Source organism: Photobacterium galatheae, assembly GCF_000695255.1.
In the GTDB taxonomy this organism is placed as follows: domain Bacteria; phylum Pseudomonadota; class Gammaproteobacteria; order Enterobacterales; family Vibrionaceae; genus Photobacterium; species Photobacterium galatheae.
Genome location: NZ_JMIB01000024.1, coordinates 1 through 47,681, shown reverse-complemented (window position 1 = coordinate 47,681; position 47,681 = coordinate 1). Strand labels below are relative to the sequence as shown.

Sequence of the window (47,681 nt, the reverse complement as noted above, 5' to 3'; positions counted from 1 at the left end):
ACTTTATGGGGTCACTTCAACTGCTGAGGCTTTTTTGTATTTGCTGTTTGGCTAGGCTGAGTGGCAACACGCCACATATCCTTTCTTCGTTGATTGTCCAGCAAGTGACTGGGCTCGAAAATGAAGGGGTCTATCGTAAATTCAAGTTTCCTGCCTCCTTTGCCTGATGATCTTCGGTGAAACAGAGCCATAAACTGTGAATGTGTACATCTGCTGATGATAAAATTCAAAAATGATCAGGGAAATTCATCGCTGTTCTTATCTATTTCGTGTGAGTAAACCACAAGGCTGTAAGATGAAACAAAGGCTGAACAGGGAGCCTGAAAAGCGGGATATCGTCATTTAGAAGGAATAAGGAATGCTCAGACGCTTAATATGGTTGATGGGAATTGCAGTTATTTTGTCCGGAGGCGGAGCATATTTTTCATTCGATGTGCCACAGCAGCCCGAGTTAACGGTTGGCTCAGATAACACTCATGCGAACGTTCGCTGTTATGAGGCAGATTCAGATGCTGTCATCGATCGACAGGGCCAGTTGCAAGTGACTGTCTGGAATATTTACAAAGAGCAGCGGGAGAACTGGCGTACGGCATTAGATGCTTTTAGTCAGGGAAGCGATATTGTGTTGTTACAGGAGTCGAGTCTGACAGCTGAATTTCAGCAATACCTGAGAGAAAGTCAGTGGCAGGTGGTCATGGCCAATGCTTTCTCATTTCTGGACACACAAGCTGGTGTGATGAATTTGTCTCGCCATCAGGCAAAGACGACTTGTGCTTATTTAGCCATGGAGCCCTGGTTGCGTTTACCGAAGTCTGCCTTGTTGGCGATCTTTCCTCTTTCTGACGGGACGACATTGACTGTCGTGAATCTGCATGGAATTAATTTTGCTTGGGGGATGGATGAGTATGAGGGGCAATTTAAAGCCTTAACGGCCCAACTGGAGAAAACGAAAGAGCCGGTTCTATTGGCCGGAGATTTTAATACCTGGCGGCAAGAAAGAATGGATGTACTCACTCGATTTATTGAGCAATTGGGGCTTCGTGAGGCCACATTAGAACAAGACCTGCGGGTCAGAGTTTTAGGATGGCCTTTGGATCACCTATTTTACCGCGGCATGCATCTGGAAAGTGCCAAGGCGCCTGCGACAGACGCCTCGGATCATCATCCAATCATTGCACGTTTCAGGTTGTCAGAATAAGCAGTGGCCAGACAACCAGCACTAAAAGCCAGGGTAAGGCAGCGATGACAATAGCTTTAGCGCGATCAATCCCACACCACAGACTGACGGCAATATAGGTCAAGGCTATATACCAAGGTGTCAGCAATGGGATACTGGATGCGAATGCCGCCCAAGGATTGTCCATAGGGAGCTTCAGAAATGCATTCAGACTGTTCAGGTCTGCAGTATTCGGTAAAGCCTGGGTCGGATTGAACAGAATATTCAGATAGCTCGCGAGATCGCCAATCAGTCCGGGAAGCATGATAAAACAGCTCGCTGCCAGCCATTTACCGAAGGTCTGAGGGGCGCTGCTATTTTTGGTCGCGAGATTCAGCCAGAGCGCCAGAAGGAGCAGGTTGGCCGTACGGCCGAAAATATCGCTGAATACCTCACCCGCCAGTAGTACTTCTTTGGTGAGCCATTGCAGCTGACTTTCGTCAGCCAGAATGGAAAGTTGGCTGCGGAGTGTTTCTTGCAGCCACGCCAGATCAACCTGATTAAAATAACTGCCCCAGAGGCCGAATGGTGCCAGTATGAGCAGTAGATAAGGCAGCAGCGCCCATTTGGGACGCTGATGCACTGCGGTGAAACAGTCGACCGGTGAACGGAAGACATCCAGTATGGCTATGAATGGGTTTGCTGAGGGAGTCATACACTTACCTTGGTCACGTCAACAAACAGCTTGAGTTTCTGACCGGGTTGCAGATACTTTTTGTCACCGAGCTGGTTCCATTTGATCACATCAGCCAGTTTCACTTTAAACTTATCTGCAATGACGCTGAGGTTATCGCCTGAACGAACTTCGTAATACACCGTCCGGATCACCCCCCCATTCTTACTGGTTTTCCAGATATTCAGTTTCTGGCCAATTTGTAGCGTAGACTTTTTGCTCAGGCCATTCCACTTCATGATCTCTTTAATGCTGACTTTTTGTTTTTTCGCGATGGTCCACAGGTTATCGCCGGATTCGACTTTGTAAATTGTGCGATAACCGCCCCCATGACTAACCTGAGAGCGCACTTGATTGGTCAGGCTCGGAAATGCATTTTCGCCGTTCATCGCCACTGGGATCAGGATATATTTTCCAGCACGAATGCCCGAGCCATCGATTTTGTTCGCCCGTTGAATCAAGTCAACCGAAGTACGGTGTGTTTTTGCCAGAACACTTAGGCTATCACCTGACTTGATCTGATAGCGGATGACTTTCATGCCCTGACGACCACTTTTTTCGAAAGCTTGGTTGAATGTGTCGACTTTATCTGAGGGAAGTAGCAAGTGAGTTTGGCCATCAGGCGCGGTTGCCCATTGGTTATAGGCCGGGTTCAGTGCTTTCAGTTCAGATAGGGAAAGTCCAGCGTATTTCGCTGCCATTGCCAGATCCATTTGGGTCTTAGGATCGACAGTTTCGACAGCCGTTTCATTGGCGATGAAAGGGACATCGACACCATATTTGTCTTGATTCTTAATGATGTCAGCGACTGCCAGTAATTTCGGTACATAGCCGCTGGTTTCCCGAGGTAGATCCAGCGCCCAGAAGTCAGTCGATTTTCCTGCTTTTTTATTTTCTCGAATCGCCCGGAACACACGTCCTTCCCCCGAGTTATAGGCGGCGAGTGCATGAAGCCAGTTCCCGTCGAAACGGCGATTGAGATATGCCAGCAAATCTAAAGCAGCTTCAGTAGATTGCACGACATCACGACGACCGTCATACCACCAGTTTTGCTTCAGGCCAAACTGTCGGCCCGTACCAGGGATAATTTGCCACAACCCGGCCGCTCGGCCATGGGAATAGGCGAACTGGTCGAAAGAGCTTTCTACGATTGGAAGCAGAGCCAGCTCAAGAGGCATCCCTCGTTTTTCGACAGCTTCAGTGATGTAGTAGAGGAAAGGCTCGGCACGGGAAGAAACAATGGAGAAATGGCCGGGATGTTTCAGATACCAGTTTCGATAATAATTCACGCTTTTATTATCTGGTACATCAAGACGCAATTGCATCGCAATTCGTTGCCAGACATCATCCTGTTCCTGGGGCGTAATGACCGGTGCGGGCACTGGTTCCGCCACCTGGGGCTGCACTGCAGTTGCAAGTGGAGAGGGGCTGACGACGTCGTTTTGTATGGAAGTCGGATGACTGTTATCTTGCGCAGTGGCTGCACTTTCTTGATTGGTTGCCACAGATTCTTGTTGTGAATTTTCTGTGATCTGACAACCCGCCAACAGCAGCGCACTTGCTAAAAAAAATCGGGATTTCATGTAACCTGCCTTTAACCAAAATCGCAGGTGATAATACTTGGCGGAAGGTACAGGTTACAAGTGACAGCCCTTCAAAAAATGTCCTTCCATCGGCGCAGGGCAGCGAAGGTTTCAAGGTCACTGTCATTAAATGCTTTATCGGCCACCGCTTTTTTGATGCTTGGCTGATCACAGCGCAGGAAAGGATTGATTCGTTTTTCCTGCCCCATATTGGAAGGAATGGTACTGATTCCACGTGCACGGCGCTGGCTGACCTCTTCACGATAGCGCTGCAGATGTGGATTATCCTGTTCAGCCACTAAAGCAAAAGCTAAATTGCTGCTGGTATATTCGTGTGCACAAAAAACTTCAGTCTCATCGGGCAGGGCTGCCAATTTTTGTAACGAATTGTACATTTGAGCGGGTGTCCCCTCGAAAAGGCGACCACACCCTGCGGAAAATAAAGTATCGCCGCAGAAAAGTTTGCCATCGCCCACATACGCAATATGGCCGGCCGTATGACCCGGTACACTTAACACCATGAAGCGCTCGCCAAAAATATCAATTTGGTCGCCATCTTCAACAGATTGAGTTAAACCGGGGATAGCTTCGCTTCCCGGGCCTACAATATTGCAAGATGGGAAAGCGCGCTTGAGTTCGCTGATGCCACCGACATGATCATGATGGTGGTGAGTAATTAGAATGGCTTCCAGTGTCAGAGCATCTTCGCGCAGTCGGGTCAGAACCGGCGTGGCATCCCCAGGATCAACGACAACACAACGGTTATCTGGTCCCTGTATGAGCCAGATGTAATTGTCGTGAAATGCAGGTATGCTCTTCATCGTTAACATAAAATTGTCTCCAGTCCTTGATGTGGTGAATCATCATTTATGAAGCCAGCCCGCACGATAAAATCCATCGACACACCCTATTCCTGGTCTCAATTGGTACAGGGAGAATGGGCGGCGCAACTGCTGCAGGCCCAGCTGGACGAGTGGTGGCCGAGACTGTTTGGCTACCATTTACTGAAACTGGGAGGCCTGAGCTGCGAACTCGTCAGTGGCCATTGTAACATCAGGCATCAGGTTTGTATTGATCGCGATAATTCGCTTCGTAACCTGGAAGCCGATCCGATGGCACTACCGTTTCTGGAAAAGTCTTTTGATGCCTGTGTCTTAGCGCATCAACTTGATTTTTGCCGGGATCCTCATAACTTGCTTCGGGAAGTCGACCGGGTTCTTGTTGATGACGGTTACCTGCTGATCAGCGGTTACAACCCGCTCAGCCTGCATGGTTTGCGTGGTTTGCTGCCCTGGAACCGGAAGCGTGCGCCTTGGTCTGGCCGGATGTTCATGCCGATGCGGGTGAAAGACTGGCTGGGCGTGCTGAACTATGAAGTGGTCTTTCATGAAAATCTGGCAATCTTGCCACCCACCCGATATCCGGCATTTTCTGCCTGGGCGGAAAGCATGCTCTCTGGCTCTTTATCCGGTATTGGCGGGATGTACCTGATTGTGGCCAGAAAACGTACTTTTCCACTCAAACCCATTAAACCGAGCTGGAAGCTCAGACGACAGCTGACACCGATTGGTGTGAACTGCCGTACGCAGGTCAGCGAAAAGCAATCGGGATAATCTGACTCGCTTTAACTGGCTTCCTGATAACCATGGTCATCTTTGACCGGGGATTCTGCCGCCTGACGGGCAAGCTCGTCACAGCGCTCATTTTCGGGGTGTCCTGCATGCCCTTTCACCCAGTGCCAGCGGACCTGATGGCGTTGTGTTTCTTGATCCAGCTGCTGCCAGAGATCCGCGTTTTTGACCGGCTTTTTATCGGCGGTTTTCCAGCCGCGTTTTTTCCAGTTGTGAATCCACTGAGTGATGCCCTGACGGACGTACTGGCTGTCTGTGGTCAAATCAACGCTGCATGACTCTTTCAGACTCGCCAGCCCGACAATGGCCGCCAGCAGTTCCATCCGGTTGTTGGTTGTCATGAAAAAGCCGTCGCTCAGCTCTTTGACATGGCCTTTATAGCGTAAAATTGTGCCGTAACCCCCCGGGCCCGGATTACCGAGGCAAGAACCATCGGTGAAAATCTCTACCTGCTTGGTCATCTTTGGTAGTATTCGTCTTAAGATAAAAAACCAAGTCTGACATAACCAATACTATGAATGCCACCAATGAACGCATAATTGTATTCGATACCGAAACAACCGGTATGAATATGACCGGCCCTCACTACGAAGGGCATCGCATTGTGGAAATCGGTGCGGTGGAAATTATCAACCGTAAATTTACCGGCCGGACCTTCCACGTCTATATCAAACCTGATCGACCGATTGATGCTGAAGCGGTCGCGGTTCACGGGATCACCGATGAATTCCTGCGTGATAAACCCACTTACGCAGAGATTCATCAAGAGTTCATGGACTTTATTCGCGGTGCTGAGCTGGTTGCCCATAACGCGCCGTTCGATATCGGGTTTATGGACTATGAGTTCCGCAAGCTTGACCCGTCGATAGGGAAGACCACGGACTACTGTTCCGTGACCGATACCCTGGAGATGGCAAAGAAGATCTTCCCGGGGAAACGGAACAATCTGGACGTGCTCTGTTCGCGTTATGGGATTGATAACTCGCACCGGACGTTGCACGGCGCCTTGCTCGATGCCGAAATTCTGGCCGATGTTTATCTGATGATGACCGGTGGCCAGACGTCACTGGCCCTGCATGCAGCCGGAGAAGAAAGTGACAGTGGTGCAGAAAGTGGCATACGACGTCTGACCAGCGGACGGAAAACATTAAAGGTTATCCGGGCTTCTGCCGATGAACTAGAAGCGCACGAAGCGCGTTTAGATATCATTGAGAAAAAAGGTGACGTCACACTCTGGCGTCAATAGGAGAACTATGCGAAGGCTAGCGTTACTGTCTACATTGATTCCGGCGCTGCTTGGCACACAAAGTGTTCAGGCGGCGTCTTGGCTGGATAACCGTTTCAGGGTTGATCCAACCGTCAAACAGGTGGCCTTCGTGGTGGAAAGAGAAACCAAGAATCAGAATGTGGTTCTGGTGAGGCCTGATGGGGTGAAGTATTACCCGTGGCGGCATCCTGACAATGTGGCCTGGCACGAAGAGTCAGGCATGGACATCATTACCATTGAAAATCCCATGCCTGGCCCCTGGCAGGCTGTGGGTCGGGTCAGTCAGAAGAATCAGGTGAAGGTTCTTTCAAATCTGAAATTGAATGTAACCGCTCTGCCTGAACGGCTTTACCAGAGCGAAAGCTATAAGTTTACCGCGCGTTTGACGCAGGATGGTCAGTTGCTGACCGATCGTGATTTTCTCGATCGGGTGAAAATGTCCGTGAATTTCTACGAATATGTGGATCAGCCGGAAACGCTGGCAGAGGATTCCCTGCCAACGCCTCTGTCGCTGGGAGAGTTTGCGGATGACGGACTGGGGCTGGATGAAGCACCGGGTGATGGCGTCTTTACCGTTGCGCTCCCGGTGGATATTCAGCCCGGCCGTTACCGGGTGAAAATCACGTCCGGAAATGGGATATTCCTGCGGACTTATGAGCAGGAGGTCTTGGTTTATCCGCCGCCGTTGTTACCGACCTTTATTCAGGCCCGAACGACAGAAGAGCCTCATCAATTGGTGGTGACTTCAGATGAAGGCATGATTGGGCCGGGTTCACTCTCGGCTCATATTGAGCTGGAAGCTCCGGATGGCAATGTGATGGTCAGTCAGGAGCAGGCTGAACCGGAAATGACGAGCCTGGAAATGGTGGTGCCAAACCGCCAACAGCCCGGGAGTTATGCCTGGTCTGGCTGGCTTTATGCCACAGACACATTCCAGCAACGCCCGTTGGTTTTCCCATTGCCGAAAAGTCATTTTGCGATCACTGCTGTTCTGCAACTGGATAAAAATCTTGAAGAGTACCGGGCTCGTCAGGAAGAAAAAGCACGGCTAGAGGAAGAAAAGCGCCGGCTGGAAGAGCAGATGGCTGCCCGAAGTCAGGCGTGGAAGCTGATTCTGGGTGGAAATGGTGTCATTGTTCTGATTGCGGCGGTTTGGGTCTTGCTCAGAAGACGCCGAAACAAGCCGGTAGCACTTGAATCTGACGCAACAAAGCTGGAAATTCCGCCGGATATGAAAGTGTAGTCCTGGGATTCAAGGTATTTCAGACAGATTCAGCACGGGACAGTTAAAGGTAAAGAAAAGGGAAGCATTGCGCTTCCCTTTTTGATGATTTTTTCAATGCCATCCTTGCGGATTACGCGGCGTCCTCAATGCCTTTTGGCATGTCTGAAACGCCGGCGATTAAACGCTGGGGGTCGAAGTCATCGACGTTGATGGTACGCAGGCGTCCTGCTTCGGCACGGCGCAGCAGTGCGGCTTCATCTTCGTTAATCGCTTTCAGTTCAAGACCGGTTTCAGCAACTAAATCCAGCTGCATGAATGGCAGTTTCTTGCCAGCAGCCTGACAGACGCGGTCATACAGTGGCTCTGCCGCCAGAATATCTTTCAGTGCCGCTTCCATCATACCCACCGGGTTGCTCTCAATCGCTTCCAGGAATTGGCCACGACCCAGACGGTCACGGGTTTCACTTGGCGTTTGCAGCATCACGGCCAGTTTGTGATCCAGTTTGTCGCTTGGCTGAACGCGAGATAGGCCAAGTGGCAGGATCATGACGCGTAGCAGACCTGCAACGATACGGCTCGGGAAGTTACGCAGGAACTGGTCGATTGCCTGTTCAGACTGATACAGCGCATCCTGCAAACCCCAGTGAACCAGAGGCAGATCTTCTTGCTTGCAGCCATCATCGGCATAGCGTTTCAGCGTCGCAGACGCCAGGTACAGTTGGCTCAGGATGTCACCCAAACGGGCAGACAAACGTTCTTTGCGTTTCAGTGAGCCGCCCAGCACAGCCATCGACATGTCAGACAGCAGAGCCATGTTGGCACTGTAGCGGTTCAGTTGCTGGTAGTAGCGTTTGGTTGCATCTTTACGCGGTGCAGATGAACCGCGACCGTCTGTCAGACCCAGCCAGAAAGAACGAACCAGATTGCTGATGACAAAGCCCACGTGGCCAAACAGGGCACCGTCAAAGTCAGTCAGCGCCTGACGCTGATCTTCGTTGTATGCGGCGTTCATTTCAGCCAGAACGTACGGATGACAGCGGATCGCCCCCTGACCATAGATGATCATTGAGCGGGTCAGGATGTTGGCCCCTTCAACTGTGATGGCAATCGGCGCGCCCTGATAACCACGAGCCAGGAAGTTGTTCGGACCCAGACAGATCCCTTTCCCGCCGATAATATCCATGGCATCGATGATGCCGCGCTGGCTACGGTGAGTACAGTGGTACTTCACGATCGCAGAGATCACAGAGGGCTTCTCACCCAGATCAATTCCGGAGACGGTCAGTGCACTGGCTGCATCCAGCACATAGGCGTTACCCGCGATACGAGCCAGTGGCTCTTCAATCCCTTCCATCTTGCCGATTGGCAGTTTGAACTGACGACGGATTCGTGCATAAGCACCGGTTGCCAGTGCCGTGGTTTTCAGACCGCCTGTCGTGTTCGACGGCAGGGTAATTCCGCGTCCAACCGACAGACATTCAACCAGCATACGCCAGCCCTGACCGGCCATATCCTGACCACCAATGATGAAGCTCAGTGGTACGAAAATCTTGTCGCCTTGTGTCGGTCCGTTTTGGAACGGGACGTTCAACGGGAAATGGCGGCGGCCGATTTTGACGCCTTCCAGATCGGTTGGGATCAGCGCACAGGTAATACCCAGCTCTTCTTCGTCACCCAGCAAATGCTCAGGATCGTACAGTTTAAAAGCCAGACCCAGCACTGTGGCAACCGGGGCAAGCGTGATGTAACGTTTATTCCAGGTCAGCTCCATCCCCAGAACTTCTTCACCCTGCCATTGGCCTTTTTTCACAATTCCGAAGTCAGGAATGGCACCTGCGTCAGAACCAGCTTCCGGGCTGGTCAGCGCAAAACAAGGAATTTCCTTACCGGCTGCCAGGCGTGGCAGGTAATGGTCTTTCTGATCTTCAGTACCATAGTGTTGCAGCAGCTCACCCGGACCTAAAGAGTTCGGTACACCGACGGTAGAAGACAGCACCATAGAGACACTGGACAGCTTTTGCAGCACCAGCGATTGGGCATAGGCAGAGAATTCCAGACCACCATATTCTTTCTTGATGATCATGGCGAAGAATTTGTTGTCTTTCAGGTATTGCCAGATCTCTGGTGGCAGATCAGCCAGGTCATGGGTGATTTCGAAATCGTCGACCATACGGCAGACTTCGTTAACCGGACCGTCCAGGAACGCTTTTTCTTCAGCGCTCAGGCGAGGAGCCGGAATATCATGCAGTTTGTTCCAGTCTGGCGCACCCCGGAACAGATCGGCTTCCCACCAGACTGTACCAGCATCAATCGCTTCTTTTTCAGTGCGTGACATTTCAGGCATCACACCTTTGAAGGCTTTTAGCGCTGGTTTACTCAGCAGTTTTTGACGCAGCGCCTGCAGGTTGAGTGGCAAAGCGATGATCAGGAATGCCAGCCAGCTTAATTCGCCTGTGATATCCAGCAGTGTGCCGACAGCCAGTGCTGCCGCAAAAACCAGGGTAAAGGTTCGCAGACTGGCCCTGTGATAGGCGAGCAGACCGGTTATCCCTAATAACCCCAGCAAGTACACGAGTGTAGCCATTCTATCTTCTCCTTAATCAGGAATATTCTCTTCGGGTATTATGTGTTTTATTTAGCGATAGGTAAGAGGTCATACCACTTGGTTTAAGTGTAAGATGAAGTTTGCCGAAATGTAAAAACTTTTTTTGTGATTTGATGAGTAAGTTCGCATTGTGGTTTGATGAATAAGGCGACGAAAGGGGCGAAAAAAAAGCGGGGAAACGGTTTCCTTACTGGTTTAGCCACTGATATTGGGCGTAAATCACTGGTTTTGCCGTTCAGCGAGTCGACACTTCCTAGGGTTTGTAGGTAAACTGCCAGCCAGGGCATATCCTTGCATCATCAATCATTCACAGAGAAAAGCCTATGTACCAAGATCTCATTCGTTCCGAGCTGACTGAAGCGGCTGATGTACTGAATCGATTTATCAGTGATGAAAAGAATCTGGCAGATATTGAAGCGGCAGCCAAGCTGTTGGCTGAATCATTCAAGCAGGGAGGGAAAGTACTGTCCTGCGGAAATGGTGGTTCACACTGTGATGCCATGCATTTTGCCGAAGAGCTGACCGGCCGTTATCGTGATAACCGTCCGGGCTACCCTGGGATTGCGATTTCTGATCCAAGCCATCTGTCTTGTGTCAGTAATGATTTTGGCTACGAATATGTTTTTTCACGTTACCTGGAAGCGGTCGGCGCAAAAGGGGATGTGCTGTTCGGTCTGTCGACTTCAGGCAATTCTGGCAATATTCTCAAAGCCATTGAAGCCGCAAAGGCGAAAGACATGAAAGTGATTGCACTGACGGGGAAAGACGGTGGCAAAATGGCTGGACTGGCCGATGTGGAAATCCGAGTGCCACATTTCGGCTATGCTGATCGTATTCAGGAAGTACACATTAAGATTATTCACATTCTGATTATGCTGGTGGAAAAGGAAATGGCAGGTGCTGAGTAATTCAGCGTTGTACTGAGGAAGAAGGAAATATGTGTGAGTTGCTTGGCATGAGTGCCAATGTGCCAACGGATATTTGTTTTAGTTTTACTGGCTTGATGCAACGGGGCGGCAGAACCGGTCCTCATGCGGATGGCTGGGGGATCACTTTCTATGAAGGGAAGGGATTTCGTACTTTTAAAGATCCGAAGCCCAGCTGTCATTCGAAAATTGCCGAGTTAGTTCAGCAGTATCCGATTAAAAGCTGCGCGGTGATCAGCCATATTCGCCAAGCCAATCGGGGCGGGGTATGTCTGGAAAATACCCATCCGTTTACCCGTGAATTGTGGGGACGTTACTGGACCTTTGCCCATAATGGCCAGTTGTCTGGTTATGATTCACTGGAAACCGGCCGTTATCAGCCGGTGGGAGATACCGACAGTGAAATTGCTTTCTGTTGGTTGCTGAACCAGATTGATTCACACTTTCCTCAGCCACCGGAAGACTGGAGCCAGATCTTTCGGTTGATCGCCGAGCGTTGTGATGACCTGCGAAAGCTTGGTGTGTATAACATGTTGCTCAGTGATGGCGAATTTGTCCTGACTTATTGTTCCAACAATCTGCACTGGATCACCCGAAGGGCACCTTTCGGGAAAGCATCCTTGATTGATGAAGACGTCACGATCGATTTTCAGCAGGAAACCACGCCTAATGATGTGGTGACTGTGATTGCCACCCAACCGCTGACCAATGATGAGCGTTGGCACAACATGGAAACCGGTGAATTTGCTGTTTTCCATTATGGGGAGCTGATCCACTGTCGGAAACTTGAGGTTCCGGAAGCACCGCCGCCATCACCCGGTCAGAACGAATCTGTTTAAAACACCATCAAAAATGCGGCTGTGAAAGCCGCATTTTTATATTCAGAGGTATCTCAGGTGAGATTATTCGTCCGCAGCGTAACCATGTTGTGGCAGTCGCACACCATCCAGATAAGCGGCATCATCTTGCATGACGACCCGACCTTCCAGGAACCACTGACAGACCAGCGGATAAATCCGGTGCTCCTGTTGCTGCACCCGCGCCATCACCTCTTCGGCGGTATCGCCTGCGAAGATTGGCACTTTGGCCTGCAAAATGACGGGGCCGCCATCCAGCTCTTCTGTGACGAAATGAACACTGGTACCGTGTTCTGTATCACCGGCATCCAGCGCCCGTTGGTGGGTGTGCAGGCCGGTGTATTTGGGCAGCAGTGACGGGTGGATGTTGAGCATCCGTCCTTCATAGTGGCGAACGAATTCGCCACTCAGGATCCGCATGTAGCCGGCTAAGACGACCAAATCTGGCTGATAACCATCCATGATTTCAGTCAGAGCCCGATCGAAGGTGTCACGATCGGCATAATCTTTAGCAGCCAGATGAGCTGTTGCAATGCCAGCATTGCGTGCCCGCTCCAGACCATAAGCATCGGCTTTATTTGAAATCACTGCGGCAATGCGGCCGTGTGTGATCACATCACTTTCACAGGCATCAATGATCGCTTGTAAGTTCGAGCCGCTGCCGGAAATCAGGACAACAATGTTTTTCATTGCTTAGTTGATCTCCACCTGGGCTTCTCCCTCAGCAGCCTGTGCAATGGTGCCCAGCAGCCAGGCATTTTCCCCTTCAGCATTGAGCAGCTCGACTGCTTGTGCAGCCTGAGCCTGTGGCAGAGCGATGACCAGGCCAACGCCGCAGTTGAATGTGCGGTACATTTCGTGGGTTTCGACGTTACCGGCTTGTTGCAGCCAGTTGAAGACTGCTGGCCATTCCCAGCTGTTACCGTCGATCACAGCTTTGGTGTTTTCTGGCAGGACGCGAGGAATGTTTTCCCAGAAACCGCCGCCTGTGATGTGCGAAATCGCGTGCAGTTCGCAGCTTTCCATCAGCTTCAGAACAGATTTGACATAAATACGGGTGGGTTCCAGCAGGTGTTCCGACAGGGCTTTACCTTCAAGGTCTTTGCTCAAATCGGCCTGAGAGACTTCGATGATTTTACGGATCAGAGAATAACCGTTGGAATGAGGGCCGCTGGAGGCGACTGCAATCAGGGCATCGCCTGCCTGGACTTTGGTGCCGTCAATCACTTCAGCCTTTTCAACCACACCGACACAGAAACCCGCAACATCGTAATCTTCGCCATGGTACATACCCGGCATTTCAGCAGTCTCACCACCAATCAGGGCACAGCCGGCTTGCACGCAGCCTTCACCGATGCCACTGACGACACTGGCCGCGGTCTCTACATCCAGTTTTCCGGTTGCATAGTAGTCGAGGAAAAACAGCGGTTCAGCACCTTGTACAATCAGGTCATTGACGCACATGGCCACCAGATCAATTCCAATGGTGTCATGTTTTTTCAGATCCATCGCCAGACGCAGTTTCGTACCGACACCGTCTGTTCCGGAGACCAGAACAGGCTCTTTGTATTTCGTCGGCAGTGAACACAGGGCACCAAAACCACCCAAACCGCCCATGACTTCAGGACGCGTCGTGCGTTTGACCACCCCTTTGATTCGATCAACCAGGGCATTCCCTGCATCAATATCGACACCTGCATCTTTGTAACTTAGAGAAGAATGATTACCGCTCACAACAGATCCTCACCGGTTAAATCGTAAAATCCGCAGTATGATAACAGTAGTCAGGGCGGAAAGGAAAACGTTTGCGTCAAATATTCCCGGTGACGGAAACCTGACCAGAGAAGTCGCTATTTCCTACCTGTCAGAGGATGGTCTAGTGTATAATGGATCGATTTTTTTGAAACTTTGTTGTGTAGGAGTCCAAGATGAAAGTCGTTGAGGTAAAACACCCGCTGGTGAAACATAAAATTGGTCTGATGCGTGAAGGTGACATCAGCACCAAGCGTTTCCGTGAGTTGGCGACGGAAGTGGGTAGCCTGCTGACTTATGAAGCGACGTCTGACTTCGAAACAGAAACCATTACCATTGAAGGTTGGAACGGCCCGGTTCAGGTCGAGCAAATCAAGGGTAAAAAAGTGACCGTTGTGCCGATTTTGCGTGCGGGTCTGGGTATGATGGATGGTGTGCTGGAGCACATGCCAAGTGCTCGTATCAGTACAGTCGGTATCTATCGCGATGAAGAAACACTGGAGCCTGTGCCGTATTTCCATAAGTTGGCTTCTAATATTGATGAGCGTATGGCGCTGGTGGTTGATCCGATGCTGGCAACCGGTGGTTCGATGATTGCGACGATCGACCTGCTGAAAGAGCACGGTTGTAGCTCTATCAAGGTGCTGGTTCTGGTTGCTGCTCCTGAAGGGATCGCCGCACTGGAGAAAGCGCATCCGGATGTTGAGCTGTACACTGCAGCGATTGACGAGAAGCTGAATGATAAAGGCTATATCGTCCCGGGTCTGGGTGATGCGGGTGACAAGATCTTCGGCACCAAATAATTGGCCGAAATGTAAAAAAAACCGGCATTACGCCGGTTTTTTGTTTCAGAATCATTCAGGTATTTTATGTGTCTGATGATTCCATCTGTGCATTGTCGACGACGTGGTTTTCGCCTAAATCTTTTGGCAGGACCAGATTCAGAATAATCGCAACGATACCGCACAGGCTGACCCCTTGCAGGCTGAACTCTCCAATTCCGAAGGCCATGCCGCCGATTCCGAATACCAGTGTGACCGCAACAATCACCAGATTGCGTGACTTGTGTAAATCGACCTGATTTTTGATCAGTGTATTGAGGCCGACAGTCGCAATCGAACCAAACAGCAGGATCATAATCCCACCCATCACCGGCACAGGAATGGTTTGCAGGATGGCGCCCAGTTTACCGACAAAAGCCAGAACAATTGCAGTGATCGCACTCCAGGTCATGATGGCCGGATTGAAAGCTTTGGTCAGCATGACTGCACCCGTAACTTCAGAATAAGTGGTGTTTGGCGGCGCACCGACCAAAGAGGCTGCAATGGTTGCGACACCGTCGCCGGCCATGGTGCGATGCAGACCCGGCTTCTTCAGGTAGTCTTTCCCAGTAACATTGGAAATCGCCAGCATATCGCCGACATGTTCAACGGCCGGGGCAATTGCAACCGGGATCATGAACAATACGGCATTGATGTTGAATTCAGGCATGGTGAAATTTGGCATAGCGAGCCAGCTGGCCTCCTGCACCGGCGTGAAATCTACCACACCGAAAAACAGGCTGGTGCCGTAACCGGCCAGAATGCCCGCCATGATAGGAACCAGTCTGAACATCCCTTTTGCGAACACGCTGACCAGAATGGTAACCAGCAGAGAAATACAGGCAATCCACAGCGCAGCATCCCCGTTGACAATCTGGATAGAACCGTCACCACTTTTTCCCAGCGCCATATTCACTGCTGCCGGCGCCAGTCCAAGTCCAATCACCATAATGACCGGGCCAACGACAACAGGTGGCAGTAATTTATGGATGATACCGACACCGCGAACTTTGATGATTGTGGCCATCAGCAGGTAAACCACACCGGCCATCATCAGACCCCCAAGTGTTGCGGGGATACCCCAGGCTTGCACACCGTAAAGAATGGGAGCGATAAAAGCGAAAGAGGAGGCAAGGAAGATAGGGACACTGCGTTTCGTGATGACTTGAAAAAGAAGCGTACCGATACCGGCACCAAAGAGGGCAACATTGGGATCCAGTCCGGTTAACAGCGGAACAAGAACCAGTGCGCCAAAGGCTACAAATAGCATTTGTACCCCTTGCAATATCTGCATCATTGTCACAATTCTCCCTTGGTATAAAAAAAATCGCGCAATGCTAGCACAAGAGCAAACGTTTCCCCAGAGATCTGGCACATTAATTTATGAACTTCTCACTGAGGGGGCGTATGAAAGCGATCAGTCGACGACGATGTTCTGTCGTCTTTGCTGCAACGGAAATGCGTGTTGTTCTGAAGAGTCAACACGCATTCATCCTGTTTTTCGCCCAGAACTTTAACGTCTGCCCGTTTTTGGTATTTTTTTATGGCAATTAACGTTATTTGGCTGAGCCTGAGGTATAGTTAGGCCTGTCAGCGAGTCTGGTCAGGAAATGGCAGACAGCGATGGATAAAAACGAATTATGGGATGTCTGACATCCTTGACTAACACTGAAATTCTACGAGTGACTTATGTGGCGTTTTGCTTTTTTTCTTGGAGCGCTAATCGCGTTACCGCTACAGGCCGCAACGGTTGAGACCTTATATCAGGCGCAGGTTTCCCTGCCGGATACAGACAGTCAAACGACGAGGGCTGCACGGGCAACGGCCTTACAGCAGGTGCTGGTGAAGGTTTCTGGCCAAAGCAATATTTCTGACAACGAAGTGATCCAGAAAGCGCTGGAAAATAACAGCACTTATGTCAGTCAGTTGGGTCATAGCAGCGTGAATGGTCAGCCGACGTTGGATGTCAGCTTTGATCGTGAGAAAATTCGTACCCTGCTGACTCAGGCGAATGCAACGTTTTGGTCAGAGCAGCGTCCGACGATTTTGGTCTGGCTGATTGAAGATAAGCATCGTGATCGTGCGATTGTTTTCGATCAGTCTGATAATGCACTGCAACGTCCGTTGAATCAGGCTGCTGCACTGCGGGGTGTACCGTTGTTGCTGCCAATTGGTGACTTTGAAGATGTGACGGCGATTAGTGTACCGGATCTCTGGGGCGGATTTGTGCAGCCCATTGCGAAGGCGAGTACTCGTTACCAGCCTGATGCTGTGATGGTTGTTCGCGTGAAGGGGAGTGATGCGAAGACTCAGCTCACCTGGCAGCTGTTCCCGGGTTCTCCGTCAGCCATGCTGGACGGTCAAGCAGAACCGGTTGAGGGGCGCACCAACGGCTCGGTGGCGATTCAGGAGATGATGAATACGGTTGCCGATCATCTGGCTGCGCGTTATGCCATTCAGTTGGGGGGGGCGACAGAGGGCGGATTTGCGATTGAAGTAGCGAATATTCGGCATGTTGAAGATTTTTTTCAGCTGGAATCGTTGCTGAAGGCGATGAGCTCTGTGGCTGAAGTGAATGCAACTCACCTGCAAGGGGATCGCGTTCGTTTTTCCATTCAGTTGTTGGGTAACGAACAGGCTTTTGCCCGTGAACTGAGTATGGAACCTCGCCTGCAGTCGCAACCGGTGACTTCTCTGGTTCGTGAAATGGCTGTGGAAGGCGCAACCGGTGTTGCACCGGAAGGTGTGATTGTGCCGACCTCCCGTGAAGGTTCTGCCTCTGAACCACTACCTCAGCTTGATGTGTCTGCAACTCGCAGTGCGACTGCATCTGGAATCAGCCAGTATTACTGGAATCCGAATGCCTAATGGCTGCGGATAGCGGATTCAAAATTGCAGATTGAAAAAAGAACCCCGGCCAACTGCCGGGGTTCTTTTTTACATTGTTCCTGTGAAACCAGCCGATGGTCGTGATGGTTTGAAGGACAATTATTGATCGCCGTGTGCTTCGCGCTCTTCACGTTCGACCTGAGACAGCTTCTTCAGTTTATTCCCAAGTTCCCGTCCGCGTGCTCGGGCAAACAAAATGTTGCCGAAGAAAGCGGCCGTGGTCAGCCCCAGTTCGACCAGTGCCAACCAGCGTTCACCGCCGTCCACCCAGAGCAGCGTCAAGGCATGGAGGAAGTAAAACATCAGGATGAAGTTGGCCCAGGCGTGGGTGTAAGGCTTACCTTCCAGAATGCCTTTCATCGGCAGCAGCAAGGGCAGGATCCACATACCGGCAACAATATAGTTATTCAGGTGCGGGTGTGGCGAGATGACACTTTGCCAAAGCGCAACCCATAGCAGCAGTGACAGGTTCGCGGTCAGCGCAAAATAGCGCAGATTCTGGGTAGATGGGCTCATAGGTTCCATGATCAAATCCTTTCGCTGCGGTTTCACGCAGGCGACACTGATTGCAACTTGAGGGCTGTCTGTGCCAGCCTTTTGCCTAATGCCTGTGCCAGCGCAGCTTCTTCTTCTGTCAGTCCGCCTTGCTGATTCAGGTGAGATGCCCCATAAGGGGTGCCACCGGATTGGGTGGTATGCAGATGTGGCTCAGAGTAGGGCAGACCCAGAACCAGCATGCCATGGTGCAGCAGTGGCAGCAGCATGGACTGCAATGTTGTTTCCTGCCCGCCGTGCATGGAAGATGAGGCGGTAAATACACAGGCCGGTTTACCAATCAGGCTGCCAGACAGCCATTGTGCACTGGTGCTGTCGATAAAGTGTTTCAGCGGCGCTGCCATGTTACCAAAGCGTACCGGACTGCCCAGTGCCAGCCCCTGACAGGTTTCCAGATCGGTCTGAGTGACAAACGGGTCGCCGTCAGAGATAGCTTCCTGTTCACCATTGGCACGGATATCTGGCACAGTGCGCAGGATGGCTTCACAGCCTTCGATTTGTCCGATCCCTCGTGCGATCTGACGCGCCAGTTGCCGGGTGCTGCCGTGCCGGCTGTAGTAAAGCACCAGAATCGGCAACATTACAGAATATCCAGTACTTGTTCCGGCGGGCGACCCAGCGCGGCTTTGTCGCCATTGACCACAATTGGGCGCTCAATCAGCTTTGGGTTGGCTGCCATGGCTTCCAGCAGCGCCTGCTCAGAAACAGAAGCATCGCCAAGGTTCAGGGTTTGATAAACATCTTCCTTGGTGCGCATCATCTGGCGGGCAGAGTCGAAACCAAGTTTACGCTGAAGCTCAGCCAGCTGAGCCGCAGATGGCGTTTCTTCCAGATATTTGATGATATCCGGCTGAATTCCTTTGCTTTCGAGCAGGTTCAGCGTTTCACGGCTCTTGGAGCAGCGCGGGTTGTGATAAATCGTGATAGACATAGTTTCTCCTGAGAGCATCAAAATGGATATGCCCGTCGGATAAGACGGGCTAAATGACTGATATTGTAGTGGACTGTCCGGCAACAGGAAAAGGAAATGCCGTGAGACTGTTAGCCGGATCGGTTTTGTGGCGTTCAGGTGCGGTTACAAATCAGCAAAACGGGCCCGTGCCAGACGTAACTGGTCAATCCGGGCATCGTAACGGGCTTGATCCAGTGAGCCGACTTCCACAATCTGACTGGCCTGAATATAGTTTTGGATTGCTTTTTCCCAGTCGCCGCGGAGTGCCATCATTTCGGCCCTTGCGGCAAGTTCACCATCACGGCGTCCTGTCCCGGCATAAGCTTCAGCCAGCATGCTCCAGCCGTTGATATCCTCAGGATTATCATAGGTAAAACGGCTCAGTAGCGTCAGGCTTTCTTTTGCCCGCCCGGCTTTTAAATACGCGTGTGCCAGATTCAGCCTTAGCACCGCATTGGCGGGATTGGATTTCAGCGCCTGTTGAAGACGGTTGATGGCATGGTCATATCGCTGCTGGAACAGATCCAGATCGGTTGCGGAATCAAGAAAGAAACGATTCCCGGGTTCGGCTTTGAGCAAAGGCATCAGGAATGCTTCTGCTTCTTTGTATTTGCCGCTGTCCATCAGCACCAGTGCTTTTCCGTAGTTGACGGCCATTTTTTCGGCACCACGGGCTTTTTTGCCTTTTCGTTCAAACCAGTCCAGCGCATTTTGGCTGTCGAGGTTGGCATAACGGGCAATCACTCTGGCCTGCGCCAGCAGGTAGCTTTCGGATATCTGAACCCGCTGCAGAGGATACTGTGCAGCGCGGTTGCGGGTATCGGCGATACGCGATTCCGGCAAGGGGTGAGTCAGCAGCATGGCCGGTGGGGTGCTGGCGTAGCGGTATTGATCGGCCAGGCGGCCAAAAAAGGTTGGCATGGCCTGAACGTCAAATCCGGATTTTGCCAAAGTTGCGATACCAATCCGGTCGGCTTCCATTTCATTACTGCGGGTGTAGTTGATCTGCCCCTGAACTGAGGCAGCTGTGGTGGCTTGAATTGCCGCAATACCGGCTTCAGGAGAGGCGATGGCTAACATCAGTGAGCCAATCAGTGCTGCCATGGTGGCCGGTGATTTTTTGGCCTGATCTTCCATGCTGCGTGCCAGATGGCGCTGGGTGATATGGGCAATTTCGTGTGCCATGACCGAAGCCAGTTCACTTTCACTCTGGGCATGAAGAAAAAGACCAGAGTGCAGGGCCACGTGGCCACCAAAGAAAGCGAAGGCGTTCACTTCGCGGTTCTGGATCAGGAAAAATTCAAATGGCGTGCGGACATCCTGCGCATTGGCAACCAGTTTATGTCCCAGATCCTGTACATATTCTGTGAGCAGCGGGTCATTGATGATCGGTTTGCTGGCTCGTAGCATGCGCATATAGGCATCGCCGTATTCCAGCTCTTTTTCTATGGTCAGTGTTGAAGCCGCAGTGGTTCCGATCTCTGGAAGCTTTTCCAGAGGAGCTTCCGCCTGAATGACAGACGGGGCCGAACTCAGCAGTGCGCAGAGCAATAGGCAAACTGGCTTTTTAGTCAATCGAAGCATAGAAATGGTGGTCGCCTTCCATTCGGGTTGTTGTTATGTCGATTACGGAGCTGATAACAGTTAAATAATCGATGAATCAACTGATATGACAACAAAAGATCCAGTCTGTTTCTTTCTTGTCGTCATCATGTTATTTACAATAACCTGTTGGATAATAACCGCCCGTGCATAAGAATGGAAATACCCAAACTGGATTTAACCGATGCCCGCTGTCCGCTGGCGTTATTAATTGCGAAACGGGCCTGTCATGGTCTGGGTGTCGGGCACACCCTGGATATCCATGTTTGTGACACAGGGGCCCGACAGGATATACCACGCTATCTGTTGCAACAGGGCTTTGACGTCCGGGTGCAGTCAGATGAACCACAGTTACTTGTGATTACCGTTACGAAAAGGTTGTGACGCTTCTATGCTGGAAATGATTAGTCGCTGGTATCAGCGCAGGTTTTCTGACCCTCATGCGGTCAGTCTGGTGGCGATTCTTGTGATGGGTTTCATCACCATTTATTTTTTCGGCAACCTGATTGCGCCTTTTCTGGTCGCGATTGTACTGGCTTATTTACTTGAGTGGCCTGTGATGTTCCTGACCCGGTTCAGGCTTCCCCGCACTCTGGCAGTGACGCTCGTGTTATTGCTGTTTTCCAGCCTGATGATCATGGCGGTGTTCGGCCTGATCCCGATGATCTGGCATCAGGTCAGTAATCTGCTATCTGATGTGCCCAGTATGTTTAATGATCTGCAGCGCTATGTTTCCAGCCTGCCAGAGCGATATCCGGAACTGGTGCAGCCTGAGCAGATCACGACTGTGATGAACAGTTTGCGAACTAAAGTGCTGGGGATGGGAGAAACCGCTCTGAAAGGTTCGGTGGCCTCTCTGCTGAGTCTGGCGACACTGGCAGTCTATTTGATTCTGGTACCGCTACTGGTCTTTTTCTTGTTGAAAGACAAGGACGAAATGCTGAATACCCTGAGCCGTCTGTTACCGAGAAATCGTCGTCTGGCGAGTAAGGTCGGTGCAGAGATGAACGAGCAAATCTCGAACTATATTCGTGGCAAAGTGACGGAAATTATTATTGTCGGCGTGGCCAGCTATATTACGTTTGCGCTGCTTGATCTGCGTTATTCTTTGTTGCTGGCGGTGCTGGTCGGGCTTTCTGTACTGATCCCTTACATCGGTGCTGCGGCTGTGACAGTACCGGTTGCGATGGTGGGCCTGTTCCAATGGGGGCTGACCCCGGATTTCTGGTGGTTGCTGGTGGCTTACGGCATCATTCAGGCACTGGATGGGAATGTGCTGGTTCCGGTCTTGTTTTCTGAAGCGGTGAACCTTCACCCGGTTGCGATTATTGTATCAGTTTTAGTTTTTGGCGGATTATGGGGCTTCTGGGGGGTCTTTTTCGCGATCCCATTGGCTACACTGGTGAAAGCGGTCTGGCATGCGCTGCCAGCCACCGATCATGCTGAAGATATGCCATAACAGATGAAGAAAACCGGGAGGGAGCATGCCGATACCTTTCAGAGTATTGATGTTCACCTCCTTGGCCATGTTGGCTTTTGCTGCCAACTCCCTCCTCAACAGAGTTGCCTTATCTGAGACAGACATTGATCCCGCCAGTTTTACCCTGATTCGGTTAGTATCGGGTGCTGTGTTGCTGTGGCTGCTTCATCGGCTGAAAACCCCGGTTCACACACGCACCGTCAGCGTGGCAGGAAGCTGGATCTCTGCTTTCTCATTGTTTGTGTATGCTGCCGGCTTTTCTTTTGCCTATCTGAGCCTGACTGCGGCGACTGGTGCCTTGCTGCTGTTTGCTGCCGTACAAATCACCATGATGGCTGTGGCGGTGTGGCGCGGAGAACGAATGACGTTCTGGCAATTGACGGGGTTTATGCTGGCACTGGCTGGTCTGTCGGTTCTGTTGTTACCCGGCGTATCTGCACCCTCCTGGCAAGGTGCATTGCTGATGATGACGGCCGGAGGCGCATGGGGAATCTATACCCTCAGAGGACAGGGGACAACGGATCCCCTGCATGTTACGGCGGGTAATTTTTTGCGGGCGGTGCCAATGGCAGTGGTTTGTTGTTTGCTTGTGGGAAGAACGCACTTTGACAGCCTCGGCGTGATGTATGCCATTTTATCTGGTGGTGTTGCATCCGGGCTCGGGTATGCCATCTGGTACAGTGTGCTGCCTTTTTTACCCGCGATGAGCGCGGCAACTGTGCAGCTCAGCGTGCCTGTACTGGCTGCTCTGGGGGGCGTTATTTTCCTGTCGGAGTCGGTGAGTATACGACTCTTCATCGCATCCGTTGCTATCTTAGGCGGCATTGCTGTGGTTTTGTGGGGCAAGACAGCCCCTCAACCGGAGTAGGCCGTTTGGGTTGCAAAAAAAGGCCGCATCGAGCGGCCTTCTGATGAGCAGAGAATAAACTTAATTGTTTTCTTTCAGGTAGTTCAGCACGACTTCGTGGTGATCTTTGGTCTTAAACTTATTGAAAACATGCTCAATCACACCCTCTTCGTTGATCAGGAAGCTGATGCGATGCAAGCCATCATAGGTTTTCCCCATGAACTTTTTCTCTCCCCAGACACCGAATTGCTCAGCAACGGCGTGGTCTTCGTCTGACAGCAGGGTAAAATTCAGGTTGTCGCGTTCGATAAACTTCGGCAGACGTTTGACTGGATCAATACTGATCCCCAGGACCACAACATTTTGGGCATCCAGCTCAGCTTTGCTGTCACGCAGCCCGCAAGCCTGCACAGTGCACCCTGGCGTCATTGCTTTGGGATAGAAATAGGCCAGCACCTTTTTCCCTTTGAAATCGTTCAGGCTGACAGGTGCACCATTTTGATCCAGAAGCGTAAATTCAGGTGCAGGGGTACCTGCAGTCAAGGTTTGCATGTGTTGTTCCTTATTTTTCTTTCGGATTATGGCCGGTAAATGTCACGGTGCCTGCGACTTGCACCGTTTGGCACAGGTCTTCAAATTCTTCCTGTAAAGACATCAGGTTGCAACCTTCCGGCAGGTTCGTACTCAGTTGCAGGGTCAGTTGGTCTTCCCCATGGTTGTCTTCGTTATCTTCAGCTTCCTGTGAGTGGGCGCTGAGTGCCGAAATGTCTATCTGGCGCGTGGCACAGAAATGGGTGAACTTCTCAATGAGCCCCAGCGCATCGTTTCCCTCGATATGGAATTCAGCCGTATAAGGGTAAAAACGGTGTTCGTGCCGGGTTGTACGTTTCATCATGGTCAGCAAATCAAGCTGCTGGGCCTGCAATGGGAGTGTTGCCTCAACCCGTGCAATGGACGAGGCTGTGCCAGACAGGAGCAGGATAAAAGTGAATTCGCTGCCGAAAATCGCCAGTCTGCTGTCTTCAATATTGCAACCGCTCTGGGAGACATGTCGGGTGATTTCATCGGTAATGCCCGGCCGGTCGGTGCCAATCGCGGTAATAACGAGGTAGTGTTCCATACAGTTTCACATTGATGACATTCATGCATGCATGGTAGCACAGCAAACTTATCTCCTGCCATGAAGTTACCGGAACAAATGATGATATGGTGAGGAAAGATATATTTTGTTGCGTAATGCCCTGCAACTGGCGTAACTCACTGGTTTAATCGACTTTTGACAGGGGATCACAGGCTTGGCAATAGCGGATACATTCTGGGCATCTATGACAGCTATTTTACATTCTGCTCGCTTGTGTTTACTGTCACTGAAAAGTACCATGAGAAATCAATAAAAAAGGGAGATCGACATGTTTACTGGTAGCATGGTAGCGCTAGTTACGCCCTTGGATGAAGTCGGTGAAGTAGATTACGCCAGCCTGAAATCCTTGGTTGAATATCATATTGCAGCAGGCACAGATGCGCTGGTTGCTGTAGGAACCACAGGCGAGTCCGCCACGCTGACGGTTGAAGAGCACGTGAAAGTCGTGCTGAAGACAGTTGATTTTGCTCAGGGTCGTATCCCTGTGATTGCCGGTACAGGCGCAAATGCCACCCATGAAGCCATCACTTTCAGTAAACTTTTCTCCGGTACGGGTGTTGCGGCTTGCCTGACTGTGACGCCTTACTACAACAAACCGACACAGGAAGGTTTGTATCAGCACTTCAAGGCGATTTCTGAAGCCACCGACCTGCCACAAATTCTGTATAACGTTCCGGGTCGTACTTCTGTCGACATGCTGCCGGAAACCGTGGCGCGCCTGGCGAAGCTGGATAACATTATTGGCATTAAAGATGCGACCGGTGATTTGTCCCGTGTCGTAAAAACCCGGGAACTTTGCGGCGAAGATTTCCTCCAATTTAGCGGTGATGATGCAACAGGTCTGGAATTTGTCGCACTTGGCGGCCATGGTGTGATTTCGGTGACGGCAAACATTGCTGCGCAGGAGATGGCAACCATGTTCAAACTGGCCTTAAATGGCGAGGTTGAAGCTGCGAAAGCCATTGACGCGAAATTAATGCCACTGCACAAGAACCTGTTCATTGAGTCCAATCCCATTCCGGTGAAATGGGCAGCGCATAAAATGGGGCTGATCCAGTACGGGACATTACGTCTGCCGTTGACGCCACTGAGCAAAGAGGCTGAACCCGTTGTGTTGCAAGCGTTGAAAGATGCGAAACTGCTGCCTTCACTGGCTACCGCATAGGAACGTAAGAGCTCTACATGAATGTAAATTACAGGCTGGCAGTTACGGCTGTCATGGTCGCGACACTGGCTGGCTGTTCGGGTGGTGCTGAGCGCCGCCGTCAGGCAAATCAGGATTTTAATTATCTGGAAACTGCACCGCTCAGCAGCTGGAACAGCCCAAGTGGCGGCGCGGCAACGGTGTCGGGCGAATATAGCATTCCGGCTGCCGAGTATGCCGGTGTCATTGGTAAAGCGGTCGATATCCGTCCCCCGCAACAGGTGCTTGCGCTGATTCCGGGAGCCAGAGCTGTCCATAATGCTGATGGGACGGTGAGTCTGCAACTAGTCAAAGCTGAAGAGCTGAATGAACTCTGGACGCTGACAAAGCGTCTTGGCAAAGAGAGAAATATTGCTTTTGATGTTGACACCGCACAGACGCTCGAAACCAGTTGGGTTCAGTGGAACAACGAAGATGAAGACACTGAAATCAGCAGCCGGTATCGGATCACCCGCTCCAGTGAGAATGGCCAGAACCTGTATACCATTAAACTGCTGGACTGGCGTGAAGCCGGTGTAGACAAATCTGTAAGCCTGGTGAATCAGGAACGCTACAGTATTTTGATGACCAATTTGGTCATGGCGAAATACGACGCTTACGAGCGTGAGAAAGCCCGCTTGCGTGCGCAGGAACTGGTCAAACAAATCCCAATCAGCATGGGGCGTGATCGGAGCGGCCTGCCCGTGATTATTGCGCGTGCGCCTTATAATGTGTTCTGGGAGCGTTTACCGAGCCTGTTGCAGATGCTGGGCTTCACGGTAGACAGCCGAAATCGTTCACAGGGAACCGTAGATGTCGCTTTCCGTGCCCCGGATGATGATTTCTGGACTGAGCTGGGCATTCAGCCGCTTCAGCTCACGAACCGGGATTACAAATTACAGCTGGGTGATCTGGGGAACCGGACATCAATCACCGTCACGGATGAAGACGGTAAGCCGATCACTGAGGAAGCGCTGGAAAGTTTAGCGCCGGTACTGGCGGCCGCGATTGATAAAGAGAATCAAAGTTGATGCTTTCAGGCTGTAGCGTTTTTACAGCCTGAACCGTTTCAATTTTTGAAACAGAGACAAAAAACGCTTCGGATTCAATGATCCCGAAGCGTTTTTTTATGGCTGAAACGTTTTGATGTGCTTAGTGAGTAATGCTGAGGGACATCAACAGGCAGTGGTGGCTGCCTGTTTGAGTCATGATTACTTCACTTCTTCACCTTTCGCCTGCAGATCGGCATGGTAAGACGAACGAACAAACGGACCACAGGCCGCATGGGTAAAGCCCAGCTCCAGTGCAATTTCTTTCAGCTCATCAAACTCTGATGGCGGCACATAGCGTTCAACGGGCAGGTGATGGCGGCTTGGTGCCAGATACTGTCCCAGTGTCAGCATGGTCACACCGTGTGCACGCAGATCCTTGAGGACTTCAATGATCTCTTCTTTAGTTTCACCCAGACCCATCATCAGGCCGGATTTCGTCGGTACGTTCGGATGCATTTCGCCGAATTTCTTCAGCAGATCCAGCGACCACTGGTAGTTCGCACCCGGGCGGGCCTTACGATACAAGCGTGGCGCGGTTTCCAGGTTGTGGTTGAAGACATCTGGCGGATTGTCACGCAGGATATCCAGCGCACGATCCATCCGGCCACGGAAGTCAGGAACCAGCGTTTCGATTTTAATTTCCGGACTTTTCACGCGAATTTCACGGATACAGTCAGCAAAGTGCTGTGCACCACCGTCACGCAGGTCGTCACGGTCAACTGAAGTGACAACAACGTAGCGCAGTTTCATGTCAGCGATGGTCTGTGCCAGATGAACTGGCTCTTCGGCACTTGGTGGCAGCGGACGGCCATGGGCAACGTCACAGAAAGGGCAGCGGCGGGTACAGATGGCACCCAGAATCATGAAGGTGGCCGTGCCGTGGCTGAAACACTCTGCCAGGTTCGGACAGGATGCTTCCTCACAGACCGAGTGCAGGTTGTTCTTGCGCATCGCGTCTTTGATGTCCCGGATACGCTGGGTATCAGCCGGCAGTTTGATTTTCATCCATTCCGGTTTACGCAGCATTTCGCGGGGCTTTTCCTCCGCTTCCATGTTACGAACTGGGATCAGGGCCATTTTGTCGGCGTCACGATATTTGACACCTGGTTCTATTACGATCGGTTTGCTCATGATTAATTGCTTTCCGTTGTCCACTCAATGCTCTGGTAATCGAGCAATTTCACTAACTCATCGACAAGTATAGGTTGTACATCAGCCATTTCTGTTGGGCCATTGAACATAGCCAGCTGAGTCATTTCCATACCCGCATAGCCACAGGGATTGATGCGCATAAAAGGCGATAAATCCATGTTGACGTTGAGGGCCAGGCCATGAAAAGAACAGCCGCGACGGATACGTAGACCGAGTGAGCAGATTTTTTTGCCGTCGACGTAGACACCGGGGGCATCCGGACGGGCATTAGAAGTTACCCCAAAGCGGGATAGCGTGTTGATTACTGTGTTTTCAATGTGCGTGACCAGTTCACGAACGCCCAGCTTGAGGCGGCGCAGGTCGAGCAGTAGATACATCATTTGCTGCCCCGGACCATGATAGGTGACCTGTCCACCGCGATCACTCTGAAAGATAGGGATATCGCCGGGATTCAGCACATGCTCGGCTTTACCAGCCTGACCCTGAGTAAAAACGGGAAGGTGCTCGACCAGCCAGATTTCATCGACGGTGTTGTCATCGCGATCGGCGGTAAAATCATGCATGGCCTCATAAGTGACAGAATAGTCTTTCAGGCCCAGGTTGCGGACAATGAGATTTCTTTGCACATTCACACCCATGTTGTCTGTCGGTCTCTGCTGCGTATCAGAAGAGACCAATAATGGTGCATTATAAAACTTGGCGGCTGAAATTTCAGCCGCCAATTGCTCGGTAGGACCAGGTATCAGAGGACGACACGGACGATGTCGATTTCACCCAGTTCTTTATAAAGCGTTTCAACCTGTTCGATGTGAGTCGCAGTGATTGTAATCGACACTGCGCTGTAGGTACCCTTGCCACTTGGCTTTACAGATGGCGTGTAGTCACCCGGAGCATGGCGTTGAATGACTTCTACCACCAGGTCCGGCAGCTCAGGCTTATTAAAGCCCATTACCTTGTAGGTAAACTGGCAAGGGAACTCGAGTAAATCTTTAAGTTTTGGCTGTTCTTGCTGTTGCATGCTGAACTCCCGGAAAGGTATGCGGTGTATCACAATTAAGGGCAGCATATTAATGGCTCGCCGTCCATAACACAAGTCATGTCAAGGGAACGGGATGGTGCGAATAAGGTCATGAATCGAGCAAAAAGAAAAAGGACAACATGGCTGTCCTTTTTCATGTGGAAGCGATTAGCTCAACCAGCCCTTAAACAACAGGACGATATAATCAATCAGACGGCTGAAAATACCTCCCTGATTGACATCATTCAGTGCAAGCAGCGGGTATTCTGCAACATCTTCTTCGCCCAGGCGGTAGTACAGTTTCCCGACAACATCGCCTTGATGAATTGGCGCTTTCAACTCTTTTTCCAGGACAAAGTTGGCTTTCAGATCTTTGACGGAGCCACGCGGCAGGGTGACGTACGTATCCTGATTGACACCCAGAGAGACTTCGTCAATGTCACCCATCCAGACTTTTTCAGTCACAAAGGTTTCATTGGCTTTATGCGGCGAAACAGTTTCGAAAAAACGGAAGCCATAGTTCAACAGCTTTTTACTTTCAGCTTTCCGGGCGTTGGCATTTTTGGTGCCCATCACCACAGCGATCAGACGCATCTGGCCTTCGGTGGCGGTACTGACCAGACTGTAGCCTGCATTGTCTGTATGGCCAGTTTTCAGGCCATCGACATTCAGGCTCTTATCCCACAGCAGGCTGTTTCGGTTGAACTGTTCAATGCCGTTATATCGGAAGGATTTTTCCTTGTAGATTGCAAACTCGTCCGGCACGTCACGGATCAGGCCCTGAGCCAGCAGCGCCATATCATAAGGGGTGGTCATCAGATTTGGATTATCCAGGCCGTGTACGTTGGCAAAATGGGTTGAATCCATCCCCAGCGTTTTTGCCCAGCCGTTCATCAAATCAACAAAAGAGTCTTCAGAGCCGGCAACATGCTCAGCCATGGCAACACAAGCATCATTGCCAGATTGAATGATGATCCCGCGGTTGAGGTCAGCCACTTTGACTTCACTGCCGACTTCGATGAACATTTTGGATGACCCAGGGAAGTTTTTTGCCCAGGCATTCTTACTGATCACCACTGTATCATCCATAGAGATGTTACCGCGTTTGATTTCCTGGCCAATGACATAGCTGGTCATCATTTTGGTCAGGCTCGCAGGCGGCAGCTTCTGGTATTCATTTTGTCCGGCCAGAATTTTTCCTGAATGGTAATCCATCAGGACATAACCTTTCGCGGCTATCTGCGGGGCTTCTGGAACAACGGCTGGAGCCGCTGTCGCGGAAAGGCTTGTCACCAATACGGCAGAGATTGTGACAGAGCGAAAAAATGCAGCAGATTTATTCATGATAGTTGTTACTTGGATTGCGGATAACAAAATTGGAACCACTATAGCAGATTGAGTCCTGATAAACAGTTCTCAACCTGTCGATATAATGGGCCATACAGGAATCTTGAGAAATTTTTACATTCTTTTGTCAGACTTGAGGTTGGCAAATTAGTTCAACTCGCGCAGCTCTGAGACCACAAAAGCTTCCGGAAACTGTGAAGTTCTTGCCTGATCTCGCAATTGCTCAGCCTTCTGTGAGTCCAGAAATGGTCCCAGACGCAGTCGGTAGATGGCTGCGGAGGTCGCTTTTTTCAGCTCAACATCGGTGTTGAATTCAGCTTTGAGTTTCTGAGCAGCAGCCTGAGCTTTGCTCAGATCGCTAAAAGCAGCAAGCTGGACGAAAAACCATCTCGGGTTGGCACTGTGCCACTCAGCTGTATCAGGTTTGGGCATCTGGATCAGTTCAATACTGACAGGAGCGGTGCCATGGCCGATCACATCCAGTTTGGTTGCGGCAGCCATACTCAGGTCAATAATTCGCCCTTCGTGGAATGGGCCGCGGTCGTTCACCCGGACAATCGCGGTTTTACCGTTATTTTTATTTGTGACTTTGACATAGCTTGGCAGCGGCAGCGTTTTGTGTGCTGCTGTCATGGAGTACATGTCGTAAATTTCGCCGTTTGAGGTTTGGTGCCCGTGGAACTTCTTGCCATACCAGGAGGCCAGACCTTCCTGAGTGAAAGGCTGATCCGTCGGTAATATCGTGTAATGCTGGCCATTCAGCTTGTAGTTCACATTTCCGGCCAGACTCTTGGTCTCATATCTTGGCTGGGCATCTTCAAGATGATCCAGTGTGGGTGAACTGTCCGGGGCACGATCGTCTTTGATCTGATACCGCTCTGAAGTGGATGTGGTGCTACACCCGGCCAGAAGCAAGGTGAAGCACAAAGAGAAAATCATCGATTGAGAAGCAATGCGCATCAGTTCGCCTTAGACAGCATTTTTCTGTGAGTGTGAATAGACATCAGAATTCCAAAGCCTGCCATCAGGGTGACCATGGAGGTTCCACCGTAACTGACCAGCGGCAGGGGAACACCAACAACGGGCAGTAAACCACTGACCATGCCGATGTTTACAAAAACATAAACGAAGAAACTCAGGACAATACTGCCTGCCATCATGCGACCAAAGGCTGTTTGAGCGCGGCTTGCCAGCAATAGCCCACGGCCAATAATGAACACATAGAGTGCCAGCAGACCGACGACACCTGCCAGCCCCCATTCTTCAGCGATCACGGCAAAGATAAAGTCGGTATGGCGTTCTGGCAGAAATTCCAGCTGTGACTGAGTGCCGTGCAGCCAGCCTTTCCCTGTGATACCACCTGAGCCAATGGCAATTTTTGACTGGATAATGTGATAGCCAGCACCCAGTGGATCTGACTCAGGATTGAACAGAGTCAGTACCCGGGTGCGCTGGTAGTCATGCATCAGGAAGAACCAGAGAAGCGGGATAAAGGCAGCGACCAGCAGACCGGCTAAAATGATGATGCGCCAGCTGATCCCAGACAAAAACAGCACGAAGACCCCGGAAGCAGCAATCAGGATTGATGTACCCAGATCGGGTTGTTTGGCAATCAGAATCGTGGGGATAAAAATCATGAGCGTGGCGATCACGATGTTCTTCAGGCTGGGCGGCAGCGGATGATTCCCGATAAACCGGGCGACCATCAGTGGCACAGCCAGTTTGATCAGTTCTGAGGGCTGGAAACGAACCACACCAAGATCCAGCCAGCGCTGAGCACCTTTGGAAATTTCTCCGAACAGTAAGACACCGACCAGTAAAAGCAGCCCGACGCCGAACAGGTAAGGGGCCCAGGCTTCATAGTGGCGGGGCGCGATCTGGGCGAGGATGAACATAATGGCCAATGACAGCAGCATCCGGACAGCCTGTCTTTCCATCATGGCCAGATTCTGACCACTGGCACTGTACATGACCACCAGTGCAAACCCCATGAGGGTCAGGATCCCCAGTAACAGTGGTACATCAATATGAAGTCGGTCACTCAGGGTCGTTTTACTGCCTGCGGCAGCCATGATACTCATCGTGTTACCTCGGCAAGTGTTGATTTGTTGGTGTCATGTTCATCACGGTGATCCAGTAACATGTGATCGAAGATCTGTCGGGCGACCGGACCACCGTTTCTGGAACCGCCACCGGCGTTCTCCAGCACCATGGCAACCACAACCTGCGGATTCTCAAAAGGTGCGAAAGCCGTAAACAGTGCGTGATCTCGCAAGTGCTCTTCCAGCTCTTCCGCGTTATATTCTTCATCTTCAGCCAAACCGAAAACCTGCGCAGAGCCTGATTTACCGCCGGCCTTATACTCAGCGCCGTAGAAAGCACGACGTGCTGTCCCCCGGGTGCCGAAGAGTACGCGGTACATGCCGTCTTTCGCAACCTGCCAGTATTTTGGTTCCACGCCAGTGACCGGCGGGAAGACTTCGTACTTGGCCGGTGTTTCGCCTTCTGGCCCAATAATATCTTTCAGCAAATGAGGGGCACGAACCGCACCATTGTTCACCAGAACTGTCGTCGCTTTGGCAATCTGCAATGGGGTCGCGGTCCAGTAGCCCTGACCAATCCCGACTGGAATTGTATCGCCCTGATACCAGGGCTGGCGGAATCGAGCCTGTTTCCATTCCCGGGTTGGCATGTTGGCTTTGCTTTCTTCGTAGATATCAATGCCAGTGTATTCACCGTAACCGAATTTGCTCATCCAGGAAGACAGGCGGTCTATCCCCATGTCATAGGCGATCTGGTAGAAAAAGGTATCTACCGATTCTTCAATCGCTTTATGAATGCTGACCTTGCCGTGTCCCCAGCGCAGCCAGTCACGGAATGGCCGGCTCTTGGAGTTTGGAATTTTCCAGAATCCTGGGTCATTCCGTGTGGTGCTGGTGGTGATCACACCTTCAGATAAAGCTGCGACGGCGATGGCCGGTTTGACGGTTGATGCGGGTGGATAAATCCCCAGGGTGACTCGGTTCACCAGGGGCCTGTCTTTATCATTCAGCAATTCCCGGTATGCTTTGCCGGAAATACCATGAACAAAGAGGTTCGGGTCATAGCTCGGGCTGGAGACCATCGCCAGAACAGAAGAATCTTTCGGATCCAGCACGACGACGGAGCCACGTTTAGGTTTGATAAATTCTTTGCCGGTGTCCGGATCGACTTTTTTCTCGGTCAGCAGTTGCTGAACATAGAGCTGCAGATCAATATCCAAATTCAGGCGGATATCTTTTCCTGGAACCGGCGGGACATATTTCAGCGTACGAATAACACGACCCCGGCTGTTCACTTCGACTTCCTGATAACCCGAGGTGCCGTGCAGCATTTCTTCGTAGTATTTTTCAATCCCGAGTTTGCCGATATCCCGGGTCGCCTTATAGTTGTTCAGGTGGCCCTGACGATCCAGCATGTCTAAATCACGATCATTGATTTTGGCAACATAGCCCAGTACATGGGTCAGGGCATCGCCATACGGGTAATAACGCTTCAGATAGGCTTTGACTTCAACACCGGGGAAACGGTGTTGATTGACAGAGAACAGCGCGACTTCTTTTTCAGTGAGCTGGTTGCGTAATGGAACCGAGTTGAAACGGCGTGTGCGGCGGCGTTCTTTTTCGAAGCGCTCAATTTCTTCATCCGTGATGCCCAGCAAGGCTCTGAGCCGTTCCAGGGAATCGTCCAGCGACGGAACTTTTTCAGTTACGACTTCCAGGGAATACACGGGCCGGTTCTCGGCAAGTAGCACGCCGTTACGGTCGTAAATCATCCCCCGGTTTGGAGCGACCGGAACAACTTTGATTCGGTTGTCATTGGAGCGCGTCTGGTAATCATCAAACTCGCTGACTTGAATATGATACAAGTTGGCAATCAAGACACCAATCAAGACAAGGATACCGGCAAAGGAGACGATGGCACGTCGGAAAAAGAGAGACGATTCTGACTGATGATCGCGGATCTGAAGTCGCTTCTTGCGCATGCCGGTTTATTCCCTGTGGTATGGATGATTGGCCGTGATGCTCCATGCCCGGTACAGGCTTTCCGCCATCACGATACGCACGAGAGGGTGTGGCAGTGTTAACGGAGACAGTGACCAGCTTTGTTCTGCCGCGGCCTTACACGCTGGTGCCAGACCTTCAGGTCCGCCGATCAGAATCGAGACATCACGCCCGTCCAGCTTCCAGCTTTCCAGTTGTCCGGCAAGTTGCTCGGTATCCCAGCGCTTTCCGGGAATATCCAGCGTGACGATGCGGTTGCCTTTGGCCACTGCGGCCAGCATGGCTTCCCCTTCTTTTTGAAGAATACGTGCAATGTCTGCATTTTTGCCACGTTTTCCTGCCGGAATCTCAATCAGTTCCAGTGGCATGTCTTTGGGAAAACGGCGTCGGTATTCTTCAAAGCCGGTTTCTACCCATTTGGGCATTTTGGTGCCGACAGCAATCAGTTGTAACTTCATCTGTCATTCAGCCCCAGAGCTTTTCTAATTGATAAAGCTGTCGGGCATCTTCCTGCATGATGTGCAGCATCACGCTCCCCATATCGACGACAACCCACTCGCCGTCTTCTTCACCGCTGATACCAAAGGGTGGAAAATCGATGAGCTTGGAGGCTTTATTGACATTATCAGCAATCGAGGCAACGTGTCGGTTCGAGGTGCCGGTGCAAACGACCATGAGATCAGTAATGCTGGATTTACCGCGGACATCCAGGGTGACGATGTCCTGCGCTTTCATGTCATCAATTTTATCAATGATAAAGTCGTGTAGTTCTTGTACCTGCAAAAGGGTCTCCCTCATTTCAGTTTGCATTCCGGGTGAACAGGCTCTGTTTGTTAGAGTCGGATGAGCCGATCGGGTTCACATTTTAACGCCGGAGTATCGCATGCTCAATCGGTGCTGCGCTTTGCCGGGCTTGCGGAGGTTGTTTTTTTGAGCAGTAGCCAGATTTAACAATAATTTGCCTTGCTCAAAGCAACGGCAATCCTCTGTTCAGGCCACACATCAGCGTGCTTAGGGTGCTTAATCCAGACCAGATATGGCTGTTGAAGTCTGTTTTCACCTGTCGTTCCAACTGGGCAAGCAGGTGGAGTGCCTGGAGTAGCGTAGGTAAAGGCAGACGGTGCAGGGCGCCAACGTAAAGCTCGCGCCGGCTTTGCCAGACCCGGAAATTTTCAAAGATCCGGTTCAGGGGAGTCCCTTGTCGTCCCATTTCCTGCATTCGGTATAGCTGGGTCAGTTCACGCTGTAGTGTCCGCAGAATGATGATCGCTTCGACACCTTCTGCTTCCAGCTGACGAAGGATTCGCTGGCTGCGTTTCGCCTGTCCGGCCAGCAGGGCATCCAGTAACTGGAAGGGGGTATAGTGGTTGTGCCGGCTCAGCGCATCCTGAATACGCGGGACTGTCAGTGTATTGTCCGGATAAATCAGGGTGAGTTTGTACAGGCTTTGTGTGAGCGCTAACAGGTTGCCTTCATGCCACTGGGCCAGTAGCTGGATCGATTCGGCATCGGCGTTCAGTCCAAGCTGTTGGCAGCGTTGTTGAATGAATCGGGGTAACTGACGGGCATCCGGTGTATTACAGGGGACGTAAATGCCCAGTGCTGTCAGTGCTTTGAACCAGGCGCTGCTTTCCTGCTTTTTATTCAGACGGGGGCCGAATACCAGTAACAGAATATCCGGGTGCAGTGCATCAATCACCGTTTGCAGTGATTTTGCCTGATTGGCATTGAGTCCATTGTCCGGCAGCGTCAGCTCTATGATCTGACGGTTTGAGAATAGGCTCAGTGCCTGACAGTTATCCAGAACCTCATGCCAGTCGAGCTGGTTATCAATGGTGTAGCTGTGACGCTCAAGGAAGCCTTCCGCTTTGGCTTTCTGTCTGAGGCTGTCCGACGTTTCCTGCAGTAAGAGCGGCTCGTTGCCAGACAGCAGGTAAGCGGTTGATAATCCTTGTTTTAACCGCTCACTCAGTTGTTCCGGGTAGATCCTCATTGTGCAACAGTGCCTTTGGTCTCAAAAAGCTGCTCTGCTGCCTGTTTGTCGGCATCCGTTTCCGTTTCAATCGTGGATACGCCCTGTACGTTTTCAGTCTCAGTGTCTATCTGATTGAGATCGGCGGTCAGACGAGCCAGCTGGCGCATGATCTGGCGGGCGGCCTGCTGGCGCATTTCATCCAGCAGCATGTCGCGTTCGACCGACTTTGCCAGTGCAGTCAGCGGGTTGTCCAGAAAGCTGCGGTTGACCTTGGTGGTAAAACGCTTTGCGCCTTTTTCCGGCACAACAACCTGATAGTTCACGGTATACGTCAGTTCGTATTCAGCTGCCCGGCTGTTTTGGTACAGCGAGAGTGTACGCTCTCCCTGAGATTCGCTGAGCAGATGCAGATTCGGGATCTGAGCCGATGGCGGTACTGCTTCGATGCCATGCAGCTTAAACTGAGACTTGACCATACGGGTCAGCGGGCCGTATTGATCAAAACTGGTCAGAGACAGGCGGGCAATGTCGTCGGGCAGCATGTAATTCCCACGCAGGTGGAAACCACAGGCGGTGGTTGTCAGTGCCAGCACAGCGATAATGACCAGACGAAAACGGGACAGTAGGGATGAAGCGGTGCTCACCGTGTCTACTCCTTGTTTAATAGCAACAGAGGTAAAAGAGAAAACGCCTTCCCGGAGGAAGGCGTTGTTCGTTTGCCTGAATTAGTTGGCAACGATGTTCAGCAGCTTGCCCGGCACGTAAATCACCTTACGAATGGTTTTATCGTCGGTGAATTTCGAAACGTTCTCGTCAGACAATGCTATGGCCTCAACCTGATCTTTGTCAGCATCGGCGGCGACCGTCAGTTTGGCACGCAGTTTGCCATTGACCTGAACGATGATCAGCTTCTCATCTTCGATCATGGCTTTCTCGTCAGCCACAGGCCACTCCGCCTGGTCAACATCAGACTCACCCAGCGCATGCCACAGCTCGAAGCTGATGTGCGGGGTAATTGGGTACAGCATCCGAACCACAGCCTTCAGGGCTTCGTCCAGCAGGGCACGATCCTGAGCTGTTTCCTGCGGTGCTTTACCCAGCTTGTTCATCAGCTCCATGATAGCAGCAATGGCTGTATTGAACGTCTGACGACGGCCAATGTCATCACTCACTTTGGCAATGGTTTTGTGAACGTCACGGCGCAGGGCTTTCTGATCGGCGCTCAGTGCTGAAGCATCCAGTGCTTCGACCGCACCTTTTGCTGTATGTTCAAAGACCAGTTTCCAGACACGCTTCAGGAAGCGGTTAGCTCCTTCAACCCCAGATTCCTGCCATTCCAACGTCATATCCGCCGGGGAAGCAAACATCATGAACAGACGCACGGTATCTGCACCGTACTTATCGACCATTTCCTGCGGGTCGATACCGTTGTTCTTCGATTTGGACATCTTGGTCATGCCGGAATGCACCAGCGCGTTGCCATCCATATCGGTTGCTTTGGTGATGCGGCCTTTCTCATCGCGATCCAGCGTTACATCTGTCGGGGAGACCCAAACTTTGGCACCTTTGTCATTGGTATAGTAGAAGGCATCTGCCAGTACCATGCCCTGACACAGCAGTTGCTTGAATGGCTCGTCGCTGGTGACCATACCGCTGTCGCGCAGCAGTTTATGGAAGAAGCGGGAATACAGCAGGTGCATACACGCGTGCTCAATCCCCCCGATGTACTGGTCAACCGGCAGCCAGTAGTTGGCAGCATCAGAGTCCAGCATTTCATCCGCTTGTGGCGAGCAGTAACGTGCGTAGTACCAGGACGACTCCATAAAGGTGTCGAAAGTATCGGTTTCACGCAGTGCAGGCGCACCGTTGAAGGTCGTTTCTGCCCAGCTTTTATCTGCTTTAATCGGGCTGGTGACGCCGTCCATCACGACATCTTCCGGCAGGATCACCGGCAGCTGATCGGCTGGCACCGGATGTACTTCGCCGTCTTCAGTGGTGACCATTGGGATAGGGGCACCCCAGTAGCGCTGACGGGAAACACCCCAGTCACGCAGACGGAAGTTCACGGTTTTCTTGCCTTTGCCTTCAGCTTCCAGTTTCGCTGCGATGGCATCGAATGCTGCCTGGAAGTCCAGACCATCGAATTCACCTGAGTCAAACAGCACGCCTTTCTCAGTGTAAGCGGCTTCGCTGATGTCCAGCTCGCTGCCGTCAGCCGGTTTGATCACAGGCACAATGTCCAGACCATACTTGGTCGCGAATTCGAAATCACGCTGATCGTGGGCCGGCACAGCCATCACGGCACCTGTACCGTAATCCATCAGCACAAAGTTCGCGACGTAAACCGGAACACGGCGGCCGTTCAGCGGGTGGATGGCATACAGGCCGGTGGCCATGCCTTTTTTCTCCATGGTAGCCAGTTCAGCTTCAGCAACCTTGGTGTTTTTACATTCCTCGATGAACGCAGCCAGTTCAGGGTTGTTTTGTGCCGCCAGCTCAGCCAGTGGGTGGCCCGCTGCGATGCCCACGTAGGTCACACCCATCAGGGTGTCCGGACGGGTGGTATAGACTTCCAGCGGTGCATTCTGACCTTCCACTTCGAAAGACAGTTCTACCCCTTCGGAACGGCCGATCCAGTTGCGCTGCATGGTTTTCACCATGTCAGGCCAGCCTTCCAGATTATCCAGATCGTCCAGCAGCTCCTGAGCATAAGCGGTGATCTTGATGAACCACTGCGGGATTTCTTTTTGTTCAACAGGTGTGTCACAGCGCCAGCAGCAGCCGTCTTCAACCTGTTCGTTTGCCAGTACGGTCTGGTCGTTCGGACACCAGTTCACAGAAGAGGTCTTCTTGTAAACCAGGCCTTTGTTGTACAACTTGGTAAAGAACTCTTGTTCCCAGCGGTAGTATTCTGGAGTACAAGTGGCAAATTCACGGTTCCAGTCGTAACCGAAGCCCAGCAGTTTCAGCTGGTTCTTCATGTAGTCGATGTTTTCGTATGTCCAAGGTGCCGGCGCTGTGTTGTTTTTCACGGCGGCGTTTTCAGCAGGCAGGCCGAAGGCATCCCAGCCGATTGGCTGCATGACGTTTTTGCCCTGCAGGCGCTGGTAGCGAGAGATGACATCACCGATGGTGTAGTTACGAACATGACCCATGTGAAGTCGTCCGCTTGGATAAGGGAACATCGAGAGACAGTAGAACTTCTCTTTATTCGGGTCTTCACTTACAACAAAGGTTTTATTGTTGTCCCAATGTTCTTGAACTTTCTGTTCAATGTCCTGAGGACGGTATTGTTCTTGCATCGATGACATCCGGGATTTTTGTGAGTTGAATACAAACACAGTCAAAATAATCGACATAGAATAACTAAAGGTAAAGGGAGCAACAATAGCTGAGACCGAATCGGTGCGCTTATTCTTGTGATATTTCAGACAAGGAAGACCCGAGTTGGCGGTTTAGCCTGGGAGAACTGAGATGGTGAAACAAAAAGCAGCCTATGAATCCATGTTGGAAGAGATCACGGAAACGCTCAGACATAGTCCGGAAGAGTTAAAGCACTGGGTTGATACCAGTGAAAAATACCGGGAAGCTGCCGGTGATATGACCAAGGATGAGCTGGCGTTGATCCGGGAGTATTTCAGACGGGATTTGAATGAGTTCGGTCAGAACGTGCAGGAAAGCCCTGAGCCGTTTTCTGAAAGTCCGTTTTATCAACTGGTGTCAGAAACGATCTGGCGTGGTCTGGCGGAAGTGACGGACAAGACACAACTCGAATGGGTTGAAGTCATGGACGATCTCAAGCATCGGGGCGTGTACAAGGCCGGTGAAATGGTCGGGCTGGGTAATCTGGTGTGCGAGAAATGTGGGTATCATGAGCAGTACACTCATGTTCGTGTGATTGAACCTTGTACGCAGTGCGGCGGGACGCAGTTCACCCGGCAGCCCCTTGCACCTTAGCGTGCTGCTGTTCTGATGATGAAACAAACAGAGGGCCGCTGGCCCTCTGTTTGTTTTTTAATGTGATGCTTGAGATCAGTGAACCCCTTCCTGTGGGTTGGTTTCTCTGAAATCTCCCCGGCGTCGCTTCACGAGCAGCCAGGACAATGTGACCGACCATAGCAGGTAAAGATAGAGCGGCCAGCTTCCCAATGAGGTGTAAGGTGTCAGCCCTTTGGTCGGCGTCACGGTGGCGCGCAGGACCCCGGTCTCAAACTGTGGCAGCTCCGCAATGATTTTGCCCTGGTAATCGACGACAGCGGTCACGCCGGTATTGGTAGCGCGCAGTAAAGGTTTTCCGGTTTCCAGTGCGCGCATCTGAGCGATTTCCATATGCTGGTGCGGGCCGATGGAACGGCCAAACCAGGCATCATTGGATAACGTCAGCAGTATGTCTGTCCCTGAGCCGACGTTCTGGCGAACCTGTTCGCTGAACGCAATTTCATAGCACAATGCCGGTGCCAGCGCATAGCCGTTAGCTTCCAGATTTTGCTGGATAAAGTTCCCCCGACTGAACGATGACATTGGCAGGTTGAAAATCGGTGCCAGTGGCCGCAGTAAGTCGCCAAAGGGCACAAACTCACCGAACGGCAATAAATGATGCTTGCTGTACCGGCTTGTCGTGTCGTAGTGGTATGCGCCGTCTCGGTTCACACCCAGCGTCAGGATATTGTTGTAATACTGACCTTGCTCAGTTCTGTCCAGCACACCGGTGATCACAGCACTCTGATTCATCCGGGCCGCTTCATCAATGCGACTCAGAAAGGTGCCGACCTGTTGCTCCAGTGCAGGGATCGCGGCTTCCGGCCAGACGATAATATCGGCATCCCAGTTCTCACGGGTCAGATCCAGATACTTCATCAGGGTCGGCCAGCGTTGATCCGGTTGCCATTTCAGAGCCTGTGGAATGTTGCCTTGAACCAGCGCGACTTTCACCGGCTTGTAGGGTTCAGGCTGAACCCATTCAATCCCTTTCGTTTGATAAGCCAGAAACAGCAGCAGTGCCGGAACCATCAGTGGTTTCCAGTTCCGGTAGTAACCGGCAGCAACCAGAGCACCACAGCTCAGAACCAGTGCAAGGGTCAGGCCTTCAACCCCCAGGATCGGAGCAAAGCTGGCAAATGGTCCGTGAATCTGACCATAACCCAGCCAGAGCCAGGGAAAGCCGGTGAACAGCCAACCGCGTATCCAGTCAAGCAGCAGCCAGAGCACCGGACCGATGAGCATCAACTGGTGGAAAGGGCGTCCAAGGCCAAATCGGGCAAGGAGTGCGCCAAACAGGGCCGGATAAATTGCCAGATAGCCAATCAGCAGGGCCATCAGGAAGAGTCCGGCAGCAATGGGCATGCCGCCAAAGTCAGCAATACTGACGTGAACCCACCAGACACCACTGCCGAAGAGGCCCAGTCCCCAAGCGAAACCGGTCTGGAAAGCCGTTTTTGGACGCTGGTTTTGCAGCAGGGTAAAGAAAATAATGAGGGAGAGCGGTGCAAGGAACCAGTATTGGTAAGGGGCGAAAGAGAGTGTCGCCAGCGCACCGGCCGGGACGGCCAAAAGCAGCCGTCCCAAAAGGTTTAAATTGTCGATTCGTCTCATCAGGGCGTCATCGTTGGTTGATGTGCCTCCTGCGGCACCGTCACTTGTAACTGAATGATCCGGCGGCTGTCCGCAGCGGTAACCTTAAATGCATACCCTTCCAGTTCAACGACTTCGCCACGGCTTGGCAGGTGACCAAAACTGGTCATCACCAGACCGCCGATAGTATCGATGTCGTTGACGCTGAAGTTGGTCTGGAACAATTTGTTGAAGTCATCAATGGTGGTCAATGCCTTCACATTCCAGGTGTGTTTACTTAATTGACGGATTTCCTGTTCTTCTTCGTCGTCGAATTCATCTTCGATTTCGCCAACGATTTGCTCCAGAATATCCTCAATGGTGATCAAACCGGAGACACCACCAAATTCATCGACCACAATGGCCATGTGGTAGCGCTCTTCCCGAAATTCTTTCAGCAGGCGATCAACCCGCTTGCTTTCCGGCACAACAACGGCCGGACGCAGGATAACGTCGAGGTCAAACGGCTCACTGTCCGGGCGTAGATACTGCAACAGGTCTTTCGCCAGCAGAATGCCTTCAACGTGGTCTTTGTCATCGCTGATTACCGGATAGCGTGAGTGCTGGGCATCAACAATGATATCAATGAGGTCTTCAACCTTCTGAGAACGTTCAATGGTGACCATTTGCGAGCGGGGGATCATGATGTCGCGAACTCGCATTTCAGAGATCTGCATCACGCCTTCCAGCATGTCGCGGGTGTCGTGATCGATCAGGGCATTCTCTTCAGAATCGCGGATCACGCTGACCAGCTCTTCCTTATTTTGAGGCTCGCCCTGAAAGAGCTGTCCAATACGTTCAAAGAAGGTCTTTCGACTCGGACCGTCAGAATTTTGGGGGTTATCGTCGTTCATTGCTTTCTATTCAAATAGGTGGCCGGAGCCACGGAAAGCCGGCAACTGAAAAGTGACCGACTGTATTTGGCGATGACTGCCAAGGCTGATGTTAGTATTGGTCAGCCGCGTAAGGATTGGCAAACCCTAAACCTTGCATAATTTCGGTTTCCAGCGCTTCCATCTCTTCGGCTTCGTCATCTTCAATATGGTCATAACCTAGCAGATGAAGCGAGCCGTGTACAACCATATGTGCCCAGTGCGCGAGCAGGGGTTTATTCTGTTCCTCAGCTTCTTTTTCAACGACCTGACGGCAGATGATCAGATCGCCCAGCAGTTCCAGTTCAACACCCGGTGGGGCTTCGAACGGAAATGACAGCACATTGGTCGGTTTGTCCTTGCCCCGGTAGTCCCGGTTCAGGGTCTGGCTTTCTGCCTCGTCAACCAGTCGGACGGTGACTTCTGCATCGGCCTGAAACGGTGTTACAGCAGCTTCGAGCCAACGTTGAAAGTCTGCTTCCGTTGGCATGCCACCTTCTTCAGCGGTGGCAAATTGTAAATCCAGATAAATTGACATCTGTTTGATTATTCCGTTTCTGAGCTGACCTGACGCGCTTCCTGTTGTTCTCGGCGACGCTGTTCAGCCAGTTTACGTTGTTTCTGATCTTCCGTTTCCCAGACTTCGTACGCTTGCACAATACGGGCGACAACTGGGTGGCGAACCACGTCGGTGGCCTGGAAGAAGTTAAAGCTGATCTCATCGACATCGGCCAGCACTTCAATGGCATGGCGCAGACCGGAGCGGGCACCACGCGGCAGGTCGATCTGAGTCACGTCGCCGGTGATGACGGCACGGGAATTAAAACCAATCCGGGTCAGGAACATTTTCATCTGTTCGACCGTCGTATTCTGGCTTTCGTCCAGAATGATAAAGGCGTCATTTAAAGTCCGGCCACGCATGTAGGCCAGCGGGGCAACTTCAATGACATTGCGTTCAATCAGCTTTTCGACGCGCTCGAAACCCAGCATTTCAAACAGGGCATCGTAGAGCGGGCGCAGGTAAGGGTCGACTTTCTGGCTCAGATCCCCGGGCAGGAAGCCCAGCTTTTCACCGGCTTCAACCGCAGGACGGGTCAGCAGGATCCGTCGGATTTCCTGACGTTCCAGTGCGTCAACAGCCGCTGCAACGGCCAGATAAGTTTTCCCCGTCCCCGCAGGACCCACACCAAAAGTAATGTCATGACCGACCATATTGGCGATGTACTGAGCCTGATTCGGCGTTCGTGGCTTAATGACACCCTTTTTGGTCTTGATGTGAATTTCTTTACCGTAAGGGATGCTGGAGCTGACATCCTGCTCCAGAACGCCTGATTCTTTAATGGCCAGGTGAATTTGTTCCGGCTCAATATCCGGGATCAAATTGCGCACCGGGGCGGTGTCAACATACAGGTCTTTCAGGATATTGGCTGCTGCTTCGGCGGTATGGGGCTGGCCGACGATACTGAAACTGTGGCTGCGGTGGTTAATTTCAACGCCCAGACGGCGTTCCAGTTGCTTGATGTTGTCGTCGAATGGACCGCAAAGGCTGGCCAGGCGGTGGTTATCGGCGGGTTCGAGATTCAGTTCAACAGTAATAATTTTGCTCAAGATTTGCCTCTCAATAGGCCGCCCACTGTGACGGGCGGCCGGAATAACTGGGCATGGGCAGATATTTCTGTCCTCTTATTAAGGAGTATAAACGCCTACACCCAATTCATCTTCTTTACGGGTTTTCTCCATGACCTCGCTTGGAGACATGGCAATACGCAGGTTCATGTCTGCTTCTGTGCGGACAAGTTCACCACGCAGGGAGTTGTTGAATACATCGGTAATTTTGACATCGACAAACTGACCGATCAAATCCACAGAGCCTTCAAAGTTCACGACCCGGTTGTTTTCGGTACGACCGCGCAGTTCCATGATGTTTTTCTTCGAAGGACCTTCAACCAGAATGCGCTGCTCTGTATCCAGCATCTGACGTGAGTAACGCATGGCCTGGGTATTGATCTGCTGTTGCAGTTCATACAGGCGTTGTTTCTTCACGTCTTCTGGCAAGTCGCATGGGTAGTCTGCCGCTGGCGTACCCGGACGTGGAGAATAGATGAAACTGAAGCTCATATCGAAATCGATGTCGCGGATCAGCTTCATGGTGTCCTGGAAGTCCTGATCAGATTCACCCGGGAATGCCACAATGAAGTCTGAGCTGATGGTGATTTCAGGGCGAGCCTGACGCAGCTTACGGATTTTCGACTTGTACTCAATGGCAGTATGCGGACGCTTCATCATCGCCAGAATCCGGTCTGAACCACTTTGTACCGGCAGATGCAGGAAGCTCACGACTTCTGGGGTGTCTTTGTAGACTTCAATGATGTCATCCGTAAATTCAATCGGGTGGCTGGTGGTGTAGCGAATCCGATCAATACCGTCGATGGCGGCAACCAGACGTAACAATTCAGCAAAAGACGCAATTTCGCCATCATGGGTTGCACCACGATAGGCGTTCACGTTCTGGCCCAGCAGGTTGACTTCACGAACCCCTTGTTCTGCCAGTTGTGCGATTTCGAACAGCACATCGTCCAGTGGACGGCTGACTTCTTCACCACGAGTGTAAGGAACCACACAGAAAGTACAGTACTTCGAGCAGCCTTCCATGATGGATACGAAAGCCGTCGGCCCTTCTGCACGGGGCTCCGGCAGACGGTCGAACTTCTCAATTTCTGGGAAAGAGATGTCCATCACTGGCGCTTCAGAAGATTGCGACTGGGAAATCATCTCTGGCAGGCGGTGCAGGGTCTGAGGACCAAAAATGACGTCGACATACGGCGCACGCTCACGAATGGAATCCCCTTCCTGAGTCGCGACACAACCCCCGACACCGATCACCAGACCCGGCTTTTTGTCTTTCAGGGTTTTCCAGCGGCCAAGCTGGTGGAAGACTTTTTCCTGAGCCTTTTCACGGATCGAGCAGGTGTTCAGCAGCAGTACATCTGCTTCTTCTGGTTCTTCTGTTAATTCATAACCGCCATTGGCGTTGAGAAGATCGGCCATTTTGGATGAATCGTATTCGTTCATCTGACAGCCCCAGGTTTTGATAAGCAGTTTCTTCGCCATGTCTAACTCTTCACTCGTAGTGTTAATTCGGTGCATTTTCTGCTGCTGATGCAGCGTGGGCCGGGAGTTGAAGGGCCTTTGATCCCTCGACTGTGGGCCAGCTTAAATTGCAAGCCGCGTATTGTACTGCTTTCGACACGGCCTGACTAGATCATCCATGCTGATTATAAAACGGGCAGGCGGTGTGTTTTGAAACGGAGACAGTCGGGCTGAGATCAATCTTCGGGGACAAAGCCGCCGGAATTGACAGCGGACATCAGGTTGATGGTGGTCAACTTGCTGAAAGCCGTTAGAATGTCGGCAAAGCAGTGAATTGAGATACCAGCATGGAACAGTTTGATGTGGTGATCGCCGGCGGCGGTATGGTGGGTGCGGCAGCAGCACTGGGGATGGCCCGACAGGGGCGCAAAGTGGCTGTCATTGAAGGAGAGCAGCCAACACCTTACAACAATAGTCAGGCGATGGATCTGCGGGTGTCCGCGATATCGGCACAGTCTGTAAAACTTCTGAAGCGACTGAATGCCTGGGACAATATCAGCGCTATGCGACTTTGCCCCTTCAGACGGCTGGAAACCTGGGAACATCCGGAGTGTCGGACCCGTTTCAATGCGGCGGATCTGGCATTGTCAGAGTTGGGTTTTATGGTGGAAAACCGTGTGATTCAACTGGGTTTATGGCAGGCCTTTGAAGGGGTGCCGAATCTGACACTCATTTGTCCGGCACGGCTGGCTCAATTTGAACGGAATGAAGCTGGTTATCAAGTGACACTGGATAACGGTCAGGTTCTGCAATCGCGTTGGCTGGTTGGGGCAGACGGTGCGAATTCCCGAGTGCGCCAGCAGGCCAACATTGGGATTACAGCCTGGGACTATCGCCAGCATTGTATGCTCATTCATGTGGAAACTGAATTGCCGCAACAGGATATCACCTGGCAACAGTTTACCCCGCAGGGGCCGCGTTCTTTTCTGCCCTTACCTGGGCATCAGGGGTCGCTGGTCTGGTATGACAGTCCTGCCCGGATCAAACAGTTATCGGCGATGACATCAGCCCAGTTGGAAGCGGAAATCCTCAAGACGTTTCCGACTGAATTGGGGCCGATTAAAGTGCTGAACAAAGGGAGTTTCCCGCTCACCCGTCGTCATGCGCAGTCTTATTATTCAGAGGGCATCGTCTTGCTGGGTGATGCGGCACATACCATTAATCCACTGGCGGGGCAGGGGGTGAACCTGGGCTTCAAGGATGTGGATGTCTTGCTGGATGAAATGGCGAACGGCGGTCAATACTGGTTCGAAACACAGGTTCTCAAGCGCTATGAGCAACGTCGTCGTCCGGATAACCTGTTCATGCAAACGGGGATGGATGTGTTCTATAAAGCGTTCAGTAACGATCTGAAGCCTGTTGTTTTCATGCGGAATTTGGGTTTGAAACTTGCGGAGCATACAGGCCCACTGAAGCACAAAGTGCTGCAATATGCTTTGGGACTGTAATTCCGAATGCCGCAGATACGAAAGCCACCGTGGTGTGGCTTTTTTCTTGTTCTGAAAACGGACAAACGATTTCGACAGAGACAAAAAAAACCAGCTTTCGCTGGTTGATTGTATGGATACGACAATGAAGTCTACCCGAAGATGAATAACTTTCTGAAAGAGAGAAAGTTGGTGCGGAGGGAGAGACTTGAACTCTCACGTCCTTGCGGACACTAGCACCTGAAGCTAGCGCGTCTACCAATTCCGCCACCACCGCACGTGGTATTTACCTGTCGGATCAGGAAAGATATCGAGATGGTAAAGCTCGTTACCTTAAAGTATGGCAGGGCTACCTGGATTCGAACCAGGGAATGGCGGCATCAAAAGCCGCTGCCTTACCGCTTGGCGATAGCCCTAGAATGTTACTTATTGCCTGATGGCTTCATCAGGCTTTTTATGAAGAAGTCAATTGGTGCGGAGGGAGAGACTTGAACTCTCACGCCCTTGCGGGCACTAGCACCTGAAGCTAGCGCGTCTACCAATTCCGCCACCACCGCGTGTATTGACTTTTTCTTTCCATTTACATCTTAGTTTCGAAGTAAATGGTGGCTACGACGGGATTCGAACCTGTGACCCCATCATTATGAGTGATGTGCTCTAACCAACTGAGCTACGTAGCCATTTTTCAAACGTTCGAAACGCTTTGAAAATGGCAGGGCTACCTGGATTCGAACCAGGGGATGGCGGCATCAAAAGCCGCTGCCTTACCGCTTGGCGATAGCCCTGCAGATGATCTGAATCAGATCGAATGTTGGTGCGGAGGGAGAGAC

46 protein-coding genes and 5 tRNA genes are annotated in these 47,681 nt (G+C 51.5%); 15 read left to right on the top strand and 36 right to left on the bottom strand.

The genetic code is table 11. The features are described from left to right. Nucleotides 1-358 precede the first annotated feature (358 nt). Nucleotides 359-1,198, top strand: coding sequence for an endonuclease/exonuclease/phosphatase family protein (locus EA58_RS12355; RefSeq protein WP_036753170.1), 840 nt, complete (start codon nt 359-361; stop codon nt 1,196-1,198). Here the strand turns inward: EA58_RS12355 and EA58_RS12350 are convergent. The 3 genes from EA58_RS12350 to gloB form a co-directional block, all read right to left on the bottom strand. After that, entirely contained in the window at nt 1,182-1,871 is a 690-nt protein-coding gene (locus EA58_RS12350; RefSeq protein ID WP_036753168.1) for a YIP1 family protein, read from the bottom strand. The two genes, EA58_RS12355 and EA58_RS12350, sit on opposite strands and share 17 nt — an antisense overlap. Continuing rightward, on the bottom strand, nt 1,868-3,472 hold the full coding sequence (locus tag EA58_RS12345; protein WP_036753166.1) for a LysM peptidoglycan-binding domain-containing protein: 1,605 nt from the start codon (nt 3,470-3,472) through the stop codon (nt 1,868-1,870). The genes EA58_RS12350 and EA58_RS12345 overlap by 4 nt, the downstream gene beginning before the upstream one ends. A 71-nt stretch (nt 3,473-3,543) precedes the next feature. After that, nucleotides 3,544-4,302: a hydroxyacylglutathione hydrolase gene (gene gloB / locus EA58_RS12340; RefSeq protein WP_036753165.1), complete on the bottom strand. Its 759-nt coding sequence runs from the start codon at nt 4,300-4,302 to the stop codon at nt 3,544-3,546. Nucleotides 4,303-4,341: 39 nt separating this feature from the next. On the opposite strand from gloB, the gene EA58_RS12335 reads away from it, so the two are divergent. Continuing rightward, on the top strand, nt 4,342-5,085 hold the full coding sequence (locus EA58_RS12335) for a methyltransferase domain-containing protein (RefSeq protein ID WP_036753162.1): 744 nt from the start codon (nt 4,342-4,344) through the stop codon (nt 5,083-5,085). Between the two features lie 11 nt (nt 5,086-5,096). Here the strand turns inward: EA58_RS12335 and rnhA are convergent, their stop codons facing one another. Continuing rightward, nucleotides 5,097-5,564: a ribonuclease HI gene (gene rnhA / locus EA58_RS12330; protein ID WP_036753160.1), complete on the bottom strand. Its 468-nt coding sequence runs from the start codon at nt 5,562-5,564 to the stop codon at nt 5,097-5,099. Between the two features lie 53 nt (nt 5,565-5,617). Here rnhA and dnaQ point away from each other — a divergent pair, with 53 nt between their 5' ends. Together dnaQ and EA58_RS12320 are read left to right on the top strand one after the other, a co-directional pair. Continuing rightward, complete coding sequence (dnaQ, locus tag EA58_RS12325; protein ID WP_036753157.1) at nt 5,618-6,349, top strand: DNA polymerase III subunit epsilon; 732 nt, start codon at nt 5,618-5,620, stop codon at nt 6,347-6,349. Nucleotides 6,350-6,356: 7 nt separating this feature from the next. Further along, nucleotides 6,357-7,613, top strand: coding sequence for a TIGR03503 family protein (locus tag EA58_RS12320; protein WP_036753155.1), 1,257 nt, complete (start codon nt 6,357-6,359; stop codon nt 7,611-7,613). A 112-nt stretch (nt 7,614-7,725) separates the two neighbouring features. On the opposite strand, the gene fadE is transcribed toward EA58_RS12320, so the two are convergent. Continuing rightward, complete coding sequence (fadE, locus tag EA58_RS12315; protein ID WP_036753152.1) at nt 7,726-10,179, bottom strand: acyl-CoA dehydrogenase FadE; 2,454 nt, start codon at nt 10,177-10,179, stop codon at nt 7,726-7,728. A 344-nt stretch (nt 10,180-10,523) separates the two neighbouring features. On the opposite strand from fadE, the gene lpcA reads away from it, so the two are divergent. Both lpcA and EA58_RS12305 read left to right on the top strand, forming a co-directional pair. Further along, nucleotides 10,524-11,108 carry a D-sedoheptulose 7-phosphate isomerase gene (gene lpcA, locus EA58_RS12310; protein ID WP_036753150.1) on the top strand — a complete coding sequence of 195 codons (585 nt, stop codon included), beginning with the start codon at nt 10,524-10,526 and terminating at the stop codon, nt 11,106-11,108. Nucleotides 11,109-11,137: 29 nt separating this feature from the next. Continuing rightward, on the top strand, nt 11,138-11,965 hold the full coding sequence (locus EA58_RS12305; RefSeq protein ID WP_051642055.1) for a class II glutamine amidotransferase: 828 nt from the start codon (nt 11,138-11,140) through the stop codon (nt 11,963-11,965). A gap of 63 nt (nt 11,966-12,028) precedes the next feature. Here EA58_RS12305 and purN read toward each other — a convergent pair whose 3' ends face one another. Together purN and purM are read right to left on the bottom strand one after the other, a co-directional pair. Continuing rightward, nucleotides 12,029-12,673, bottom strand: a complete 645-nt coding sequence (gene purN, locus EA58_RS12300; RefSeq protein ID WP_036753147.1) for a phosphoribosylglycinamide formyltransferase — start codon at nt 12,671-12,673, stop codon at nt 12,029-12,031. Between the two features lie 3 nt (nt 12,674-12,676). Then, the gene (gene purM / locus EA58_RS12295) at nt 12,677-13,717 is read right to left on the bottom strand and encodes a phosphoribosylformylglycinamidine cyclo-ligase (protein WP_036753145.1); all 1,041 of its coding nucleotides are present in this window, start codon (nt 13,715-13,717) and stop codon (nt 12,677-12,679) included. Between the two features lie 194 nt (nt 13,718-13,911). On the opposite strand from purM, the gene upp reads away from it, so the two are divergent. After that, complete coding sequence (gene upp, locus EA58_RS12290) at nt 13,912-14,538, top strand: uracil phosphoribosyltransferase (RefSeq protein WP_036753143.1); 627 nt, start codon at nt 13,912-13,914, stop codon at nt 14,536-14,538. Between the two features lie 64 nt (nt 14,539-14,602). On the opposite strand, the gene EA58_RS12285 is transcribed toward upp, so the two are convergent. Further along, nucleotides 14,603-15,853 (bottom strand): uracil-xanthine permease family protein, encoded by a 1,251-nt coding sequence (locus EA58_RS12285; protein WP_036753140.1) that lies wholly within the window; start codon nt 15,851-15,853, stop codon nt 14,603-14,605. A gap of 392 nt (nt 15,854-16,245) precedes the next feature. Between EA58_RS12285 and EA58_RS12280 the strand changes: the two genes are divergently transcribed. Next, nucleotides 16,246-17,424 carry a DUF2066 domain-containing protein gene (locus EA58_RS12280; protein WP_036753137.1) on the top strand — a complete coding sequence of 393 codons (1,179 nt, stop codon included), beginning with the start codon at nt 16,246-16,248 and terminating at the stop codon, nt 17,422-17,424. Nucleotides 17,425-17,544: 120 nt separating this feature from the next. Here EA58_RS12280 and EA58_RS12275 read toward each other — a convergent pair whose 3' ends face one another. The 4 genes from EA58_RS12275 to bepA form a co-directional block, all read right to left on the bottom strand. Continuing rightward, nucleotides 17,545-17,970, bottom strand: a complete 426-nt coding sequence (locus EA58_RS12275) for a DUF2069 domain-containing protein (protein ID WP_036753134.1) — start codon at nt 17,968-17,970, stop codon at nt 17,545-17,547. Nucleotides 17,971-17,993: 23 nt separating this feature from the next. Then, nucleotides 17,994-18,581 (bottom strand): NAD(P)H:quinone oxidoreductase, encoded by a 588-nt coding sequence (wrbA, locus tag EA58_RS12270; RefSeq protein WP_036753131.1) that lies wholly within the window; start codon nt 18,579-18,581, stop codon nt 17,994-17,996. Beyond that, a complete protein-coding gene (gene arsC, locus EA58_RS12265; RefSeq protein ID WP_036753128.1) occupies nt 18,581-18,931 on the bottom strand; it encodes an arsenate reductase (glutaredoxin) in 351 nt (116 codons plus the stop codon). The genes wrbA and arsC overlap by 1 nt, the downstream gene beginning before the upstream one ends. A gap of 144 nt (nt 18,932-19,075) precedes the next feature. Beyond that, nucleotides 19,076-20,536 carry a beta-barrel assembly-enhancing protease gene (gene bepA, locus EA58_RS12260; RefSeq protein WP_036753125.1) on the bottom strand — a complete coding sequence of 487 codons (1,461 nt, stop codon included), beginning with the start codon at nt 20,534-20,536 and terminating at the stop codon, nt 19,076-19,078. A gap of 174 nt (nt 20,537-20,710) precedes the next feature. On the opposite strand from bepA, the gene EA58_RS12255 reads away from it, so the two are divergent. Genes EA58_RS12255 through EA58_RS12245 form a run of 3 tightly spaced genes read left to right on the top strand, consistent with a single transcriptional unit; the run spans nt 20,711 to nt 22,902 of the window. Then, the gene (locus tag EA58_RS12255; protein WP_036753122.1) at nt 20,711-20,938 is read left to right on the top strand and encodes a sulfurtransferase TusA family protein; all 228 of its coding nucleotides are present in this window, start codon (nt 20,711-20,713) and stop codon (nt 20,936-20,938) included. Between the two features lie 7 nt (nt 20,939-20,945). Next, nucleotides 20,946-22,013: an AI-2E family transporter gene (locus EA58_RS12250; RefSeq protein ID WP_036753118.1), complete on the top strand. Its 1,068-nt coding sequence runs from the start codon at nt 20,946-20,948 to the stop codon at nt 22,011-22,013. A 25-nt stretch (nt 22,014-22,038) separates the two neighbouring features. Further along, on the top strand, nt 22,039-22,902 hold the full coding sequence (locus EA58_RS12245; RefSeq protein WP_036753114.1) for a DMT family transporter: 864 nt from the start codon (nt 22,039-22,041) through the stop codon (nt 22,900-22,902). A 60-nt stretch (nt 22,903-22,962) separates the two neighbouring features. Here the strand turns inward: EA58_RS12245 and bcp are convergent, their stop codons facing one another. Both bcp and EA58_RS12235 read right to left on the bottom strand, forming a co-directional pair. Beyond that, nucleotides 22,963-23,433, bottom strand: a complete 471-nt coding sequence (gene bcp, locus EA58_RS12240) for a thioredoxin-dependent thiol peroxidase (RefSeq protein ID WP_036753112.1) — start codon at nt 23,431-23,433, stop codon at nt 22,963-22,965. A 10-nt stretch (nt 23,434-23,443) separates the two neighbouring features. After that, entirely contained in the window at nt 23,444-24,001 is a 558-nt protein-coding gene (locus tag EA58_RS12235; RefSeq protein WP_036753109.1) for a glycine cleavage system transcriptional repressor, read from the bottom strand. Nucleotides 24,002-24,290: 289 nt separating this feature from the next. Between EA58_RS12235 and dapA the strand changes: the two genes are divergently transcribed. Beyond that, nucleotides 24,291-25,187: a 4-hydroxy-tetrahydrodipicolinate synthase gene (gene dapA, locus EA58_RS12230; RefSeq protein WP_036753106.1), complete on the top strand. Its 897-nt coding sequence runs from the start codon at nt 24,291-24,293 to the stop codon at nt 25,185-25,187. A gap of 17 nt (nt 25,188-25,204) precedes the next feature. Further along, nucleotides 25,205-26,236, top strand: a complete 1,032-nt coding sequence (gene bamC, locus EA58_RS12225; RefSeq protein ID WP_036753103.1) for an outer membrane protein assembly factor BamC — start codon at nt 25,205-25,207, stop codon at nt 26,234-26,236. 180 nt (nt 26,237-26,416) lie between these two features. Here bamC and lipA read toward each other — a convergent pair whose 3' ends face one another. From lipA to leuS, 12 genes are all read right to left on the bottom strand, one after another. Then, nucleotides 26,417-27,388: a lipoyl synthase gene (gene lipA, locus EA58_RS12220; protein ID WP_036753100.1), complete on the bottom strand. Its 972-nt coding sequence runs from the start codon at nt 27,386-27,388 to the stop codon at nt 26,417-26,419. A gap of 2 nt (nt 27,389-27,390) precedes the next feature. Continuing rightward, nucleotides 27,391-28,035, bottom strand: coding sequence for a lipoyl(octanoyl) transferase LipB (lipB, locus tag EA58_RS12215; RefSeq protein WP_036753174.1), 645 nt, complete (start codon nt 28,033-28,035; stop codon nt 27,391-27,393). A gap of 116 nt (nt 28,036-28,151) precedes the next feature. Then, nucleotides 28,152-28,427, bottom strand: a complete 276-nt coding sequence (gene ybeD / locus EA58_RS12210; protein ID WP_036753097.1) for a DUF493 family protein YbeD — start codon at nt 28,425-28,427, stop codon at nt 28,152-28,154. Between the two features lie 168 nt (nt 28,428-28,595). Continuing rightward, nucleotides 28,596-29,771: a serine hydrolase gene (locus EA58_RS12205; protein WP_036753093.1), complete on the bottom strand. Its 1,176-nt coding sequence runs from the start codon at nt 29,769-29,771 to the stop codon at nt 28,596-28,598. A 150-nt stretch (nt 29,772-29,921) separates the two neighbouring features. Further along, nucleotides 29,922-30,734 carry a septal ring lytic transglycosylase RlpA family protein gene (locus tag EA58_RS12200; RefSeq protein WP_152548009.1) on the bottom strand — a complete coding sequence of 271 codons (813 nt, stop codon included), beginning with the start codon at nt 30,732-30,734 and terminating at the stop codon, nt 29,922-29,924. After that, a complete protein-coding gene (mrdB, locus tag EA58_RS12195; protein WP_036753092.1) occupies nt 30,734-31,855 on the bottom strand; it encodes a peptidoglycan glycosyltransferase MrdB in 1,122 nt (373 codons plus the stop codon). The genes EA58_RS12200 and mrdB overlap by 1 nt, the downstream gene beginning before the upstream one ends. Further along, nucleotides 31,852-33,798 carry a penicillin-binding protein 2 gene (gene mrdA / locus EA58_RS12190; RefSeq protein ID WP_036753090.1) on the bottom strand — a complete coding sequence of 649 codons (1,947 nt, stop codon included), beginning with the start codon at nt 33,796-33,798 and terminating at the stop codon, nt 31,852-31,854. The genes mrdB and mrdA overlap by 4 nt, the downstream gene beginning before the upstream one ends. A gap of 6 nt (nt 33,799-33,804) precedes the next feature. Next, complete coding sequence (gene rlmH / locus EA58_RS12185) at nt 33,805-34,275, bottom strand: 23S rRNA (pseudouridine(1915)-N(3))-methyltransferase RlmH (RefSeq protein ID WP_036753089.1); 471 nt, start codon at nt 34,273-34,275, stop codon at nt 33,805-33,807. Between the two features lie 7 nt (nt 34,276-34,282). Then, nucleotides 34,283-34,615 carry a ribosome silencing factor gene (gene rsfS / locus EA58_RS12180; protein ID WP_412177946.1) on the bottom strand — a complete coding sequence of 111 codons (333 nt, stop codon included), beginning with the start codon at nt 34,613-34,615 and terminating at the stop codon, nt 34,283-34,285. A gap of 169 nt (nt 34,616-34,784) precedes the next feature. Continuing rightward, on the bottom strand, nt 34,785-35,810 hold the full coding sequence (gene holA, locus EA58_RS12175; protein WP_036753083.1) for a DNA polymerase III subunit delta: 1,026 nt from the start codon (nt 35,808-35,810) through the stop codon (nt 34,785-34,787). Beyond that, nucleotides 35,807-36,436 (bottom strand): LPS-assembly lipoprotein LptE, encoded by a 630-nt coding sequence (locus EA58_RS12170; RefSeq protein WP_081819642.1) that lies wholly within the window; start codon nt 36,434-36,436, stop codon nt 35,807-35,809. Before EA58_RS12170 ends, holA begins: the two co-directional genes overlap by 4 nt. Before the next feature lie 81 nt (nt 36,437-36,517). After that, on the bottom strand, nt 36,518-39,094 hold the full coding sequence (gene leuS, locus EA58_RS12165) for a leucine--tRNA ligase (RefSeq protein WP_036753080.1): 2,577 nt from the start codon (nt 39,092-39,094) through the stop codon (nt 36,518-36,520). Between the two features lie 172 nt (nt 39,095-39,266). Here leuS and EA58_RS12160 point away from each other — a divergent pair, with 172 nt between their 5' ends. Beyond that, a complete protein-coding gene (locus EA58_RS12160; RefSeq protein WP_036753077.1) occupies nt 39,267-39,749 on the top strand; it encodes a zinc ribbon-containing protein in 483 nt (160 codons plus the stop codon). 75 nt (nt 39,750-39,824) lie between these two features. Here EA58_RS12160 and lnt read toward each other — a convergent pair whose 3' ends face one another. The 5 genes from lnt to miaB all read right to left on the bottom strand — a co-directional run bounded on the left by lnt (nt 39,825) and on the right by miaB (nt 45,385). Next, a complete protein-coding gene (lnt, locus tag EA58_RS12155; RefSeq protein WP_036753074.1) occupies nt 39,825-41,384 on the bottom strand; it encodes an apolipoprotein N-acyltransferase in 1,560 nt (519 codons plus the stop codon). After that, nucleotides 41,384-42,256 carry a CNNM family magnesium/cobalt transport protein CorC gene (corC, locus tag EA58_RS12150; protein WP_036753072.1) on the bottom strand — a complete coding sequence of 291 codons (873 nt, stop codon included), beginning with the start codon at nt 42,254-42,256 and terminating at the stop codon, nt 41,384-41,386. The genes lnt and corC overlap by 1 nt, the downstream gene beginning before the upstream one ends. A gap of 91 nt (nt 42,257-42,347) precedes the next feature. Beyond that, nucleotides 42,348-42,812 carry an rRNA maturation RNase YbeY gene (gene ybeY / locus EA58_RS12145; RefSeq protein ID WP_036753069.1) on the bottom strand — a complete coding sequence of 155 codons (465 nt, stop codon included), beginning with the start codon at nt 42,810-42,812 and terminating at the stop codon, nt 42,348-42,350. A gap of 8 nt (nt 42,813-42,820) precedes the next feature. Beyond that, nucleotides 42,821-43,885, bottom strand: coding sequence for a PhoH family protein (locus tag EA58_RS12140; protein ID WP_152548008.1), 1,065 nt, complete (start codon nt 43,883-43,885; stop codon nt 42,821-42,823). A 75-nt stretch (nt 43,886-43,960) separates the two neighbouring features. Next, nucleotides 43,961-45,385, bottom strand: a complete 1,425-nt coding sequence (miaB, locus tag EA58_RS12135) for a tRNA (N6-isopentenyl adenosine(37)-C2)-methylthiotransferase MiaB (protein ID WP_036753065.1) — start codon at nt 45,383-45,385, stop codon at nt 43,961-43,963. 326 nt (nt 45,386-45,711) lie between these two features. Between miaB and EA58_RS12130 the strand changes: the two genes are divergently transcribed. Continuing rightward, on the top strand, nt 45,712-46,872 hold the full coding sequence (locus EA58_RS12130; RefSeq protein ID WP_036753063.1) for a 2-octaprenyl-3-methyl-6-methoxy-1,4-benzoquinol hydroxylase: 1,161 nt from the start codon (nt 45,712-45,714) through the stop codon (nt 46,870-46,872). A 169-nt stretch (nt 46,873-47,041) separates the two neighbouring features. On the opposite strand, the gene EA58_RS12125 is transcribed toward EA58_RS12130, so the two are convergent. The 5 genes from EA58_RS12125 to EA58_RS12105 form a co-directional block, all read right to left on the bottom strand. Continuing rightward, nucleotides 47,042-47,128: transfer RNA gene (locus EA58_RS12125), tRNA-Leu, on the bottom strand. A 64-nt stretch (nt 47,129-47,192) separates the two neighbouring features. Continuing rightward, a tRNA-Gln gene (locus EA58_RS12120) sits at nt 47,193-47,267 on the bottom strand. A 54-nt stretch (nt 47,268-47,321) separates the two neighbouring features. Then, nucleotides 47,322-47,408 (bottom strand) — tRNA-Leu (locus tag EA58_RS12115). A 46-nt stretch (nt 47,409-47,454) separates the two neighbouring features. Then, nucleotides 47,455-47,531, bottom strand: a tRNA-Met gene (locus tag EA58_RS12110). A 30-nt stretch (nt 47,532-47,561) separates the two neighbouring features. Next, nucleotides 47,562-47,636, bottom strand: a tRNA-Gln gene (locus tag EA58_RS12105). Between the last annotated feature and the right edge of the window lie 45 nt (nt 47,637-47,681).

Excerpts from the sequence above, each read along its gene's own strand:
- EA58_RS12355 (WP_036753170.1), top strand. The coding sequence starts at position 359 with ATGCTCAGACGCTTAATATGGTTGATGGGAATTGCAGTTATTTTGTCC.
- EA58_RS12350 (WP_036753168.1), bottom strand. The coding sequence starts at position 1,871 with ATGACTCCCTCAGCAAACCCATTCATAGCCATACTGGATGTCTTCCGT.
- EA58_RS12345 (WP_036753166.1), bottom strand. The coding sequence starts at position 3,472 with ATGAAATCCCGATTTTTTTTAGCAAGTGCGCTGCTGTTGGCGGGTTGT.
- gloB (WP_036753165.1), bottom strand. The coding sequence starts at position 4,302 with ATGTTAACGATGAAGAGCATACCTGCATTTCACGACAATTACATCTGG.
- EA58_RS12335 (WP_036753162.1), top strand. The coding sequence starts at position 4,342 with ATGAAGCCAGCCCGCACGATAAAATCCATCGACACACCCTATTCCTGG.
- rnhA (WP_036753160.1), bottom strand. The coding sequence starts at position 5,564 with ATGACCAAGCAGGTAGAGATTTTCACCGATGGTTCTTGCCTCGGTAAT.
- dnaQ (WP_036753157.1), top strand. The coding sequence starts at position 5,618 with ATGAATGCCACCAATGAACGCATAATTGTATTCGATACCGAAACAACC.
- EA58_RS12320 (WP_036753155.1), top strand. The coding sequence starts at position 6,357 with ATGCGAAGGCTAGCGTTACTGTCTACATTGATTCCGGCGCTGCTTGGC.
- fadE (WP_036753152.1), bottom strand. The coding sequence starts at position 10,179 with ATGGCTACACTCGTGTACTTGCTGGGGTTATTAGGGATAACCGGTCTG.
- lpcA (WP_036753150.1), top strand. The coding sequence starts at position 10,524 with ATGTACCAAGATCTCATTCGTTCCGAGCTGACTGAAGCGGCTGATGTA.
- EA58_RS12305 (WP_051642055.1), top strand. The coding sequence starts at position 11,138 with ATGTGTGAGTTGCTTGGCATGAGTGCCAATGTGCCAACGGATATTTGT.
- purN (WP_036753147.1), bottom strand. The coding sequence starts at position 12,673 with ATGAAAAACATTGTTGTCCTGATTTCCGGCAGCGGCTCGAACTTACAA.
- upp (WP_036753143.1), top strand. The coding sequence starts at position 13,912 with ATGAAAGTCGTTGAGGTAAAACACCCGCTGGTGAAACATAAAATTGGT.
- EA58_RS12285 (WP_036753140.1), bottom strand. The coding sequence starts at position 15,853 with ATGATGCAGATATTGCAAGGGGTACAAATGCTATTTGTAGCCTTTGGC.
- EA58_RS12280 (WP_036753137.1), top strand. The coding sequence starts at position 16,246 with ATGTGGCGTTTTGCTTTTTTTCTTGGAGCGCTAATCGCGTTACCGCTA.
- EA58_RS12275 (WP_036753134.1), bottom strand. The coding sequence starts at position 17,970 with ATGGAACCTATGAGCCCATCTACCCAGAATCTGCGCTATTTTGCGCTG.
- wrbA (WP_036753131.1), bottom strand. The coding sequence starts at position 18,581 with ATGTTGCCGATTCTGGTGCTTTACTACAGCCGGCACGGCAGCACCCGG.
- arsC (WP_036753128.1), bottom strand. The coding sequence starts at position 18,931 with ATGTCTATCACGATTTATCACAACCCGCGCTGCTCCAAGAGCCGTGAA.
- bepA (WP_036753125.1), bottom strand. The coding sequence starts at position 20,536 with ATGCTTCGATTGACTAAAAAGCCAGTTTGCCTATTGCTCTGCGCACTG.
- EA58_RS12255 (WP_036753122.1), top strand. The coding sequence starts at position 20,711 with ATGGAAATACCCAAACTGGATTTAACCGATGCCCGCTGTCCGCTGGCG.
- EA58_RS12250 (WP_036753118.1), top strand. The coding sequence starts at position 20,946 with ATGCTGGAAATGATTAGTCGCTGGTATCAGCGCAGGTTTTCTGACCCT.
- EA58_RS12245 (WP_036753114.1), top strand. The coding sequence starts at position 22,039 with ATGCCGATACCTTTCAGAGTATTGATGTTCACCTCCTTGGCCATGTTG.
- bcp (WP_036753112.1), bottom strand. The coding sequence starts at position 23,433 with ATGCAAACCTTGACTGCAGGTACCCCTGCACCTGAATTTACGCTTCTG.
- EA58_RS12235 (WP_036753109.1), bottom strand. The coding sequence starts at position 24,001 with ATGGAACACTACCTCGTTATTACCGCGATTGGCACCGACCGGCCGGGC.
- dapA (WP_036753106.1), top strand. The coding sequence starts at position 24,291 with ATGTTTACTGGTAGCATGGTAGCGCTAGTTACGCCCTTGGATGAAGTC.
- bamC (WP_036753103.1), top strand. The coding sequence starts at position 25,205 with ATGAATGTAAATTACAGGCTGGCAGTTACGGCTGTCATGGTCGCGACA.
- lipA (WP_036753100.1), bottom strand. The coding sequence starts at position 27,388 with ATGAGCAAACCGATCGTAATAGAACCAGGTGTCAAATATCGTGACGCC.
- ybeD (WP_036753097.1), bottom strand. The coding sequence starts at position 28,427 with ATGCAACAGCAAGAACAGCCAAAACTTAAAGATTTACTCGAGTTCCCT.
- EA58_RS12205 (WP_036753093.1), bottom strand. The coding sequence starts at position 29,771 with ATGAATAAATCTGCTGCATTTTTTCGCTCTGTCACAATCTCTGCCGTA.
- EA58_RS12200 (WP_152548009.1), bottom strand. The coding sequence starts at position 30,734 with ATGCGCATTGCTTCTCAATCGATGATTTTCTCTTTGTGCTTCACCTTG.
- mrdB (WP_036753092.1), bottom strand. The coding sequence starts at position 31,855 with ATGAGTATCATGGCTGCCGCAGGCAGTAAAACGACCCTGAGTGACCGA.
- mrdA (WP_036753090.1), bottom strand. The coding sequence starts at position 33,798 with ATGCGCAAGAAGCGACTTCAGATCCGCGATCATCAGTCAGAATCGTCT.
- rlmH (WP_036753089.1), bottom strand. The coding sequence starts at position 34,275 with ATGAAGTTACAACTGATTGCTGTCGGCACCAAAATGCCCAAATGGGTA.
- rsfS (WP_412177946.1), bottom strand. The coding sequence starts at position 34,615 with ATGAGGGAGACCCTTTTGCAGGTACAAGAACTACACGACTTTATCATT.
- holA (WP_036753083.1), bottom strand. The coding sequence starts at position 35,810 with ATGAGGATCTACCCGGAACAACTGAGTGAGCGGTTAAAACAAGGATTA.
- leuS (WP_036753080.1), bottom strand. The coding sequence starts at position 39,094 with ATGCAAGAACAATACCGTCCTCAGGACATTGAACAGAAAGTTCAAGAA.
- EA58_RS12160 (WP_036753077.1), top strand. The coding sequence starts at position 39,267 with ATGGTGAAACAAAAAGCAGCCTATGAATCCATGTTGGAAGAGATCACG.
- lnt (WP_036753074.1), bottom strand. The coding sequence starts at position 41,384 with ATGAGACGAATCGACAATTTAAACCTTTTGGGACGGCTGCTTTTGGCC.
- corC (WP_036753072.1), bottom strand. The coding sequence starts at position 42,256 with ATGAACGACGATAACCCCCAAAATTCTGACGGTCCGAGTCGAAAGACC.
- ybeY (WP_036753069.1), bottom strand. The coding sequence starts at position 42,812 with ATGTCAATTTATCTGGATTTACAATTTGCCACCGCTGAAGAAGGTGGC.
- miaB (WP_036753065.1), bottom strand. The coding sequence starts at position 45,385 with ATGGCGAAGAAACTGCTTATCAAAACCTGGGGCTGTCAGATGAACGAA.
- EA58_RS12130 (WP_036753063.1), top strand. The coding sequence starts at position 45,712 with ATGGAACAGTTTGATGTGGTGATCGCCGGCGGCGGTATGGTGGGTGCG.